Here is a 56,915-nt window from a genome sequence, read left to right as displayed (position 1 = left end):
CCGACAGGATGGCCTTCTTCAAGAGCAACTGGTTCTATCTGCCCGGCAGCCTGCCCATGGTGGAACAACTACGTTGGGCGCGGCTCATCCAGCTGTGGCGGGTCTACCAGTTGCTCCGGGACAGACCGGATCTGCTGGCCATGTTCCGTCGTGAACGCAACGAAACCACCCTCTCCGGCATTCTCTTCCTCTTCTTCCTGTTGCTGGGGGTCGGCTCCGGCGTCATGTACTGGCTGGAAACGGGGCAACCCGGCAGCCAGATCCAGACTCCTTACGATGCCTTCTGGTGGACGCTGGTGACCCTCTCTACCGTGGGGTACGGGGATCTGGTGCCCAAGACGGAGGAGGGGCGCTTCGTCGCCAGCCTGCTGATCCTCTTTGGAGTGGGGTTGTTTGGCGCCCTCAGCGGCTTCATGGCCAGCCTGTTCGTCCATCCCGGCAAGACCAACGATGACACCGCGGTGTGGCGACGCCAGCAGAGCGAGCAGCAGGCGCAACTGCTCAAAGAGCTCAAGGCCCTGCGCGCCGAGGTGCAGGCGCTGAAACAGAAGTAGGTACGACGTCTGGAATGGTCGCGTGGCAAACCGGCGGCGCTGCGAGACAGCTCTCACTCGGGGAGATGGCGCTTTTCTTTGCTTGTCCTTTGACCCGCAGGCGGCTTAACATTCGGCCTGCAACCTAATCCAACGAAGAGAATCGATCGACCATGCGCGCCCTTCTCGGGATCCTGATCTGCTTGTGTGCCCAACAGGCACTGGCCGATACCCGCTATGTTTCAGACAACATCTTTACCTATATCCACAACGGTCCGGGTACCCAGTACCGGATCCTCGGCAGCGTCAAGGCCGGTGAGCCGCTGGAGGTCAAGGCGGTAAACCAGGAGGCCGGATTCACCCAGGTGGTGGACGGTCGTGGCCGCGAGGGCTGGATCAAGAACAGCGAGCTGCAGGGGGAGATCAGCCTGCGTGAACGCCTTCCCCAGGTTCAGAAAGAGCTGGACGAAGCCAAGGCCCGCCTGCTGAACCTCAATGGCGACAACGAGAAACGCTTCGCCGAGAAGGATGGCAAGATCGCCGAGCAGAGCAAGGAGATCGCCAGCCTCAAAGCCCGTCTGGACAGCCAGAGCGCCGAGATGAGCAGCCTCAAGGAACAGAACGACGCCCTGACCCAGAGCTATGACAACCGTGAGCACGACATGCAGATGGACTGGTTCATCCGCGGTGGTGCCATGGTGGGGGGGGGCATCCTGCTCGGGATCCTCCTGCCCATGCTCCCGCGCCGTCGCAAGAGCAGCGAGCGCTGGATGAACTGATCGTCCGGGCGGTCAACAGGATGAAAGGTCGCCAGAGGCGGCCTTTTTTCATGGTGTGTCTGGCGAGAAGAGGGCCATGTCGGGGGTCGCCATCGGCCCTTCCCGCTCGTAAGATGAGGCGAACGATCCTGTGCCGCGCGCATTCTCAACAAGAGCCTTCATCATATGTCATCAACTGAACAGGCCTTCTGGTTCGTGCTGGGGGGCGATCACCTCGTCCTGCTGGATGAACAGGGGCGCATTCCACAAGGGCCCCGCGCCGTTTTGCCCACCCATCTGCACACCGCCTCCTTCGAGCGCTTCGACGAGTGGGACGGCCTGCCTTGCCATCTGCTGGATCTGGGGGCTGAGGCGGAGACCGGGGCCATGGCCCCGCTGCGCCAGCTCATGGTGGCGGGGGACGAAGAGGGCTTTCGCCTCGCAGGACGGGCCTGGCAGCTCGCCACCTTTCGCCGTACCCATCGTTTCTGCGGTGAGTGCGGCGCCCCCATGACCCCGAGGGAAGGGGAGTGGGCCCAGGGGTGTCATCACGGCCATGTCGTCTATCCGCGCATCTCCCCCTGTATCATCGTCGCGGTGCGCAAGGGGCCGGCCATCTTGCTGGCAGCCCACCGCCGTCACTATCAGGCGGATGATCCCATGTATACCGTGCTGGCCGGCTTCGTGGAGGCAGGGGAGAATCTGGAGCAGTGCGTGGCGCGGGAGGTGTTCGAGGAGAGCGGCATCCGGGTGACCAATGTGCGTTACGTGGCGAGCCAGCCCTGGCCCTTCCCCCACAGCCTGATGATGGGCTTCACCGCCGACTACGAGAGCGGCGAGATCCGGGTGCAGGATGACGAACTGGTGGCGGCAGGCTTCTTTGAGGCTGACCGGCTGCCGCGCTTGCCCCCTCATGGCACCATAGCGCGCCGGCTTATCGAACAGTGCCTCGCCGACGAGGGCTGACGACCCCCAGACCGGCAGGAAACGCGGGGCGCTTGTTTGCGCCCCCTCACATCTTTGCACTCGGACGGCTCAACGGCACCTTTGGGCCGCCCTCAGCCTTGTACAAAGTGGTATCATGTCCGCCATTTTATGCGTGAGATGAGTCAGGAACTGGGATGAAAGAGCTGAAGAACGATCGATACCTGCGTGCCCTGCTGCGCCAGGATGTGGACATGACCCCGGTGTGGATGATGCGTCAGGCTGGCCGCTACCTGCCGGAATACAAGGCGACCCGCGCCGTCGCGGGGGACTTCATGTCCCTGTGCCGCAACGCCGAGCTGGCCTGTGAAGTCACCCTGCAGCCCCTGCGCCGCTACCCGCTCGATGCCGCCATCCTCTTCTCCGACATCCTCACCGTGCCCGACGCCATGGGCCTGGGCCTCTACTTCGAGCACGGGGAAGGCCCGCGCTTCGAGCGCCCCATCCAGTCCATGGCCGACGTGCAGGCCCTGCCTGTGCCGGATCCGGAAGACGAGCTCGGCTACGTGATGAACGCGGTGCGCACCATCCGCCGCGAGCTCAAGGGCGAAGTGCCGCTCATCGGCTTCTCCGGCAGTCCCTGGACCCTGGCCACCTACATGGTGGAGGGGGGCAGCTCCAAGGCGTTCACCAAGATCAAGCAGATGATGTACGCCGAGCCCATGACCCTGCACCTGCTGCTCGACAAGCTGGCGGACAGCGTCATCGCCTACCTCAACGCCCAGATCAAGGCGGGTGCCCAGGCGGTCATGGTGTTCGACACCTGGGGCGGCGTGCTCACCCCGCGGGATTACCGCGACTTCTCCCTGCAGTACATGCACAAGATCGTCGACGGCCTCATCCGCGAGCACGACGGTCGCCGCGTGCCGGTCACCCTGTTCACCAAGAACGGCGGGCAGTGGCTGGAGCAGATCGCCGCCACCGGCTGTGATGCCCTGGGGCTGGACTGGACCACCGACATTGCGGACGCCAAACGCCGGGTCGGCGACAAGGTGGCGCTGCAAGGCAACATGGACCCCTCCATGCTCTACGCCACCCCGGAGCGGATCCGCGAAGAGGTCGCCACCATTCTGGCCGGTTTCGGTCATGGCAACGGTCATGTCTTCAACCTGGGCCACGGCATCCATCAGGATGTGGACCCGGAACATGCCGGCGTGTTCGTCAACGCGGTGCATGAACTCTCCGCCCGGTACCACGGTCGCTGAGGGCGGCAAACAGCGTGATGAACGGGGCCTGCGGGCCCCGTTTTGCTGTCCGTGACACAGGGGGCTGCATCCTGGTCGCGGCTCGGGTTACACTGCACCCCCATGTTGGCAGTCGTGGCCGGGATGGGGTCGTTGAGGGGCAGGAGGCTGGATGGAGAAGCGGGCGTGGGATTGGGGCATCGACCTTGGCGGGACCAAGTGCGAGTGCGTGGTGCTCGATGGCGACGAGGTGTTGCTGCGCCACCGCATTCCTACTGAACGGCACGGCGGCTACCAGCACATGCTGGGCCAGATCGCCAAACTGGTGGACGAGTGTGCCGCCAAACTCGGTCAGCGTCCTGCACTCATCGGCATGGGGACGCCGGGGGCCCGGGACCCCCAGACCGGGCTGCTGAAAAACAGCAACACCACCGAGTTCAACGGCAAGCCGCTCAAGGAAGATCTGGAGCGCAGGCTGGGCGTCCCCGTGCTCATCGCCAACGACGCCAACTGTTTCGCCCTGGCGGAAACCCATCTGGGGGCGGTGCGCCAGCATCATTCCTCTGCACGCGTGGTGTTCGGCATCATCATGGGCACCGGAGTCGGGGCCGGCATCGTCATCAACGGCCAGATCCTCAACGGTCACCACGGCATCGCCGGGGAGTGGGGGCACAACGTCCTGTTGCCGGAGGGGCCAGAGTGCTACTGCGGCAAGCGCGGCTGCGTCGAAACCCTCATCAGCGGCCCGGCGCTGGAGGCCTGGTACGAGGCCAGGACCAAACGCCGTCTCTCGCTCGCCCAGATTGCTGCGGCCAGTGCCCATGATCATGTCGCCAGGCTCACCATGGACAGGTTGCACCTGCTGTTCGGCCAGGCCCTCGCCAACGTGATCAATATTCTCGATCCGGACGTCATCGTCATCGGTGGCGGCGTGGGCAATGTGCAGAGCCTCTATCGCGCCGGGCGCGAAACGGTATTGCCCTTCCTGTTCAACCCCCGCTTCGCCACCCCCATGGTAGCGCCGGCTCTGGGGGACAGCGCCGGGGTATTCGGTGCCGCACTGCTGGCCCGCGGCGTCTTTCGCGAGGCACTGCTCTCGTGAGTCGCCCCTTCCTCCCATCCCTTTGTCGCAGCTAAGGACACAACGTTTCCATGATCAAGATTGCCATCAACGGCTATGGCCGCATCGGCCGCAACGTGCTGCGGGCCCTCTACGAGAGCGGCCGCGACAAGACCATCAAGATAGTGGCCATCAACGAGCTGGCGGCCCCCGAGGCCATGGTGCACCTGACCCGCTTTGACACCAGCCACGGCCGGTTCCGCTATCCGGTACAACTGGCGGGCAACAGCATGCAGGTGGGGGAGGATCTCATCGCCCTGTTTGCCGAGCGGGATCCGTCGAACTTGCCGTGGCGGGCGCTGGGGGTGGACGTGGTGCTGGACTGCACCGGGGTGTTCGGCTCCCGGGCCGATGCCGAGCTGCATCTGGGGGCGGGAGCGGGCAAGGTGCTCTTCTCCCATCCGGCGGACGCGGACGTGGACGCCACCATCGTCTACGGGGTCAACCACCAGGTGCTGACCGGGCGGGAGCGGATCGTCTCCAACGCCTCCTGTACCACCAACTGCGTGGTCCCCGTCATCGAAACATTGCATCGAGAATTCGAGATAAATTGTGGTACTATTACGACAATTCATTCGGCCATGCACGATCAGCAAGTCATCGATGCCTATCACGGCGACTTGCGCAGAACCCGGGCAGCCAGCCAGTCCATCATCCCGGTGGACACCAAGCTGGCAAAGGGGTTGGAACGTATCCTTCCCCACTTTGCCGGCAAGTTCGAGGCGATCGCGGTACGGGTACCGACCATCAATGTAACCGCCATGGATCTGAGCATTACTGTTCGTAAAAAAGTGACAGTTAGTGACGTAAATCAAGCCCTGCAACGGGCATCCAGAGGTACATTACACGGTATTCTGGACTACACGGAAGAGCCACTGGTCTCCGTAGACTTTAATCATGATGCACACTCCTGCATCATTGATGGTACCCAGACCCGGGTCAGCGATGCCAACCTCGTCAAGATGTTGATGTGGTGCGATAACGAATGGGGCTTCGCCAACCGCATGCTGGATACCACCCGGGCCATGATGGCCGCAGGCTGAGAGTCTGCACCGGGCGCAAGGTTACTGTTTTTTTAACATTACCTGAAAATATATAGAGGACTGAATATGTCTGTTATCAAGATGACCGACCTGGATCTGGCGGGCAAACGCGTTCTGATCCGTGCTGACCTGAACGTGCCGGTAAAAGACGGCAAGGTCACTTCCGATGCACGTATCGTTGCGACTCTGCCGACCATCAAGCTGGCTCTGGAAAAGGGCGCCAAGCTGATGATCACCTCCCACCTGGGTCGTCCGACCGAGGGTGAATACAACGAAGAATTCTCCCTGGCTCCGGTTGTCAACTATCTGAAAGACGCACTGTCCTGCCCGGTTCGTCTGGCCAAAGACTACCTGGATGGCGTAGACGTCGCCGCCGGTGAGCTGGTTGTGCTGGAAAACTGCCGCTTCAACAAAGGCGAGAAGAAGAACACCATCGATCTGGCCAAAAAATACGCCGCCCTGTGTGACGTCTTTGTAATGGATGCGTTCGGTACTGCTCACCGCGCCGAAGGTTCTACCTACGGTGTGGCCCAGTTCGCGCCGGTTGCCTGTGCAGGCCCCCTGCTGGCCGGTGAACTGGAAGCCCTGGGCAAAGCCATGCTCAAGCCCGAGCGCCCCATGGTTGCCATCGTTGGCGGCTCCAAGGTATCCACCAAGCTGACCGTGCTGGAATCCCTCTCCAAGATCGCTGACCAGCTGGTGGTCGGTGGTGGCATCGCCAACACCTTCATCGCTGCTGCCGGTCACAACGTCGGCAAGTCCCTGTGCGAGCACGACCTGATCGACACCGCCAAGAAACTGGCTGCCGAAACCAACATCCCGGTGACCACCGACGTGGTTGTGGGTAGCGAATTCTCCGAATCCACCCCGGCCACCATCAAGTCCGTGTCCGACGTGACTGACGGCGACATGATCTTCGACATCGGTCCGGATTCCGCCAAGGCCCTAGCCGACATCATCATGAACGCCAAGACCATCCTGTGGAACGGCCCGGTCGGCGTGTTCGAGTTCGACCAGTTCGCTGAAGGCACCAAGGTGATCGCCGAAGCCATCGCCGCTTCCCCGGCCTTCTCCATCGCTGGCGGTGGTGACACCCTGGCTGCCATCGACAAGTTCGGCATCGCCGACAAGGTCTCCTACATCTCCACCGGCGGCGGCGCCTTCCTGGAGTTCGTAGAAGGCAAGGTACTGCCGGCTGTCGCGATTCTCGAAGAGCGCGCCAAAGCCTAATTGACCCGGGACGGGGGGCAAAAGCCTCCCGTTTCGTTTATCATGTGGCCGCTGTGCCGGTTCATGATGAACCCCCCACTTTTTATTAACGGCATACGAGACAGGACGATTAAACATGTCTAAGAAAATTTTCGACTTCGTAAAACCCGGCGTGATCACTGGTGATGACGTTCAGAAAGTGTTCGCCATCGCCAAGGAAAACGGCTTCGCTCTGCCGGCCGTCAACTGCGTCGGTACCGACTCCGTGAACGCCGTGCTGGAAGCTGCTGCCAAGGTCAAAGCCCCGGTTATCGTACAGTTCTCCAACGGTGGTGCCGTGTTCACCGCCGGCAAGGGTCTGAAGCTGGAAGGCCAGCAAGCTGCCATCCTGGGTGCCATCTCCGGTGCCAAGCACGTGCACTCCGTTGCCGAAGCCTACGGTGTGCCGGTGATCCTGCACACCGACCACGCCGCCAAGAAGCTGCTGCCGTGGATCGACGGTCTGCTGGACGCGGGCGAGAAGCACTTTGCCGAAACCGGCAAGCCGCTGTTCTCCTCCCACATGCTGGATCTGTCCGAAGAGTCTCTGGAAGAGAACATCGACATCTGCTGCGAGTACCTGACCCGCATGGCCAAGATGAACATGACTCTGGAGCTGGAACTGGGCTGCACCGGCGGTGAAGAAGACGGCGTGGACAACAGCCACCTGGACCAATCCTCCCTGTACACCCAGCCGGAAGACGTGGCCTACGCCTACGAGCGTCTGTCCAAGATCAGCCCGCGCTTCACCATCGCTGCCTCCTTCGGCAACGTGCACGGTGTGTACAAGCCGGGTAACGTCAAGCTGACTCCGAAGATCCTGGACAACTCCCAGAAGTACGTCTCCGAGAAGTTCGGTCTGCCTGCCAAGTCCCTGGACTTCGTGTTCCACGGTGGCTCCGGCTCTACCCTGGAAGAGATCCGCGAATCCATCTCCTACGGCGTGGTGAAGATGAACATCGACACCGACACCCAGTGGGCGACCTGGGAAGGCGTGCTGAACTTCTACAAGTCCAACGAAGCCTACCTGCAAGGCCAGCTGGGCAACCCAGAAGGTGCCGACAAGCCGAACAAGAAGTTCTACGATCCGCGCGTATGGCTGCGTGCCGGTCAGACTTCCATGATCGCGCGTCTGGAGAAGGCCTTCTCCGACCTGAATGCCATCGACGTACTGTAATTCGCAGCACCTTGATTGCATGAAAAGGCGCCCTTCGGGGCGCCTTTTGCATTTCTGTGATCCTGACGGGCTGGATTGGGGATGGGGGGCTGGGTATTATCGATGACACCCGTTTAATTTAGTAAACGAATGCAACCAGGCAGGATGCTGAGCATGCAGACAGGAAGACAGGGACATCAGGAACACACGGCCTCCTATTACGCGGCCACTCGCAACGACCATCGGCAGTGGCCCGAGCTCAGTGGTGAGCTGGATGCGGACGTCTGCGTCATTGGTGGCGGTTTCACCGGCCTCAACACCGCCATCAACCTGGCCGATGCCGGTTACAAGGTGGTGTTGCTGGAGGCCAACCGTATCGGCTGGGGAGCGTCGGGGCGCAACGGCGGCCAGCTGATCCGCGGCATCGGCCACGATACCAGCCAGTTCGCCCGCTGGATTGGCGAGGTGGGCGTGCGGGAGCTGGATCTGATGGGGATCGAAGCGGTGCAGCTGGTGCGCGAGCGGGTCGAGCGTTTCAATATCGAGTGCGATCTCACCTGGGGCTATTGCGATCTCGCCACCAAGGCGCGTCACCTGAAGGGGTTCGAGGAGGATGCCGAGCACCTGGCGAGCCTGGGTTATCGGCACGCACTGAAAATGGTGGCGCGGGAGGAGATGCACACCGTGGTCGGGTCGGATCGCTATATCGGCGGGATGATCGACATGGGCTCCGGTCACCTGCATCCTCTCAACCTTGCCCTCGGCGAAGCGCGTGCGGCAGCCAGTCTCGGGGTCTCCCTGTTCGAACACTCAAGGGTGACCCACATCGACTACGGCGAGCGGGTCGAGGTGACCACGGCCCACGGCCGGGTCAGCGCGGACTACCTGGTGATCGGCTGCAACGCTTACCTGGGCGACCTCCAGCCCGATCTCGGGGGCAAGGTGCTGCCGGCGGGCTCCTACATTCTCGCCACCCAGGTGCTGGAGAAGCGCCTGCGCCAGCGCTTGCTGCCACAGAACATGGCGGTGTGCGATCAGAACGTGGCGCTCGACTACTATCGGCTGTCGGCGGACGGTCGCCTGCTGTTTGGCGGGGCCTGCAACTACTCGGGCCGTGACCCCCGCGACATCAAGGCCTTCATGCTGCCCAAGCTGCTGCGGGTCTTCCCCGAGCTCGCGGGTACCGCCATCGAGTTCCAGTGGGGAGGCATGATAGGCATAGGCGCCAACCGGCTGCCCCAGATAGGCCGCCTCGAGCAGCATCCTAACGTCTTTTATGCCCAGGCCTATTCGGGCCATGGCCTCAATGCCACCCACATGGCGGGCAAGCTGGTGGCGGAGGCGATCAAGGGGGAGAGCCGGGGCTTCGATCTCTTCAGCCGCGTCCCTCACATGACCTTCCCGGGTGGCCCGGCGTTGCGCTCTCCGTTGCTGGCGCTCGGGATGCTCTGGTATCGGCTGAAGGATCTGCTCTAGGGAGAGGGGGGGGCTCGGGCTTATCCCTGCTGCGTCGCGTCTGGCTCGGCCAGGCGCCAGCCCTGCTCCGTCTTCATCATCCAGACCTGGGTCTCCTGCGCCAGGGCCTGGCCTGCCTCGAAGTCGCCATATTTGCGCTCGAGCTCCATCAGCCCCATCTCCTGCTGGAAGGGGCCGACCCTGTCATAGACGAGATCCTCGTCGTGCAGCACCTGCAACTGATCCAGTCCCTGCTTGAAGTGGAGCTGATAGCTCACCTTGACCAGATAGACCCCCTCTATCCGCTCCTCCTTGCCGAGCACGGCGAAGTCGCGGATGTCGAACAGGTCAGCATCTGTGCCCGCCTGCAACCTGGCGGTGACCTGGCTCTGGATGGTCTCTTCACCGGGACCTGCGTTGCAGCCATAAAGCCAGAGGGCCAGCAGGGGGATGAACCACTTTTTCATCAAAACTCCGGACGAACGAGACGGGAAAGGGCAAATTCTGCCACGGCGTCGGTCATATACAAGGGATTGCCGGAAAAATGGCGGTCAAACCGGGGGCCCACACGGTTGCACGGGCCACCCGGTATCAGGGCAGCTTGTCCAGCTGGCCGAGAAATTCGGCAGGCCCCATGAAGCCGGTCACCCGCTGGCCGTTCACCTCGTTGCCATCGCGATCGAAGAAGATGAGGGTCGGCAATCCCAGCACGTTGAGGCCGTTGAGCAGATCCACGTCGGCGTCGTCGTTGGCGGTGACGTCCGCCTGCAGCAGCACCATCTCGCTGAAGCGCGCCTGCACATCGGGATTGCTGAAGGTCTTGTGCTCGAACTCCTTGCAGGCCACGCACCAGTCGGCGTAGAGATCCAGCAGCACCGGCTTGCCGCGGGCGGCGGCAAGCTGCACCTTGAGATCGTCCAGGGTCTTGATGCGAATGAAGCGGGGGGCCTGGGTCTGGGCGGCGGCATTGGCCCCCTCGGGTGGCAGCAGCAGATCCTTGCCCACCACCACAAGGCCCATCATCGCCAGCAGCAGGACGAAGCCGCCGAGGCTCTTGCCCACCGAATGGGCGCGATGCTGGTTGTGGTGATAGAGATAACCGCACAGCACCAGCCCCCAGCCGAGCCAGAGCAGGGTGGCCATCTGATCGCTCAGGAGCCTTGAGAGCAGCAGGATGGGTACCGCCAGCAGCGCAAAACCGAAGAGTTGCTTGATCACATCCATCCAGGCGCCGGCCCTGGGCAGCAGCTTGCCGCCAGAGGTGCCGAGCAAGAGCAGCGGCAGCCCCATGCCCAAGGAGAGGGCATAGAGGGCCGCACCGCCGAGCCAGAGGTCGCCACTCTGGGCCACGTAGATAAGCGCCCCCGAGAGCGGCGCCGTGGTGCAGGGGGAGCAGACCAGTCCCGAGATCATGCCCATGATGGCGACGCCGGCCACGGATCCGCCCTGCTGGCGGTTGGAGAAGCCCGAGAGACGGGTTTGCAGGCTGCTCGGCAGTTGCAGGGTGTAGAGCCCGAACATGGAGAGGGCGAGCAGCACGAACATCACCGAGAGGCCGATGAGCACATAGGGGTGCTGAAGGGCCGCTTGGAATTGCAGGCCCGCCGAGGCGACGACGAGTCCGAGCAGGGTATAGGTGACCGCCATCCCCTGCACATAGACGAAGGAGAGCAGGAAGGCGCGACGGGTGGAGAGGCGATGCCCGGCCCCGGCGATGATCCCGGTCAGGATGGGATACATGGGGAAGACGCAGGGGGTGAAGGCGAGGCCGAGACCCAGGGCGAAGAAGGCGGCGACGCTGATCCAGAACCCCTGGCTGCCGAGGGCGGCCGCCAGCCTGTCCTGCTGGCTGCCCGGCACGTCGGTGCCCTGAAGGGGGGCCGCCGCTTCCGCCCGGGCGGGGGCGGCGAGGGGCTCGACGGCGATCCGCTTGTCGGTCGGTGGGTAGCAGAGTCCCTCGGTGCAGCCCTGGTAACTCAGGGTGAGGCTGGCCGCGTCCCCGACCCGGGTCAGCGCCACGGGGATCTGCACCTCCTGGTAATAGACCCGGCTCTTGCCGAAGAAGTCATCCTCGTGCTCGGTGCCGGGGGGCAGGACGGGCTCGTCAAAGGCGAGGTTCTCTCCCTTCACACGGATGCTGTGGCGATAGAGGTAGTAGCCGTCGGCGATGCGTATCCGGAGCAGCAGCCGATCACCCTGTTGTTCGCTCTCGAGGGCGAAGGCCTGATCCACCTTGAGGAATCTGGGCTGGGTCTCGATGCCGAGGCTGCCGAGCAGATCCTGGCTGCTGGCCCGGGCGGGGGCCGTCGTCAGGACGCAGAGCAGGCCCAGCAGCATCAGCAGGAAGGAGAGGGGGCGAGAGGCGGTCATGAGGTCTCCTGTGTCAACCAGTCGAGATAGGCAGGGTGGCCCTGGCTTGCCGGGAGCGCCAGGATCTCCGGTACCTCGTAGGGATGGTGGGCGAGAATGCACTGGCGCAGGGGCTCGAACAGAGCGGCCCGACTCTTGATGACGAGCTGGATCTCCCGGGTTCGTTCCGTCTTGCCCTGCCAGCGATAGACGGAGGTGACCCCGGGCAGCTGGTTGATGCAGGCGGCGAGGCGCTGGTCGAGCAGTTGCTCGCAGAGGCGGTCTGCACTGGTCTCGTCGGGGCAGGTGCAGAGCACCAGAATGGCGTCGGTCATAGGGATGGACGGTCTCGGCAACGGGGCGCACGGGCCCCCTGGATCAGCCGTTACTATACCGGGCCGGGGGGCAAATAGCACCCGGCCCCCCGCACCCGGAATAAGTCATGCGCCCGAGATGGACGCTGTGAAAAGGACAGGGCAGAATGAGCGGGCTTGTTCCAATTCTACGTAAGGAAATGTATGACCCAACAGAATGAGCAGCAGAGAAACCGCATGTTGAGCCTGTTGCGTGAAGGGGAGCGCCGCATGCTGGTGCAACTGGCCGGTCTGCTGCGTACCAGTGTCGATGAGATCAATGCGGAGCTGGAAAAAGAGGAGCTGTTGTCGGCGTTGGAGCAACCCATCACGGTGGAGTACCTCAACGGCGTGGTGCAGCATCATCTGTTCGAGCGCCTGCACAAGGGGGACATGGTGGCGGCCCAGCGCATGCTGAACCAGTACCAGAGCGACCTCGAAGCCATGATGCGCCAGGAAACCAGGCAGGACGATGCCCCGCCGGAAGAGGTCAAGGCCCAGGCCTGACCCCGCGAGGCCCTCTTCAGCACCATCATGCCATCGCATGATGGTGCCTCGCCCTTACCCCTCGAATCGCTTATCCCAGCGCCTTCTGCACCTGTCCCATGGGAATGGGGAACACCTTGTCGTAGCTCCAGTTGTAGACGAAGGCATAGACCAGGTAGAAGAGCACGAAGCCCATATCCAGCACCAGCGCCTCCAGCAGGCCGATGTCGAGCCACCAGGACATCACCGGCAGGGCCACGATCAGCAGGCCCCCCTCGAACCCCAGGGTGTGCAGCACCCGCTGCCACAGCGCCTTGTGGGTGTGGCCCTGATAGCGCAGCAGCAGCTTGTCCACCCCGATGTTGTAGACATAGTTCCAGACGGTGGCGACCACCGAGAAGAACAGGGCCAGGGGGCCCATGTGGTTGAGCCCGACGCCGGTCACCCAGCTGGCCAGCGGGGCGGCGATCAGCAGGCCAATCAATTCGAAGCCGATGGCGTGGCGCAGGCGGTCACGGGTCGTACGCATGGTCTGTCTCTCTCTTTGGTCAGGGAATGGCGGCAATGTATCGCCAAAACCGGATAGATTCACGTTGGTATCTATCGCTAAAATAGATAGATGTGACGACACAACAGCACGGCGGAGCAGGCTCATGACCCCTTCACTGGAACACTTCAAGGCATTGCTGGCGACGGCCGAGACCGGGTCGTTCTCGGCGGCGGCGCGCAGGCTGGGCAAGGCCCAGTCGGTGGTAAGTGCCGCCATCGCCAACCTGGAGATCGATCTCGGTCTTGCGCTGTTCGATCGCAGCGGCCGCTATCCCGTGCTGACCGAGGCGGGTGCCCGCATCTGTCAGGAGGCGGGGGTGCTGCTGGCCCAGAGCGAGCGACTGCAGGCCATCGCCGGCGAGCTGGCCAACGGCGTCGAGTCGCGCCTCACCCTGGCCATCGACGATGACTCCCACCTGCCCTGGCTTGGTTCCCTGCTGGAGGAGTTCGCCAGCCGTTACCCGGCGGTGGATCTGGAGCTGTTGTTCCCGCTGATGGAGGACGTGACCGAGCTGCTCAAGAGCGGCCGTGCCCAGCTCGGCATCAGCTATCAGAAGGCGCACCCCGAGCGGGAGCTGGTCTCCCGCTCCTTGGGGACGGTCACCATGCCCCTGGTGGTCTCTCCGGATCACCCCCTGGCCCACAAGACGCCGTTGAAGGAGAGCGACCTGCAAGGGGCTCGCCAGTTGATGGTGACCGGACGGCGGGAGGGGACGGAGCGTCATCGCTTCCGTCTCTCGGCGCAAGTGTGGTGGGTGGAGGGGGATCTCGGGATCCTGGAGCTGGTGAAACTGGGGCTGGGATGGGCGGCGGTGCCCGAGTTTCTGCTGCACCGGCCCCTGGCGCGGGGGGAGCTGGTGGTGCTCAAGCCGGACTTCATCGCCGAGGCGGAACTGGCGCTGGAGTTGCAGTGGTATCGCGCCCGCCCGCTCGGGCAGGCGGGGCGCTGGTTGCAGGAGGCACTGCTGGCGCGGGTGCCTCGCTAGGGGGGGATTCAGTCGATCAACGCATAGGGCAGGGGCTGCAGACCGAGGCTGGAGCCCTCTTCCAGCTTGAGGCGGAAGCGGGCGTCGGCCTCGGTGTCCTTGGGCAGCACGGCGGTGAGCCACACCTGACCCTGCTGCTGCCAGGCATTGAGCACCAGACCGCTGCGGCGCCAGTTGTCACCGAGCTGGATCTCCAGGGTGTCACCGCTGGCTACCTGCGTTGCGGCGGTGCCGCTCAGCACGAAGAGGGCGCGGTTGTTGGCGCCGCGATACTTGGCGCGCGCCACCGTCTCCTGCCCCATGTAGCAGCCCTTGTTGAAGCTAATGCCATCAAGGGCTTGCAGGTTCAGCATCTGGGGGATGTATTCCCCCTGATGGACCGCTTCCAGATGAGGGAGACCGGCTTTGATTTCCAGCCCCCACCAGAGTCCTTCGTCGCCCACCGGCAGGTTCAGGGCCTGCGGGGATGTGCTCGCCAGCAGCCAGCGGTCCGCCTCCACCCTGACTGCCATGCCGCCCTCCACCAGGCCGGTGCCGGTCAGCGCGAAGTGTTGTGCCATCCAGTCGTCCGTCCCCTGACCGGCCAGTCCGGTCAGGCTGCCCTGAAACTCGCCAATCTCGACCTTGGCAAAGATCGCAAACTTCTTGAGCTCCGGCAGCTGGCGGGCCAGCACCGAGGGCTTGGTCAGCATCAGCAGGCTGTCTTCCAGGCAGAGCAGGCGAAAATCGCTCCACAGCTTGCCCTTGGGATCGCAGTGGCCGCCGAGGGTGCTCTGGCCCGGTTGCAGGGCATTGACGTCGCAGGTGACCTGACCTTGCAGATACTTGGCGCGATCCGGGCCGCCGAGGCGGGTGATGGCCAGATTGGTCAGGGAAAACAGGGTCGGCTCGGCAGGAAGAAGAGGGGTCGGCAGGCTCACGATGGGATTCCAGAGACAGAAAGTATGTGACCTGCATGGTAAAGACGTAAGGAATGTTTGTCAGCCGGAAAATCCTGCTGCTACCATTCCCCGGTCTTTGTAAGGAGAGTTCCATGTTGAACCCAAGTGAGAAGTCCCGCCTGAAGTGGGCCTGCCGTCGCGGCATGCTCGAGCTGGATGTGATCTTTATGCCCTTCTTTGAGCACGAGTTCGATGGCCTCGGCGAGGCCGAACAGCGCACCTTCATCCGCCTGCTGGAGTGCGAGGATCCCGAGCTGTTCCGCTGGTGCATGGGTCACGGCGTGCCCGAGGATCCCGCTTTTGCCGCCATGATCCCCCTGATCCTCGAGCGCAACCAGGCCCGTCACGACAGCCTGCGCTGAGCCCGACTCGCGACCGCCACCCCTCATGGCCAGCCTCGCGTCTCCCCAGCGGGTAGTGATGCCCGTGATCGCCTCCCGCCAGCAGCGTCTGCTGCTGTGCATCCTGTTTCTGTTGCTGCTCTTGCCCGTCGCCAGCCTGATCCAGGGCTGGCAATGGGGGCTGTTCCTCCCTGTCTGGGGGCTGAGTCTGTGGCGCGTGTTGCGCCGCCATCCGGCGGCGAGCGGCGTGCTCGTCTGGGATGGGGAGTGGCTCGAGTGGCAAGGGGCACGCCATCGGCTGGATCCCCGCAGCCGCATCCTGCCCGGGGTGCTCTGGTTGCGGCTGAAGACGGTGGAGGGCTCCGAGGGGCAGCTCTGGCTCTTCTCCGATGCCCTGGCCCCTGCACACTACCGCGCCCTGGCCCGCGCCATTCACCTCGCTGTCCGCTAGGGGCGTCTCTCTACCTGCTACATCTGCCGCTCATAGCAGATGACCCCGCCTGGGCGGGGTCATCTGGGGGAGGGCATACGCCCGAATCGAACGCAACGGCCTTATTCCTGATCCGGCGTCATTCCCGATCCGGGGTCAGCACGGTCGGCTTGGAGTCCGGCTGCATGTCCGGATAATCCAGGTTGTAGTGCAGACCGCGTGACTCCTTGCGCTCCAGGGCACAGTTGACGATGAGCTCGGCCACCTGCAACAGGTTGCGCAGCTCCAGCAGGTTGTTGGAGACCCGGAAGTTGGCGTAGTACTCCTGCACCTCCTGCTTGAGCAGATCGATGCGACGCTTGGCCCGGGCCAGGCGCTTGTTGGTGCGCACTATGCCCACGTAGTCCCACATCATCAGCCGCAGCTCGTGCCAGTTGTGCTGGATCACCACCTGCTCGTCCGAGTCATCCACCTGGCTCTCGTCCCAGGCCGGCAGACTGGGGGGCGCCACGCTGGTGGGCAGCTTGGCCAGGATGTCGGCTCCCGCCTGATGGGCATAGACCACGCATTCGAGCAGGGAGTTGGAGGCCATGCGATTGGCGCCGTGCAACCCGGTATAGGTCACCTCGCCGATGGCATAGAGGCCGGGGATGTCGGTCTGGCCGTTGTTGTCGATCATCACGCCGCCACAGGTGTAGTGGGCCGCCGGGACGATGGGCATCGCCTCCTTGGTGATGTCGATACCGACCGCGAGGCAGCGCTCATAAATGGTCGGGAAGTGCTTGATGATGAAATCCGCCGGCTTGTGGCTGATGTCCAGATACATGCAATCCGCCCCGAGGCGCTTCATCTCGTGGTCGATGGCGCGGGCGACGATGTCCCGCGGGGCCAGCTCGGCCCGCTCGTCAAACTCCGGCATGAAGCGGCTGCCGTCCGGGCGGCGCAGATAGGCCCCCTCGCCACGCAGGGCCTCGGTCAGCAGGAAGTTGGGGTCGTCCGGGTGGAACAGGCTGGTGGGGTGGAACTGGTTGAACTCCAGGTTCGCCACCCGGCAGCCGGCGCGCCATGCCATGGCGATGCCGTCGCCAGAGCTTACATCGGGGTTGGAGGTGTACTGGTACACCTTGGAGGCACCACCGGTGGCCAGCGCCACGAAGCGGGCGCGGATCACCTCGACCTGCTCGGCGTTGCGATTCCAGACATAGGCTCCCAGTACCTTGTTGCCCGGCAGACCCAGCTTGCGGGTGGTGATGAGATCGACCGCGTTGAAGCGCTCCATCAGCTGGATGTTGGGGTGGGCGCGCACCTGGTCGATCAGGGTGAGCTGCACCGCCTTGCCGGTGGCGTCGGCCGCGTGGAAGATGCGGCGATGGCTGTGGCCCCCTTCCCGGGTCAGGTGATAGTGGGATTCCCCCTCGGCATCCTCTTCCTGATCGAAGGGGACTCCCTGCTGAATGAGCCACTGGATGGAGTCGCGGGCGTTGCGGGCGGTGAACTCCACCACTGCCGGGTCGCACAACCCGGCGCCGGCGTTGAGCGTGTCGCTCACGTGGGATTCGATGCTGTCGGTCTCGTCGAACACGGCAGCGATGCCTCCTTGCGCATAGAGAGTGGCCCCCTCACTGATGGGCCCCTTGCTCAGAACCAGGACTTTGGCCTGGTCTGCCAATCGCAACGCGAGGGACAGACCGGCGGCACCGCTGCCAATGATGAGTACGTCGCAAAGGTATTCAACACTTGCTTTCATAAGTATCATTGGCCTGGATTAAGAACTGGCCCCATGGTAGCCCAAGGGGGGTTGTGATGCAGCCCGCATCACATTTTTTTCAATGCAAGCGAACTTTCCCTGATTCCTCCTGTCTGAACTTGTGCGCTTAGAAGGGGCCGGAAAAGAAAAACGATAACCTGATGGGGGTTTTACGGCTCTGATGAGCGACCAGAATCTACTGGACGAACAGCTGGTTGAACGGGTCCAGCGTGGCGATAAAAATGCATTCAACCTGTTGGTACGCAAGTACCAGTACAAGGTGGTCAACCTGGTGGCCAGGTATGTCAACAATCCGGGCGATGTACCGGATGTGGCGCAGGAGGCATTCATCAAGGCCTACCGTGCGTTACCGACATTCCGTGGCGAGAGCGCGTTTTACACCTGGTTGTACCGGATTTCCGTCAACACGGCCAAAAACTACCTGACGTCACAGGGGCGCAGACCGCCCAGCAGTGATGTCGAAGCGGACGAGGCTGAATATTATGGTGGTGGTGAAGCCCTGCAAGAGGTGGCCACCCCGGAAAACCTGGCGCTGACCGACGAGATCAAGCGTACCGTGTTTACCGCCATAGAAGCCTTGCCAGAAGATTTGAGAACGGCGATCACCCTTCGTGAAATGGAAGGGCTGAGCTACGAGGAGATTGCGGAGATCATGGATTGCCCGGTAGGTACGGTGAGATCCCGCATCTTCCGGGCGAGGGAAGCAATCGATAAAAAGCTGCAACCTCTGATCGAGCATTAACTGGGGAAAGACAGGCAAACTTATGGCAAATAAAGAGCAACTTTCAGCCCTGATGGATGGCGACCTTAGCGAAATCGAGGTACTGAACGAGCTGGGAACGGATCCCGCTCTGCAGGATACCTGGTCGCGTTACCATCTGATCGGTGATGCCATGCGGGGTGACCTGCCGGTCAATCTGCAACTGGATCTCAGCGACAGCATCATGCTGGCGCTGGAGGATGAACCCACCATACTGGCGCCCAAGCCGGCACAGCCTGCTGCGCCCCAGGTGCAGCCCGCCGGCAAGGTGATCCCCTTCGTTCGCCGCTTTGGCCAGCAAGTGGGGCAGTATGCCATTGCCGCCTCCGTGGCTGCCGCCGTCATCTTCGGCGTGCAGCAGTACCAGGGCAAGGATGGTGTACCGACCAGCCCGGTGCTCAATACCATACCCGTGGGTGGCAGTGCTGCGCCGGTGAGCGTGCACTATCCCCAGGATGGCAGCCGGACCGGTGTGCGTCAGCAAGGTCTGAGCGAGCAGCAGATGCAGGAGCAGCGCGAGCGCATCAATGCCTTCCTGCGCGACCATCAACTGCAACAGCGTCTGCTGCAAGACAAGCAGATTCAGGAATAACGCATTTTTAGGGATCAGATCGTGCGCCAGTCCAGCCGTATCCTGCTGGCCTCTCTCCTGTTGATTTGTGCCAAGGCCTCGGCCGACGATCTGTCGGCCGAGGCCTTGTTGCAGCAGATGCAGAGTGCCGTTTCGCAACAAAACTTCGAATTGTCCATGGTCAAGGCCCGCCAGGGGCGCCTCGAGCCTATCCGTTTCAGCCACGGGATCATCGATGGCAAGGAGGTGGCTCACTTGAGCTATCTCGACGGCAAGGCCGTGGAGTTCCTGCAACGCCAGAACGAATACACCTTCTTCGAAAACACCCATGAACCCTACACCCTCAAGGGGGCGCGTTTCCCCGGGGTCTGGTCGAGCCTGGTGAGGATGCCGCTGCCCCGGGTGATGGAGAGTTATGACCCCGTGCTGGCGGGCCGCAGCCGGGTGGCCGGCCTGGTGGCACAAGTGGTACGGCTGGTGCCCAAGGAGGCGGACAAGTACGGCTTCGTGCTCTGGATTGACGAACAGAGCCATCTGCTGCTGCGGGTGGACATGGTGGATCGGGAAGGAAATCTGGTGGAGCAGGTGCTGGGGGTGGATCTGGACAGGCAATCTGCGCCGGCCCCCTGGCTGGTCACCCTGGCACGCAGCAAGCTGCCGGATGCGCTGGCGCTGGAAGATGCCTATCCCGCTCCCCAGCAGACCCTCAACTGGCACCTGACCTGGTTGCCCGATGGCTTCAAGGTGCTCTCTCAGGATCGGCATCAGCTGGTCAGCACCAGTCTGCCGGTGGATTACATGATGCTCTCCGACGGGCTGGTGGATCTCTCCGTCTACGTTTCCCGGGTCGATCCCAAGCAGGCGGTGCGCCAGCAGTTGATTCGCCAGGGGGCCACCTCGCTGGTGAGCTTCGTCAACGAGGTCGGGGTAGAGATCACCGTGGTGGGCGAGGTGCCCGCCGAAACCGCCAAGCGCATCGCCGAGGCCGTGCAGCCGCTGGCCCGCAACGAGGCGGTGCAGTGAGTCTTTGCCGTGAGACTTGCCCTGAGGGTGCCGCCGTGCTGAGATCCGGTGCATCCACCGCCCCCTGTGAGGAGTCATCAGGTGAGTAACATGAGTGAAGAGCTGGCCACAGTAGTGGCCATCGACGGCAATCACGCCTGGGTGGAGTGCGAGCGGCGATCCGCCTGCAGCGGTTGCCACCAACAATCCAGCTGCGGGACCGGCACCGTCGCCAAGGCCTTTCCCATGAAGGCGCAGCGGCTGCGGGTCGCCCTCACCGGCGATGTAGCGGTGGGCCAGCAGATCCGCCTGGGCATCCCTCAGGCCAGCATCCTGCGCGGTGCGGCCCTGGTGTACGTGCTGCCGCTCTTCTGTCTGCTGCTGGGCGCCCTGCTCGGCCAGCTCTGGCTGGTGCCGCTCTTGTCGGCGGGAGAGGGGGTGACCATCCTCTGCTGTCTGCTGGGCGGCGCCATCGGATTTTTACTGGTTCGTTACTTTTCTGACCGGCTCGAACAGGGGGAATACGGTCCCCGCATGCTCGGGGTGGTGCTCAATACCCGTCATCTCTCTTGAGGGGCCGGGTCTGGCGGAGGGCATCCAGGTGCCCAACGCCCGCCAGACAAGGCGCTATTTGTGGGGCCCGCCGACTAAAGATTGGCCGTCGACCGGGTTATCCAGTAAAATCCTGCCCTCATATCCGACCCTAACTTAATTTTGAGTGATTCTTGCTCGATGAAACACATTCGTAACTTTTCGATTATTGCGCACATCGACCACGGTAAGTCGACCCTGTCGGACCGTCTGATCCAGACTTGCGGCGGCCTGTCCGATCGCGAGATGCAGGCCCAGGTGCTGGACTCCATGGATCTGGAGCGCGAGCGCGGCATTACCATCAAGGCACAGAGTGTGACCCTGAACTACCAGGCACAAGACGGTAACACCTATCAGCTGAACTTTATCGACACCCCGGGCCACGTGGATTTCTCCTACGAGGTTTCTCGCTCCCTGGCTGCCTGTGAAGGGGCACTGCTGGTGGTGGATGCCGGTCAGGGGGTTGAGGCACAGACTCTGGCCAACTGCTATACCGCCATGGAAATGGATCTGGAAGTGGTGCCGGTGCTGAACAAGATCGACCTGCCGGCCGCAGAGCCCGAGCGGGTTGCCGAGGAGATCGAGGACATCGTCGGCATCGACGCGGTGGACGCGGTGCGCTGCTCCGCCAAGACCGGCCTCGGTGTCGATCTGGTGCTGGAAGAGATCGTCGCCAAGATCCCGTCCCCGGAAGGGGATCCGGAGGCGCCGCTGCAGGCGCTGATCATCGACTCCTGGTTCGACTCCTATCTCGGGGTCGTGTCGCTCGTGCGGATCAAGAACGGTTCCCTGAAAAAGAACGACAAGATCAAGGTGATGAGCACCGGTCAGGTGTGGGGTGTGGATCGCATCGGTATCTTCACGCCGAAGCAGGTGGACACCGACGGCCTGGGTTGTGGCGAGGTAGGTTGGGTCGTCTGCGGCATCAAGGATATCCACGGTGCGCCGGTGGGGGATACCCTGACCCTGGCCAAGCACGGTGCCGAGAAGGCGCTGGCCGGCTTCAAGAAGGTGAAGCCCCAGGTCTATGCGGGCCTGTTCCCCATCTCCAGCGATGACTACGAGTCCTTCCGCGATGCGCTGGAGAAGCTCTCCCTCAACGATGCCTCCCTGTTCTACGAACCGGAGAGCTCCACGGCGCTGGGCTTCGGCTTCCGCTGCGGCTTCCTCGGGATGCTGCACATGGAGATCATCCAGGAGCGTCTGGAGCGTGAATACGATCTGGATCTCATCACCACAGCGCCGACCGTGGTCTACGAGATCGAGCTGAACGATGGCTCCACCATCCACATCGACAGCCCGGCCCAGATGCCCGCCATCAACAACATCAAGGAGATGCGCGAGCCCATCGCCGAGTGCCACATTCTGCTGCCGCAGGAGTACATGGGCAACGTCATCACTCTCTGCATCGAGAAGCGCGGCGTACAGACCAACATGGTCTACCACGGCAAGCAGGTGGCGCTGACCTACGAGATCCCGATGGCGGAAGTGGTGCTCGACTTCTTCGACCGTCTGAAGTCCACCAGTCGCGGCTACGCCTCCCTGGACTACGGCTTCAAGCGTTTCGAAACCTCCGACATGGTCCGTCTGGACATCATGATCAACGGCGAGCGGGTCGACGCCCTGGCCATCATCACCCACAAGGAGAACGCCCAGTATCGCGGTCGTCAGGTGGTGGAGAAGATGCGCGAGCTGATCCCGCGCCAGATGTTCGACATCGCCATTCAGGCCGCCATCGGCAACCAGATCATCGCCCGCAGCACTGTCAAGGCATTGCGTAAAGACGTTACCGCCAAGTGCTACGGTGGTGACGTGAGCCGGAAGAAGAAGCTGCTGAACAAGCAGAAAGAAGGCAAGAAGCGGATGAAGTCCCTGGGCCGTGTGGACGTGCCGCAAGAGGCCTTCCTCGCCATTCTCCACGTCGGAAAGGATTAATCGATGGCAAGCACCTTTTCCCTGATCCTCGTCGTCGTCACCCTGCTGACCGGCATCATCTGGACGCTCGACAAGCTGGTCTGGGCCAAGCAGCGGGCGGCCAAGATTGCCGCCGCCCGTGCCAATGCCGGTCCGGATGTGGACGAGAAGACACTGGCCAAGGTGGCCCCCATGCCGGTCTGGATCGAACAGACCGGCGGGGTTTTCCCGGTGATCGCGCTGGTGCTGATCCTGCGCTCCTTCATCTTCGAGCCGTTCCAGATCCCGTCCGGCTCCATGATGCCGACCCTGCTGGTGGGCGACTTCATCCTGGTTGAGAAGTTTGCCTACGGCCTCAAGGACCCGGTGACCAACACCAAGTTCCTCGAGACCGGCGAGCCGAAGCGCGGTGATGTGGTGGTCTTCAAGTATCCGCTGGATACCCGGGTGGACTACATCAAACGGGTGGTCGGCATGCCCGGCGATCGGGTCATCTATCGCAACAAGGAGCTGATGATCCGGCCCAAGTGCGATGAGCAGGAAGGGAAAACGTGCCCCGGCTTCCAGAAGCTGGACGTCAAGTTCGAGCAGCGCGGCGAGTTCAGCCAGATGGGGATCCCGCTGGATCGCTACACCGAACAGCTGGGCGATGTCTCCCACGAGACCTTGCGCAACCCGCTGATGCCGGACCTGGTGGACCGCTACTATCGCCAGCCCGGCACCTACCCCGACGAGTGGGTGGTGCCGGAAGGCCACTATTTCGTGATGGGTGACAACCGCGACAACAGCACCGACAGTCGTTTCTGGGGCTTCGTGCCCGAGCAGAACCTAGTGGGCAAGGCGGTCGCCATCTGGATCAGTTTCGAATTCGAGCGCGAGGAAGGGTCCAGCTTGCCGAGCTGGGTGCCGACCGGTGTGCGCTTCAACCGCATTGGCGGAATCAAGTAAATGAATATCAAGATGAACAGACTGCAGTCCCGTCTCGGGCATGTCTTTCAGGATCCTGAGCTGCTGACCCGGGCACTGACCCATCGCAGCGCAGGGTCCCGTCACAACGAGCGCCTGGAATTTCTGGGGGACTCCATCCTGAGTCTGGTGATTGCCGATGATCTCTTCCACCGCTTCCCGCAGGCGGCGGAAGGGGATCTCAGCCGGATGCGCGCCACCCTGGTGCGCGAGAAGACGCTGGCCGAGCTGGGCCGGGAATTCGACCTCGGGGATCACCTGATCCTGGGGCCGGGGGAGCTGAAAAGCGGCGGTTTTCGCCGCGAGTCCATCCTGGCCGACACCGTCGAGGCGGTGATTGGCGCCATCTATCTGGACACGGATCTGGAGCGGGTGCGCAGCCTCCTGCTCGGCTGGTATGCCAGCCGCCTTGGCGAGATCAAGCCCGGGATCGAACAGAAGGATCCCAAGACCCGTCTGCAAGAGATCCTGCAGGGCAGCCGCAAATCCCTGCCGACCTACACGGTGACCAACGTCAAGGGCGAGGCCCACAACCAGGAGTTCACCGTCCAGTGCGAAGTGGATGGGCTGGATGGCCCCCTGGTCGGGATCGGCTCCAGCCGCCGCAAGGCCGAACAGGCCGCGGCGCAGCAAGCACTGGAACGGCTGTCATGAGCACCATGACGGATCCGGCACTGTGCGCTCATTTCACTCCATCAGCATTGGGAACGCGGTCATGACAGATACCACCTATTGCGGCTTTGTCGCCATCGTGGGCCGCCCCAACGTGGGCAAGTCCACCCTGCTCAACAAGTTGCTCGGCCAGAAGGTCAGCATCACCTCGAAGAAGCCCCAGACTACCCGTCACCGGATCCTGGGGATCGACACCGAGGAGAACCATCAGACCATCTATGTGGATACCCCGGGTCTGCACATCGAGGAGAAGCGGGCCATCAACCGTCTGATGAACCGCGCCGCCACCAGTTCCCTGGGGGACGTGGCCATGGTGGTGTTCGTGGTGGACGGCACTCACTGGACCAAGGATGACGAGATGGTGCTGGGCAAGCTGCGCCACCTCAAGTGCCCCGTGGTGCTGGCGGTCAACAAGATCGACAACGTCAAGGAGAAAGAGGATCTGCTGCCGCACCTCGAGTGGCTGGGTCAGCAGATGAACTTTGCCCACATCCTGCCCATCAGCGCCGAGAAGGGCACCAACGTGGAGAAGATCCGCGAGTGGGCCAAGGATCTGCTGCCGGAGAACGTCCACTTCTTCCCGGAAGATTACGTGACCGACCGTTCTTCCCGCTTCATGGCCTCCGAGATCATCCGCGAGAAGCTGATGCGCTTCACCGGTGAGGAGCTGCCCTATTCGGTGACGGTGGAGATCGAGCGCTTCAAGGTGGAGGAGACCGGTCTCTACCACATCCACGGGCTCATCCTGGTGGAGCGCGAAGGCCAGAAAAAGATGGTCATCGGCAACAAGGGCGAGAAGATCAAGACCATCGGCACAGAGGCGCGCATCGACATGGAACGGCTGTTCCAGAACAAGGTGCATCTCGAGCTGTGGGTCAAGGTCAAGTCCGGCTGGGCCGACGACGAGCGGGCCCTGCGCAGCCTCGGGTATGGCGACGACTGATTGCTGACCCCGGCTTTCGTCATCCACAGTCGGCCCTATCGGGAGACCAGCCAGCTGGTCGAGGTCTTCACCCAGGATAGCGGTCGATTCACCCTGGTGGCTCGCGGTTCCCGCGGGCCACGCTCCTCTCTGAAGGGGCTGCTTCAGCCCTTCACCCTGCTCACCATTGCCTGGCGCGGCAAGGGGGATCTCAAGAACCTCACCCAGGTGGAGTGCCCGGATCACTCGTTGCGCCTCGGCGGGGATCGTCTCTTCTACGGCCTCTATCTCAACGAGCTGGTCTACTACCTGCTGGAAGCGCACACCCCCTTCCCCGAGGTGTTCGACGCCTATGCCCGTGCCATCATGGCCCTGGCGGACGGCGAGACCCCGGAGCTGCCCCTGCGCCGCTTCGAGTTCCTGCTGCTGCAGGCCCTGGGCTACGCGGTGGACTTCGAATATGCCGCGGACGACGACTCCCCCATCGACCCCACCCTGCTCTACGGCTTCGAGCGGGAGCTCGGCTTTGTCGCTTGCGAGCGGGCGCCGGATCCCCGTACCCTGTTCCTCGGCGCCCACCTGCTGGCCTTCGCCGAGGGGCGTTTTGACACGCCTCCCTTGCTGCAGGCGGCCAAGCGTTTCAGCCGACTGGCGCTGCAGCCCTATCTCGGCAAGCGTCAACTGAAGAGCAGGGAGCTCTTTTTGAAGCGAAAAGGCAGTGTTTCAAGCTGATTTTTATTATCTGGTGATGTTTTGTGTTTATGACATCGCCTTTCATGAACAATAATGCTGTCGCCGCGACCAGAACCGGCCTGCGGCGGCACATGGACAGAGGAGCGGGCTCCACCCGCTCCGGCATTCACAGATGACCTGTATCAAGGAGTAAGCAATGAGCGAGATCTACCTGGGTGTGAACATCGACCATATCGCCACCCTGCGCAACGCCCGCGGCACCCAGTATCCGGATCCGGTACAGGCCGCCTTCGTGGCCGAGCAGGCCGGTGCCGATGGCATCACGGTCCACCTGCGGGAAGATCGCCGCCACATCACCGACCGGGACGTGGAGATCCTGCGCCAGACCATCCAGACCAGGATGAACCTGGAGATGGCGGTGACCGAGGAGATGATCGGCATCGCCTGCCGCATCAAGCCCCACTTCGTCTGCCTGGTGCCGGAGAAGCGCACCGAGGTGACCACCGAGGGTGGTCTGGACGTGGCGGGCCAGCTGGACAAGGTGACCGATGCGGTGACCCGCCTGGCCGCCGTGGGCGCCCAGGTGTCGCTCTTCATCGATGCGGATCCGTTGCAGATCGATGCGGCCGCCGCGAGCGGTGCTCCCTTCATCGAGATCCACACCGGCCGCTACGCCGATGCCACCACGGATGCCGAGCGCAACGCCGAGTTCAAGCGCATCGCAGCCGGAGCTTCCTACGCCGCTGGCAAGGGCTTGAAGGTCAATGCGGGCCACGGCCTGCACTACCACAACGTCAAGGCCATCGCCGCGATCCCCGAGCTCTATGAGCTCAACATCGGTCATGCCATCATCGGTCGCGCCGCCTTCGACGGTCTGGCCAAGGCGGTCAGCGACATGCGTGCGCTGATGCAGGAAGCCCGTCAGGGGATCTGATGCCGCTTCGCAGGTATGAAAACCACAAGGGACGCTTCGGCGTCCCTTGTGGTTTTCAGGAGTGGAAGGCGGGGTGAACCCCGTGCTCATCTGGCATGGGGCCGGGCATCCGTGTGCAGAGGGCGAAAGGGAAGGGGCGTCTCAGCCTGGTTCCGGGAAGTAGCGCTCCAGCAGGGCGGTGAGGATGGCCTGGCACTCGGCATCCGGCTCGCCGGTGACCAGGGCGGGGCGAAAGTGAAGCTGGAAGGCGCGCAGGACGGCGCGACTCTGCTCATCCCAGGCGCCGTGCTGGGGGAGGCCGTAGCCGTAACGGGCAAGCTGCTGCTGCCATTGCAGCGCATCCCAGGGGATGAGCTGCGTCTGGCGCAGCTCGGCCACCCGGGCCTCGTCGGGCCAGGCGCCGACACCGTAGCGCAGGGCGAGCTCGCGCCAGGGGAACCGGGGGCCGGGATCCTGCTTGCGCTCGGGGGCGACGTCGCTGTGGGCCAGCACCTGGGTGGGGGGGATCTGGTAGCGTTCGACCAGATCCCGGGCGAGGGCGCCGAGGGCGGCGATCTGGGCAGGAGGATAGGGTTGCCAGTGTCTCAGATGGGCGGGCAGGGCCGCGTCTTTCTCGTCATACCCGAGATTCACTATCTCGATGCCGAGCGAACTGGCGTTGAGCCCGGCGTAGTGATGCCAGCGACTGCGTCCGGCGTGCCAGGCCCGCTGGCTGTCGGGCACCAGCTGGTAGACCGGGAACGGTTGCTCGTCGGTGTCGCGGGGGATCAGGTAGTGGGCGCTCACCTTGTGCTCCGGTTCGGTCAGCAGGCGTAGGGAGCGGGCATCCTCTTCATCCGTGTAGTGCAGGATGAGAAAGGCGATGCGTTCGTTCTGGCTGGCGCTCTGATGATCCTGGTTGAGACGATAGGGCGCAGGCTGGCAGGCGCCGAGCAGCAGGATGAGGGGCAGTGACCAGCGCCAGCGCGCCGCGAACCGGCACGCGCCGCCGCTCGCCGACGGGCGTGGAGTCAGCAGGCGGCGCCAGCCCATGGTCTAGCCTCGCACCTGGCCGGAGGCGGTCATCAGGGCCCGGGCCTGTATTTGGCGGTGAGGCCAATCAGGAAGTTGCGCAGGATCTGATCCCCGCAATCCTGATAGTGCTTGTGATCCCTGGCACGGAACAGGGCGCTCAGCTCGGACTTGGAGAGGTTGAAGTTCGCGAGCTTGAGGGTGCCCAGCATCTCCTCTTCCTTGTAGTTGAGGCCGATGCGCAGCTTGCGCAGGATCAGGTTGTTGTTGATCCGGTTCGGGATCACCTGGGGCGGGGCATCTTCCCGCACACCGCGGCGCAGGGCGATGAAGCCGTCGAGGAACTGGCTCAGTGCCGAGTCCGGGCAGGCGGCGAAGCCCGCTTCCTGTGCCTCGCCCTCTTCGGCCTCTTTCATCAGCCAGCCGTGCAACTGGGCATGGGTGATGGCCAGATTGCCCTTGGCAAAGATCTCGACCATCTGGTCGTTACTGATGCTGAGGGCATAGCGCAGGCGGCGCAGAATATCGTTGTTGGTCATGTTGACTCCTGTGGAAACGGCGCAGATGTTACCACCTGCCGCCTGTCCAGTCAGAAAAAGCGCCTCAGTCGGTCAGGGCCAGGTAGCGGGGGGCCTCCTGCCTCACCTGCTCCAGGGCATCCTGCAGCTCCAGCAATTCGGGTTCCAGATCGCTCACGGTGACCCCGTCGCGCAGCTGCTGCTCGAGCTGGGAGAGCAGGCGTTGCAGACCCGGCACCCCGGAGTAGGCGCAGCCACCGTTGAGGCGGTGGAGCTGGGCCAGCACGTCTGCATCGTCGGCACTCCCTTCCAGCGCCGCCGCCAGGATGGGCTCCACCTCGTCGAAGCTGGCCAGCAGCATGGTCAGCATCTCCCGGGCGAGGGCTGGCTTGCCGGCGGCCTGACGCACGGCGAGGGGCCAGTCTATCTGCTGATCCCCGTGATTCTGGTGCCGCCGGTGAGCGAAGTCGGTGATGAGCTGCGCCAGCATCCCCTCGTCGATGGGTTTGGCCAGGTAGTCGTCCATGCCCTGGCGAATGAGGCGCTCCCGCTCACCGGGAATGGCATGGGCGGTGACCGCGACGATGGGGGTCTCGGTGTTGAGGGAGTGGTGGCGGATCGCCTGGGTGGCGCTGATGCCGTCCATGACGGGCATCTGGATATCCATGAAGATGATGTCGAACGGCTGGCTCTGGGCCAGGTTGACCGCCTCCTTGCCGTTCTTGCACACCACCACCTCGGTCACCATCTCCTTGAGCATGGCGGCGATGAGCTTGAGGTTGGCGGCGTTGTCATCCACCGCAAGCACCTTGACAGCCTGCACGCTGCGCGGCGTCGGCGCGGGCAGGGGGGCACGGCGTACCGCCTCGGGGGAGAGCAGAGCGTGCAGCAACTTGCGATGGTTGATGGGCTTGGAGAGGCAGTGGACGGCGCCGTGGGCCAGCATGGCGTCGTAGAGGGCCGGCTCGTGGCTGCTGAGCAGCACTATGGTGTTCTGCTGGCCGTCCAGTCCGTCGAGACGGGCAATCACCTGCTGCGGGCTGTGCAGGGTGCTGCTGCCGATGAGCACCATGTCCTGGCTGCTCATCGGGGGCCACTCCTCGTCCACCGTCAGGGAGTGCACATCCAGGTGCCACTCTCCCAGCAGGGCAAGCAGGGAGGCGTGAGTGAAGGGATCCGGCTCCAGCAGCCAGACCCGCTTGCCCTGGATGCGATCCAGCGGAAGCCGCTCGCTCTGGGGCAGGGGCGAGACATCCAGATCCAGGTGGAACGAGAAGACCGACCCCTTGCCGAGTTCGGATTCGAAGCGGATCTGGCCCCCCATCTGCTGCACCAGCTTCTGGGTGATGACGAGCCCGAGCCCGGTGCCCCCATAGCGGCGGGAGATGGAGGAGTCTGCCTGGTTGAAGGCCTGGAACAACTGGCGCTGCTGCTCTTCCGAGATGCCGATGCCGGTATCGCGAATCAGCGCCCGCAGGCGCACCTTGTTGCCGTTCGATTCCCCGGTCTGCTCGACACGCACGTCCACGTTGCCGCGCTCGGTGAACTTGATGGCGTTGCCGGTGAGGTTGGTGAGCACCTGCTGCAGGCGCATGGGGTCGCCGGTGAGGTAGTCCGGCACGGCGGCATCCACCTGGAGGGAGAGTTCGAGCTGCTTGTCGTGGGCGCTCGGCCCCAGCAGGTGCATGGTCTCGTTGAGGGTGTCCCGCAGGCTGAAGGGGATGTGCTCGAGCTGCAGCTTGCCCGCCTCCAGCTTGGAGAAGTCGAGGATGTCGTTGATGATCCCAAGGAGGTTGCGTGCCGACTTCTCGATGGTCTGCATGTAGTCGGTCTGGCTCGGGGTCAGACTGGTCTTGAGCAGTTGGCGGGTGAAGCCGATGACCCCGTTGAGCGGGGTGCGCAGCTCGTGGGACATGTTGGCGAGAAACTCGGACTTGACCCTGGCCGCCTCCTGGGCGCGCTTCTTCGCCATGTCGAGCTCGACGTTCTGGATCTCGATCTGCTCGAGGGTCTCCCGCAGATCCGACGTCGCCTGATCGATGTTCTGCTGCATCTCCTCGTGATATTCGGAGAGCGCCTTGGCCATGGCGTTGATGCCGTTCTTGAGCATGTCCAGCTCGCCGGTGAGCTGGCCGCTGACCCGGGTATCGAGTCGCCCCTCCCTGATCCGGTGCACCGCCTGCACCATGTCGGTGATGGGCTGGGTCACGCTCTTGACCAGACGGAAGCCGAACAGGGCGCTGATGGCCAGCCCGATGAGCACGATGATGACCGCGAAGAAGGCGTCGCGGTACTGCAGGACGATGGCCCTGTCCGTGGCAAGTTGCATGGAGATGTAGCCGATGACCGGCGGCTCCAGATCGCTTGGCAGCGGGAAGCCGTCCAGGCTGGTCTCTGCCTGGATGGGGGTGCGCAGTATGATGTCATCGCCGTTGACGGAGACGCTGGTCAGGGCCGGGATGACGCTGCCGTCCGGCAGACGAAGCTGGCTGAAGTCCCTGTGGTAGTTGGACGTCACGAACAGCTGGTTCTCCTGGGTGAAGACGGCGATGGACTTGATGAAGGGCGAGTTCTTGCGATGGGTGAGCCCGATCAGCCGCTTGAGGGATTCGCGGCTGTGCTGTGTCATGCCGTATTCGCTGGCGATGGCCAGGGGCTCGATGATGTTGATGCCCTGATCGATGAGGTTGTTTTCCAGCTGCTGATAGCGGTGGAAGGTGAAATAGCCGGCGATGAGGCCGCCGATGATGAGGGTCGGCAAGATGGTGAAGGCCAGCACCCGGGCCCTGAGACCGTACTTGGTCATGCCGCCGACCCGCCTTTCGCAAGAGAAGCCATGACCCGGGGCGCATGCAGGCACCGGGGTCGGGCAGGCAATACAGTCACTGTCGCTGTACGGGGTCTCAGGCCGTATCCGGTCATATCAATGGGCCACTTTTGGTCAGAATGGACGATGGGGCGGATGCCGCGGCTGGGGCCCTCAGGCCGTATTTGGTCATACGATTATTCTTGTGGGACAATGGTCTGCCGCAGATTCCACAATCATGACATAGCCACCTATAGGCACCAAGTTTTATGGCCCAGTTTTTCAAGCCCCAAAAGAAATCCACCCAGCCCCAACGTATTGAATTTACGGTAGACAGTCTGGATCACCACTGTGTCGGCGTCGGCCGTCATCAGGGCAAGGCCATCTTCGTCGAAGGGGCGCTGCCCGGCGAGGCCATCAAGGCCCGCATCATCGACGACAAGAAGCACTATGCCCACGCCGCCCTGCAACAGGTGGTGACCCCGGCGGCCAACCGGGTCGCCCCCTTCTGCGACCACTATCGCGAGTGTGGCGGTTGCAGTGCCCAGCACCTGGGAGAGGGAGATCAACTGGCGGCCAAGGAGGCGGGACTGGTCAGCCTGTTCGAGCGCCTTGGCAACATCCAGGCGCCTACGCTGGCACCTGCGCTGACGGGAGAGTCCCGCGCCTACCGCCGGGTCTGCCGTCTGGCCATCAAGTTTGACAAGAACGGTCGCTGCACCCGGGTTGGCTTTCGTCGTCGCCAGTCGAACGATCTGGTAGAGATTGCCGGCTGCCCTGTGCTGGCCGAGCCCCTCTCCGCCCTTATCGCCCCTCTGCGCGAATGCCTCAACCGGCTGAAGAGCCAGCGCGAACTGGGCCATGCGGAACTCATTCAGGGGGAGCAGGGCATTCTGATGCTGCTGCGCCACACCGGTCGCCCCACCGAGGCGGATCGGGCGCACTTGACCGAGTTTGCCACCGCCCAGGGGATAGACCTCTATCTGCAGGCGGCGGACGAGCAGATCGAACCTCTGCGTCAACAGTCTCAGCCAAGTTACACGCTGGATGGCCTGTCTCTTGCATTCGCTCCCGGCGACTTCATCCAGGTCAACGGGCCCGTCAACCAGCGCATGGTGGAGCAGGCATTGAGCTGGCTCGACGCAGGTAAGGATGACAAGGTGCTGGACCTCTTCTGCGGCATCGGCAACTTCACCCTGCCGCTGGCCCGTCAGGCCCGCGAAGTGGTGGGGGTGGAAGGGGAGCTCGCCATGGTGACGCGTGCACAGGAGAATGCTCGCCGCAACGGCATCGACAACGCCCGCTTCTACAAGGCGGACTTGAGCGGCGACATCGTGGGCATGTCCTGGGCCCGGGAAGGGTTCGATCTGGTGCTGCTGGATCCGGCCAGACCCGGGGCGCTGGAGGTGATGAGCCACGTGGTGGCACTTTCCCCCAAACGGGTGGTCTATGTTTCCTGTAACCCGGTCACCCTGGCCCGTGACAGTCAGGTGCTGGTGCAGGGGGGCTACAAGCTGACCCGTCTGGGGATGCTGGACATGTTCCCCCACACTGGTCATCTGGAGTCCATGGCGCTGTTCGAACGGGGCTGAGTCGAGGCGACCGCATTATTCTGGATGAATCAAGATGCGGTCGTGATGATTTTTCGATGTGCATGATGCTGCCAGAGTGAGGTAAAACAGGTGTTTCTCGCTGCCTTCAACGGGCAGGGCAGCATGCGGTTATCTTGGTTTTCCAGCGGCGGCAGCGCTGTTTGAGCGGGAGTGATTAGGGTAATCTAGGTCGTCGATAGTGGATCGGATGCGGGGAAGAGCCCTGTCACCTTGCGCGGTGACATGCCTTGAAAACTCTTTCATGCATCCCCATTTGAGGCAGTCATCAGTTGATGAGGGGATGAGGAGAGCATCGGCTTTCGACCCCACACTTTTAAGGATTGATACCATGGTTGCGGTGCGCGATATTCATTTGAAAGACAATTTCACTCTGGATGAGTGGGTCAGTTCCCTTACCCTGAGTGAAAGTGACAAGAATCAGCTGCGAACCGTCTACCAGTATTGCCTGACCCTGGGTGACGAAGCGCTCACCAACCGCCTGCTGGTGCGCGGGGTCGAGATGGTGGGCATCCTGCTGATGCTCAGCATGGATCTCGCCACCCTCAAGGCCGCCATTCTCTATCCCTTCGTCGAAGCCGGTCTCATCAGCCAGGAAAAGGTGAACGAGGACTTCGGCCCCAAGATCGCCAAGCTGGTGGAAGGGGTGCTGGAGATGGAGGCCATCCGCTCCCTGCAAACCCTTCACCGCAGCGAAACCTCGCCGGAGCAGGTGGACAACGTGCGCCGCATGCTGCTCGCCATGGTCGAGGACGTGCGCGCCGTGGTCATCAAGCTGGCGGAGCGCATCGCCTGCCTGCGTGAGGCGAAGAAGGCGGATGAGGAGACCCGGGTGCTGATGGCCCAGGAGATCACCAACATCTATGCCCCCCTTGCGAACCGCCTCGGTATCGGTCAGCTCAAGTGGGAGCTCGAGGATCTCGCCTTCCGCTACCTGCACCCGGACACCTACAAGCAGATCGCCAAGCAACTGGACGAGAAACGGCTCGACCGCGAGCGCTACATCCGTGAATTCGTGCAGTCTCTGCGCGATGCCCTGGCCGAGGCCGGCGTCGAGGCCGAGGTCTATGGCCGACCGAAACACATCTACAGCATCTGGCGCAAGATGCAGAAGAAGCACCTCGAATTCAACGAGCTGTTCGATGTGCGCGCGGTGCGGGTGATCACCAAGCGGCTGCAGGATTGCTACGCGGCGCTCGGTATCGTTCACACCCATTTCCACCATATTCCCCGCGAATTTGACGACTATGTCGCCAACCCCAAGCCCAATGGCTACCAGTCCATCCACACCGTGGTGGTGGGGGAGGAGGGCAAGACGGTGGAGATCCAGATCCGTACCGAGCAGATGCATCAGGATGCGGAGCTCGGTGTGGCCGCGCACTGGCGCTACAAGGAAGGGGCCCAGGCCGCTGCGAAGACCAGCACCTTCGAAGACAAGATCGAATGGCTGCGCAAACTCCTCGCCTGGCAGGAGGATCTCTCGGAGAGCGGCTCCTTGCTGGACGATCTGCGCAGTCAGGTGTTCGAGGACAGGGTTTATGTCTTCACTCCCAAGGGCGATGTCATCGACCTGCCGGCAGGGGCGACGCCGCTCGACTTCGCCTATCACGTGCACAGCATGATCGGTCACCGCTGCATCGGCACCAAGATCGACGGTCGTATCGTGCCCTTCACCTATACGCTGCAGACCGGCGACCAGGTGGAGGTGATCACCCAGAAGGAGCCGAACCCGAGCCGCGACTGGATGAACCCGAACGCCGGCTTCCTGCGCTCCAGCCGGGCGCGGGCGAAGGTGGCCACCTGGTTCAGAAAGCTGGACCGGGACAAGAACATCGCCGCCGGCAAGGAGCTGCTGGAGAAAGAGCTGGACAGACACAACCTCACCCTCTCCAAGGTGGACAAGGTGGTGCTGGAGCGCTTCCATGCGGAGGAGCTGGAAGATTTGCTGGCCGGTATTGGCAGCGGCGACATCCGCATCAACCAGCTGCTCAATTATCTGGACACCCGCTACAACAAGCCGACGGCGGAAGAAGAAGATCGCCGTCTGCTGGAGAAGCTGGAGCAGAAGGCCAATGTGCCCTTCCGCCCCAAACCCAAGGATCACATCGTGGTGGAAGGGGTGGGCAACCTGATGACTCACATCGCCCGCTGCTGCCAGCCCATCCCGGGGGACGCCATCCAGGGCTTCATCACCATGGGACGGGGGGTTTCCATCCACCGGGAGGATTGCGAGCAGCTCAAGGAGCTGTCGCGTCGCAACCCGGAGCGCCTGATCGATGCGGTCTGGGGGGAGAACTACTCCGGCGGTTACGGTCTCACCATCCGCATTCTCTCCAACGACAGATCCGGCCTGCTGCGCGACATCACCACCGTGCTCGCCAACGAGAAGATCAACGTGATGGGAGTGCGTTCGCGCTCCAACGTGCGCGAGCAGACCGCCGAAATAGACATGGAGCTGGAGATTTACAACATCAACGCCTTCAACCGGGCGTTGGCCAAGCTCAGTCAGCTCAACGACGTGATCAGCGCCAAGCGGCTGTAATGCTCAACCGACCGGCCCCAGTGGCCGGTCTGCATTTTCTCCCTCCTTGTAGAGCATTGAAGACGGATATCATGCGCCCCATCTCCGGCCGCCATGGCTCCACATCATGTGGAGCCATGGCGTGAGTGGATATTCATGAACCCCATTTACCGAATCGAAAGTGAGTTGCCCATGTCCCAACGCTACGACCTTCCCCAACTGCTCGACATCATGGCCAGATTGCGTGACCCGAACGGGGGCTGCCCCTGGGATCTCAAGCAGAGCTTCCAGACCATAGTGCCGCACACCCTGGAGGAGGCCTACGAGGTGGCGGATGCCATCGAGAGCGAAGATTGGCAAGGGCTGAAGGGGGAACTCGGTGATCTGCTGTTCCAGGTCGTGTTCTATGCCCAGCTCGGCAAGGAGCAGGGATTGTTCGATTTTGCCGACATCGTCGATACCGTGAGCGAGAAGCTCATTCGCCGCCACCCCCATGTCTTCTCCGATGCCGACCTCGGTGACGAGCAGGCGGTAAAAGCGAACTGGGAGGCGGAAAAGGCCAAAGAGCGGGCCGCGCTCGACAAGGAGAGCGTGCTGGACGATATCCCCCTCTCCCTGCCTGCCCTGACCCGTGCCGCCAAGATCCAGAAGCGCTGCGCCACCGTCGGTTTCGACTGGAAGACCCTGGGGCCCGTGGTGGACAAGATCCACGAGGAGATCGAGGAGGTGATGGAAGAGGCGCTGATGGTCGACGTGGACGAGGCTCGGGTGAGCGACGAGCTCGGCGATCTGTTGTTTGCCACCGTCAACCTGGTGCGCCATCTGGGCAAGGATCCCGAGCAGGTGCTGCGGGCTGCCAACACCAAGTTTGAGCGTCGTTTTCGTCAGGTTGAACACTTTATTGCCGCAGAAGGTCTGAAAATGACGGATTGCTCCCTGGAGAAGCTGGACGAGGCCTGGAACAAGGCCAAGGAAACCGAGCAAAGTTGATTTGGCGCAAGACGGGGCGGCGGGGAGCCTGATAGATTTTTGTTCATTGTTTGGGAGTGGGGGTTTTGGTATACTGTTTCCCCGTCCTGCTTCATCCCCGAAGCACCCCTTAAAATTCCCTAAACTTCTTTCAGGTTCAGCATGACGACCAAATATATTTTTGTGACTGGTGGCGTTGTTTCATCCCTCGGCAAAGGTATTGCCGCAGCTTCTCTGGCAGCCATTCTGGAAGCCCGTGGTCTGGATGTGACCATCATGAAACTGGACCCGTACATCAACGTGGATCCGGGCACCATGAGCCCGACCCAGCATGGTGAAGTGTTCGTAACCGAGGACGGGGCCGAAACCGATCTGGATTTGGGTCACTACGAGCGTTTCATCCGCACCAAGATGACCCGCCGCAACAACTTCACCACCGGCCGCATCTATGCAGACGTGCTGCGCAAGGAGCGTCGTGGTGACTATCTGGGCGCCACCATCCAGGTGATCCCGCACATCACCAACGCCATCAAGGAGCGGGTGATTGCCGGTGCCGAAGGTCATCAGGTTGCCATCGTCGAAGTGGGCGGTACCGTGGGCGACATCGAGTCCCTGCCGTTCCTTGAAGCCATTCGTCAGCTGGCGGCCATCGTGGGTCGCAACAATGCCATGTTCATGCACCTGACCCTGGTTCCTTACCTGGCCGCCGCCGGCGAGGTGAAGACCAAGCCGACCCAGCACTCCGTGAAGGAGCTGCTCTCCATCGGTATCCAGCCTGATGTGCTGATCTGCCGCTCCGACCGCGCCATTCCGGCCAACGAGCGTGCCAAGATCGCCCTGTTCTGCAACGTGCCCGAGCGCGCCGTCATCTCCATGAAGGATGTCGACTCCATCTACAAGATCCCGGCGCTGCTGAAATCCCAGGGTCTGGACGGCTACATCACCGAGCGCTTCGGCATCGAGTGCAAAGAAGCCGACCTGGCCGAGTGGGAACAGGTCATCTATGAAGAGGCCAACCCGACTGCCGAAGTCACCATCGGCATGGTGGGCAAGTATGTCTCCCTGCCGGATGCCTACAAGTCCGTCAACGAAGCGCTCAAGCACGGTGGCCTGAAGACCCGTCTCTCCGTCAACATCAAGTACATCGACTCCCAGGACATCGAGACCCGTGGCGCCGAGCTGCTGGAAGGTCTGGATGCGATCCTGGTACCGGGTGGCTTCGGCGAGCGCGGTGTGGAAGGCAAGATCCTGGCCGCCAAATATGCCCGCGAGAACAAGATCCCGTACCTCGGTATCTGCCTGGGCATGCAGGTTGCCTTGATCGAATACGCCCGCAACGTGGCGGGCATGGAAGGGGCTCACTCCTCCGAGTTCAAGAAAGACAGCCCTTACCCCGTGGTCGGTCTCATCACCGAGTGGGTGGATGACGAAGGCAACGTCGAGACCCGGACCGAGAAGTCCGATCTGGGCGGTACCATGCGTCTTGGCTCCCAGCTCTGCCACCTGGTGGAAGACTCCAAGGTGCGTCAGATGTACGGCAGCCCGACCATTTACGAGCGCCACCGTCACCGTTATGAAGTGAACAACAAGCTGCTGCCGCAGATTGAAGCGGCAGGTCTGAAGGTGACCGGTCTCTCCGCCGACAAGAAGCTGGTGGAAATCATCGAGATCCCGGATCACCCCTGGTTCGTGGCCGCGCAGTTCCACCCGGAGTTCACCTCGACTCCCCGTGATGGCCACGCCCTGTTCGCCGGTTTTGTGAAGGCGGCGGGCGAGTATCAGAAGCGTAATTTGAAGTAATTGAAAATAAATGCGGTTGGGGCTCTGTGCCACAGCCGCTTTTTTTGGCATATTTTTGTTGTTTTTTTACGAAACCTGAGGAAATACACATGTCCAAGATCGTTAAAGTGATCGGTCGTGAAATCATCGACTCCCGTGGTAACCCGACCGTTGAGGCCGAAGTTCACCTGGAAGGTGGTTTTGTTGGTATGGCAGCCGCTCCGTCTGGCGCGTCCACCGGTTCCCGCGAAGCGCTGGAACTGCGTGACGGCGACAAGAGCCGTTTCCTGGGTAAAGGCGTGCTGAAAGCCATCGAAGCTGTCAACGGCCCGATCGCTCAGGCTCTGCTGGGTAAAGATGCCAAGGACCAGGCCACTGTCGACCAGATCATGATCGACCTCGACGGTACCGAGAACAAATCCAAGTTCGGCGCCAACGCCATCCTGGCTGTTTCCCTGGCCAACGCCAAAGCTGCCGCTGCTGCCAAAGGCATGCCGCTGTACGCCCACATCGCCGAGCTGAATGGCACCCCGGGTGTCTACTCCATGCCGCTGCCCATGATGAACATCATCAACGGTGGTGAGCACGCCGACAACAACGTCGACATCCAGGAGTTCATGATCCAGCCGGTTGGCGCCAAGACCCTGAAAGAAGCCGTTCGCATGGGCGCAGAAGTGTTCCACAACCTGGCCAAAGTGCTGAAGTCCAAGGGCTACAACACTGCCGTCGGTGACGAAGGTGGTTTCGCTCCGAACCTGAAATCCAACGCCGAAGCGCTGGAAGTGATCGCTGAAGCCGTTGCCGCTGCCGGTTACAAACTGGGCACCGACATCACCCTGGCCATGGACTGCGCTGCGTCCGAGTTCTACGACGCAGAGAAGAAAGAGTACAACCTGAAGGGCGAAGGTCGTATCTTCACCTCCAACGGTTTCTCCGACTTCCTGGCTGACCTGACCACCAAGTTCCCGATCGTCTCCATCGAAGATGGCCTGGACGAATCCGACTGGGAAGGCTTCGCCTACCAGACCGCCGAACTGGGCAAGAAAATCCAGATCGTGGGTGACGACCTGTTCGTAACCAACACCAAGATCCTGAAGCGCGGTATCGACAACGGCATCGCCAACTCCATCCTGATCAAGTTCAACCAGATCGGTTCCCTGACCGAAACTCTGGCTGCCATCAAGATGGCCAAAGACGCTGGCTACACTGCCGTCATCTCCCACCGCTCCGGTGAGACCGAAGATGCGACCATCGCCGACCTAGCTGTGGGTACCGCTGCTGGCCAGATCAAGACCGGCTCCATGAGCCGTTCTGACCGTGTTGCCAAGTACAACCAGCTGATCCGTATCGAAGAAGCCCTGGGTGCCAAGGCTCCGTTCCGTGGTCTGAAAGAAGTGAAGAACCAGGCTTAATTTTCGCCTGCGTTCATGCTTCACAAAGCCCCGCCATCTGGCGGGGCTTTTTCGTTCTGCGCTTATGGGCGTGTGCGAACTGCATTTTTTATTCCGACCAACCCATCCGGCACACAGGCTTTCTTTTGTCTTGCCTGCGAATATGGGAAACTAGGCCGCTTGAAGGAGACTCAGTGCATGCGGCTACTCACTCTTATCCTGCTCCTCCTGTTGGGAGGGCTGCAATATGACCTCTGGCTGGGGAAAAACGGCCTCTCCGACTATCGGGAACTCTCCACCGCCATCGAGCGGCAGCAACAGGACAACCTGGTACTCAAGGACCGCAACAGCCTGATTTACCGGGAAATCGACGATCTTACCTCTGGCCTTGAGGCCATCGAGGAGTTGTCGCGCAACGATCTTGGCTACATCAAGCAGGGCGAGACCTTCTACCGAATCATTCCCAAAGAAAAGGATCAGGTGACGGAGCCTGATGGTGCCCCCTACGATGACTGATAGCCTGAGCGGCCTGACCGCCATCGTCCCGGCTGCCGGTATTGGCAGTCGCATGGGGGCCAGTTGCCCCAAGCAGTACCTGTCCCTGGCAGGGAAATGCATTCTGGAGCACACCCTGGAGCGTCTGCTCTCCCATCCCGCCATCGCCCGTGTGATCGTGGCGCTGGCGCCCCACGACCGCTGGTTTGAGACCTTGACCGTGGCCACCGATCCGCGGGTGCTGCGAGTGGAAGGGGGAAGCGAGCGCGCCTTCTCCGTGCTCAATGCGTTGCACGTGGCAGAAGGGGAGTGGGCACTGGTGCATGACGCCGCCCGGCCCTGTCTGACCCACGAGGATCTCGATGCGCTCATTGCTGCCGCCATGGCCTCTGGCGGTGCCATCCTCGGCAGCCGGGTGCGCGATACCATGAAGCGCACCGATGCGGCCGGCAATATCCTCGCCACCGTGGATCGCGAGCAGCTCTGGCATGCCCTGACGCCCCAGATGTTTTTGGTCCGCCCCCTCAAGCGGGCGCTGGAGGAGGGGCTGGCGCTCGGCGCTGCCATCACCGATGAAGCCTCCGCCATGGAACGCGCCGGTTTCCCCGTGCGCATGGTGGAAGGGCGGGCCGACAACATCAAGGTGACCCGGCCGGAAGATCTCTCCCTGGCCGGGCTCTATTTACAGCAACAACGTGCGTGCCGGTCGGCACGACCCGATTCATCCCCAGAGGAGCAGGCATGATCCGCACCGGACATGGTTTTGATGAGACAGATTTCCGTGTATTGAGGAGGGCGCAGGCATGATGCGGATCGGACATGGTTTTGATGTTCACAAGTTTGGCGGGGTCGGTCCCTGCATGCTGGGCGGGGTGGCGGTGCCCTATGAACAGGGCCTGCTGGCCCACTCCGATGGTGACGTGGTGCTGCATGCGGTGAGCGATGCCCTGCTGGGGGCCATCGGCGCTGGCGACATCGGCCGCCACTTCCCCGATACCGCCGCCGAATTCAAGGGCATCGACAGCCGCATCCTGCTGCGGGATGTCTTTGCCCGCGTGCAGCTCGCAGGTTATGCCATCGGCAACCTGGATGTGACCATCATCGCCCAGGCCCCCAAGATGGCCCCCCATATCGACGCCATGTGCGCCGTGCTGGCCGCGGATCTGCAATGTGATTTGAACCGGGTGAACGTCAAGGCGACCACTACCGAACAACTCGGATTCACGGGGCGCAAGGAAGGGATCGCCACCGAAGCCGTCGTCTTGCTGGTGAACAATGATGCTTGAACAACTTGCCTATCTGCACGGGACGCCCACTGCTCGCGGCATCCTCAAGGCCGAGGCCGCCGACTTCGTGGTCAATGAAGATCTCGGGTTCGAACCTTGCGGCGAGGGTGAACACATCTTCGTCCGGGTACGCAAAACCGGCGAGAATACTGCCTGGGTGGCTGGCCTGCTGGCCGATGCGGCCGGGGTTGCCCGCAATGCAGTGACCTGGGCTGGTCTGAAAGATCGCCATGCGGTGACCGAACAGTGGTTCGGCATCCATCTGCCGGGCAAGGGCGAGCCGGATCTCTCGGTCATCGAGAACGACAACATCCGGATCCTTGAGGTGAAGCGCCACAACAAGAAGCTGCGGGTCGGCTATCTCAAGGGCAACCACTTCACCCTGCGTCTCACCGGGCTGGAGCAGGCCGACGGGCTGGAATCCCGTTTGCAGGCGATAGCAACCCAGGGGGTGCCCAACTACTACGGCGAGCAGCGTTTCGGCCGAGGTGGCAACAACCTGGAGGCCGCCAAGGCGATGTTCGCCGGCAAACGGATCAAGGATCGCAACAAGCGCTCCCTCTATCTGTCCGCCGCCCGCAGCATGCTGTTCAATACCATCGTCAGCGCCCGCATCGAGCAGGGACTGGCCCATCAGCTGCTGGCCGGGGACTGCGTGATGCTCAAGGGCAGCCACTCCATCTTCAGCGAAGAGAGCGTGACTCCCGAGCTGGAGGCACGCCTTGCCTCCGGAGACGTGCAGCTGACCGCTCCCCAGTGGGGCCGTGGCCGTCTGGCGAGCCAGGGCGCTGCTGCCGAGTTCGAGCAAGAAGTGCTGGCTCCTTATGGTGACTGGTGCGAAGGACTGGAGAAAGCCGGGCTGGATCAGGACAGGCGCCCGCTGCTGCTCAAGCCGGAGCAGATGAGCTGGCAACGGGAGGACGAGGTGCTGACCCTGTCGTTCTTCCTGCCTGCCGGCGCCTTTGCCACCAGCGTGGTACGAGAGTTAATGCAGGCCGAAGAGGCCGATCACGGTTTCAGGAACTCAACCGATGCGAATTCTGGTCAGTAATGACGATGGGGTACACGCCGAGGGCATTCGCGCCCTCAGCGAGGCGTTGCGTGCCTGTGGCGAGGTCGTGGTGGTGGCACCGGATCGCAACCGCAGCGGTGCCAGCCACTCCCTGACGCTGGAAGTACCGCTGCGGGTCACCCGCCTCGATGCGTCCAGTTTTCACGGCATCAAGAGTTATGCGGTCAAGGGGACGCCGACCGACTGCGTTCATCTGGCGGTCAACGAACTGCTGCGCCCTGAGCCCGACATGGTGGTGGCCGGTATCAATCACGGGGCCAACCTGGGGGATGACGTCATCTACTCGGGGACGGTGGCTGCCGCGACGGAAGGGCGTCATCTGGGTTTCCCCTCCATCGCCGTATCGCTGGTGGGCAAGACTCATTTCGCCAGTGCGGCCCACTACGCCGCCCAGCTGGTGCGGGGGCTGATGGTGCATCCGTTGCCTGCGGATCAGATCCTCAACGTGAATGTGCCGGATCTGCCGCTCGAGCAGATCAAGGGGATCAGGGTGACGCGTCTTGGCAATCGCCACCGGGCGGAGTCGGTGATCCGCACCGAGGATCCCCGTGGTCAGCCCGTTTACTGGATTGGGCCCCCCGGCAACCAGCAGGATGCGGGAGAGGGAACGGACTTTGCCGCCATCGAGCAGGGTTATGTCTCCATCACTCCCCTGACCATCGACATGACGGCCTACGGCAGTCTGTCGACCCTGGGCGCGTGGCTGGATCTGCAGGGATGACGTTGTGATAGTACAGCGCCTGTTGAATCAACTGATTGCCCAGGATGTCCGCGATTTCCGCGTATTGGCGGCGATTGCGAAGGTGCCGCGCCAGCTGTTCGTGGATGAGGCCATGGCCCACAAGGCCTGGGACAATACGGCCCTGCCCATCGGCCATGGGCAGACCATCTCCCAGCCTTACATCGTGGCGCGCATGACCGAGCTGCTGATCCAGAACGATCCGGCCCATGTGCTGGAGATCGGGACGGGATCGGGCTACCAGACGGCGGTACTGGCCCACCTGGTGGAGCATGTCTACACCATGGAGCGGATCAAGTCGCTGCAGTTTCAGGCCCGGCGCAGATTGCGCCAGCTCGATCTGCACAATGTGTCGGCCAAGCACGGCAATGGGTGGCTAGGTTGGCCCAACAAGGGCCCTTTCGACGCCATTCTGGTGACGGCGGCGGCCAGTGAGGTCCCCAAGGCCCTGACCGATCAGCTGGCTGACGGTGGTCGTCTGGTGTTGCCGGTGGGTGATGGTCAGCAGACCCTGCAGCTCATCGAGCGATCGGGTTCCCAGCTCACCAGCCGGATCCTGGAGCCGGTACGTTTCGTTCCCCTGATTGACGGAGATGTCGAGTGAAGTTGTTTTCCCGCCTTTATGTTCTGGTGATGCAGTGGGCACGCCACAAGTATGCCCCCTGGTATCTGGCCATCACCGCCTTTATTGAATCCATCTTCTGGCCCATCCCGGTGGATGTGATGCTGGCGCCCATGGCGCTCGGCAAACCTCATCGCGCCTGGCACTATGCCGCGCTGGCCACTCTCTTTTCGGTGCTGGGCGCCCTGTTTGGTTATCTGCTCGGCTATGCCCTGTGGGAGCCAGTGGTGCAGCCGCTGGTGACCTCGGTTGGCTATGAGGACAAGATTGCCCTGGCCGAGCAGTGGTTCGCGCAGTGGGGCATCTGGGTTATTTTTATTGCCAGCTTCACGCCGATCCCCTACAAGGTGTTTACCGTCACGGCTGGCTTGCTCCACATGGCACTGTTGCCTTTCATCCTGACCTCGCTGATCGGTCGTGGCATGCGCTTCTTCCTGGTTGCAGGTCTGATGCGCTGGGGCGGCGAGAAGATGGAGCGCAAGCTGATGCACTATGTGGATGTGCTGGGCTGGCTCTGTATTGGTTTGGCCGTTGCGGCCTATTTCTGGTTTAGTCGTTAAGGATCCACTATGTGTTCGCGTGTTTGGCAAGGTAGCGGTGTCGTCGTGTTGTCATGGCTGCTGCTTGCCTGTTCCTCCAGCAAGACTGCGGCTCCGGTGCACAGCCTGGGCAATGATCAGGTCGCTTCGACCATCCCCGTGCGTCAAGGTATAACCAAGCCCGGCATTGCAGGCAACGGGTACACCGTGGTCAAAGGAGACACTCTCTACTCCATTGCATTTCGTTCTGGCATGGATGTGGCTTCGCTTATCAGCATCAATGGCATCACTCCCCCCTATAACATTTATCCCGGCCAGCAGCTCAGGCTCGATGGCGCTTCCGCCCCCATGGCGGTGGCAACCGTCGGCAGCCCTGTCAGTCGTGGCAGCGTGACGGGGTCTGGCAGTTACGAGGTGCGCCGTGGCGATACTTTGAGCAGCATCGGTCGCCAGTTTGGTCTCTCCAACCAGGCCTTGGCCCAGCGCAACAACCTCCAGGCTCCTTATGCATTGCACGTGGGCCAGGTGCTCAATGTGGGGGGCGCGGGGTCCTCGGGTGGTCAGATGGTGGCAGCAACCACACCGGTGGTGACCAGCACGGGGCCCAAACCCCTGGCCACGGATCCGGCAGGTACGACCACACCATTTATTGCTCAGAAAACGATTGCTCCTGCCTCGTCAACAGCATACGCTCAGGCGAAAGAACAAAAAACCGTCAGTTCCTCGTCAACACTCTCCTGGCATTGGCCGACCAAAGGGCGGATCGTTGAAGGCTTCTCCGTTGCGGAACAAGGCAACAAGGGCATCGACATTTCCGGCCAGAAGGGCCAACCCATTTACGCTGCGAGCAGCGGCAAAGTGGTCTATGCGGGCAGTGCACTGCGAGGTTATGGCAAGCTGATAATTCTCAAGCACAACGATGACTACCTCTCCGCCTACGCTCACAACGATGAGTTGAGGGTCAAGGAGGGAGACACCGTGAAGGGCGGAGCGGTTATCGCCAATATGGGTAGCACGGATGCGCCGGATGTGCGCTTGCACTTTGAAATCCGGTACAAAGGCAAGTCGATCAACCCGATGGGCTATTTGCCAAAGCGTTAACTCAGAGAGCTGAGTCTTACTCTGGTGTAGGTCAGGGAGAGATATCATGAGCCAAGAACAACTGGTAATGCAGGATGCAGAGTTAGAGTTCGACGAGGAGCTGGAGGTTCAGGAGGAAGAAGAGGTTCAGGAAGTGGCGGCCGAAGCCGAAGAGACCATTTCCGATGAACTGATGGCGCCCGAGCTGAACAAGGTAATGGACGCCACCCAGCTCTATCTGGGGGAGATAGGCTTCTCCCCCTTGCTCACGGCTGAAGAGGAAGTCTACTACGCCCGCCGTGCCCTGCGTGGCGACAAAGCGGCGCGCAAGCGCATGATCGAATCCAACCTGCGCCTGGTGGTCAAGATTGCCCGGCGCTACAACAACCGCGGCCTGGTGCTGCTGGATCTCATCGAAGAGGGCAACCTCGGCCTTATCCGCGCCGTCGAGAAGTTCGACCCCGAGCGAGGCTTCCGTTTCTCCACCTATGCCACCTGGTGGATCCGCCAGACCATAGAGCGGGCCATCATGAACCAGACCCGTACCATTCGTCTGCCCATCCATGTGGTCAAGGAGCTGAACGTCTATCTGCGCACTGCACGCGAGCTTTCCCATCGTCTCGACCATGAGCCGACCGCCGAGGATATCGCCTCTGCACTGGATCGCTCTGTGGACGATGTGAATCGCATGCTCAAGCTCAACGAGAAGATCACCTCGGTGGATACTCCCATCGGTGGCGATCGCGACAAGGCGCTGCTGGACGTACTTTCCGACGAGCGCGGCATGGGACCCGAGTTGGAGTCCCAGGAAGATGACATGCGCAGCAGCATAGTGCATTGGCTGGAGGAGCTGAATCCCAAGCAGCGTGAAGTGCTGGCCCGCCGTTTCGGCCTGCTCGGCTATGAACCAGCCACCCTGGAAGACGTGGGCGCCGAGATTGGTTTGACCCGTGAGCGGGTACGCCAGATCCAGGTGGAAGGGTTGCGCCGTCTGCGGGAAATTCTGCTGGGGCAGGGGCTGTCCATTGAGGCGCTGTTCCGCACCAACTAAACGGGTATGAATACCGTCATCAAGATGAAAAAGGGGCCGCAGGCCCCTTTCTTTTTGTCGTGGATCGTCAGGATCACACCGGATCCAGAGTGTCCAGCGGCCAGCGCGGCACGGCCTTGACGACGAGGGGTTCGAAGACTCCCGCCTTCAGGCGTTGCATGCCGGCATAGGCGATCATGGCGCCGTTGTCGGTGCAGTATTCGGTGCGCGGGTAGAAGACTTCACCTTTGAGGCTCTCCATCAGCTCGGCCAGCTGGGCGCGCAGATGACGGTTGGCGCTGACGCCGCCTGCCACGACCAGACGATTGAGACCGGTCTCTTTCAGGGCACGGCGGCACTTGATGGCCAGGGTGTCGACCACCGCATCCTCAAACGCCCGGGCGATGTCGGCACGGGTCTGTTCATCATCACCGTTGGCGGCAATGGTGTTGGCGGCAAAGGTCTTGAGGCCGGAGAAGCTCATGTCGAGCCCTGGGCGATCGGTCATGGGACGGGGGAAGGTGAAGCGCCCAGTGGTGCCCTTTTCTGCCAGCCGGGAGAGCAGTGGACCACCGGGGTAGTCCAGACTCATCAGCTTGGCGGTCTTGTCGAACGCCTCACCGGCGGCATCGTCGATCGATTCGCCCAGCAGCTGGTAGCTGCCGATGCCATCGACCCGGACCAGCATGGAGTGGCCGCCGGAGACCAAGAGCGCTACGAAGGGAAACTCGGGGGCTCGCTCTTCCAGCATGGGGGCCAGCAGGTGACCTTCCATGTGGTGCACGGCGATGGCTGGCTTGTCCCAGGCCATGGCCAGCGAGCGGCCTATGGTCGCCCCGACCAGGATGGCGCCAACCAGACCTGGCCCCGCGGTATAGGCGATGCCATCGATGTCATCCTTGCCAAGTCCGGCCTCTTTCAAGGCGGCCTGGATCAAGGGGATCGTCTTGCGTACATGGTCCCGGCTGGCGAGCTCGGGAACGACGCCGCCGTAGTCCGCATGCAGCTTGACCTGGCTGTACAACTGGTGGGAAAGGATCCCTTTTTGATCATCGAAGATCGCGATCCCGGTTTCGTCACAGGATGTCTCTATGCCCAATACACGCATTGCTAAAAAATTTCACTGCTAAAATGAGACGGCTATGGTAACCTTCGCGGGTTTTTTAAACCAGAGCGATCTCTGCGGGTTTACTTTCATTCCCTGTCCAGAGTATAATTTCGCACCATTTTAAGACATGCTGATCGATTGAAGGTCAGCTAACAATTTATCACTGAGGTGAAAGGCACATGCCAGTAATCAAAGTCCGTGAAAATGAGCCGTTTGACGTTGCTCTGCGTCGCTTCAAGCGTTCTTGCGAAAAGGCCGGTATCCTGTCCGAAGTTCGTAGCCGTGAGTTCTACGAGAAGCCGACTACCATTCGCAAGCGCGCCAAAGCGTCCGCTGTCAAGCGTCACGCCAAGAAGCTGTCCCGCGAAAACGCACGTCGTATCCGCCTGTACTAATCAAGGGATCATGCCGTGTCTCTGAAGGATCAACTCAAGGATCAGCAAAAGCTCGCCATGCTTGCCAAAGACAAGCCTCGGTTGGGTGCTATCCGCTTGTTGATGGCAGAAATCAAGCAGCGTGAAGTCGATACCCGTGTCGAGCTCAACGATGAAGAGATCCTCGCTGTCGTGACCAAAATGGTCAAGCAGCGTCGCGATTCCATCAGCCAGTTTGAAGCTGCCGGTCGCCAGGAGCTCGCCGACAAAGAGTCTGCCGAGATCGTTGTGCTGCAGGAGTTCCTGCCACAACAGCTGACCGCAGACGAAATTGCCGCCCTGATCGAGCAAGCCATCACTGAAAGTGGTGCTGCCGTCATGGCTGACATGGGTAAAGTCATGGCTGTCTTGAAGCCAAAAATTCAGGGGCGTGCCGATGTCGGCGCCGTCAGTGCTCAGGTGAAAACCCGCTTGGCGTAACAGGCAACTCTCTTGTTTGGTCGAAGAAGCCGTGCTTCCCATTGGAATGCGCGGCTTTTTTATTTCCTATGCAATGAAACAGGACGGTTATGGCTGGCAGGATCCCGCAATCCTTTATCGATGATCTGCTCGTACGCACGGACATAGTCGAGTTGATCGACTCCCGTGTGCGGTTGAAGAAAGCCGGTAAGAACTACCAGGCTTGCTGCCCTTTTCATAACGAAAAAAGCCCCTCCTTTACCGTCAGCCAGGAGAAGCAGTTCTATCACTGTTTCGGTTGTGGTGCCCACGGCAATGCCATCGGCTTTGTCATGGAGTACGACGGCCTGGAATTCCCCGATGCCATCGAAGAGCTGGCAAGCCTGCACGGCATGCAGGTCCCCCGTGAGCAAACGGCGGGTGGATCAAGCCATAGCCAACCTGCCGTCAGCAAGGATCTGTTCGAGCTGATGAACCAGATTGCGCGCTTCTACGAGAGCAATCTCAAGAACGCGCCTCAGGCGGTGGAGTATCTGAAAGGCCGGGGCCTGACTGGCGAGGTGGTCAAGCGCTTCAACATCGGTTATGCCCCTGGGGACTGGGATCAGGTGCGTCGCCGCTTTGGCGCCAGTCGGGATCACGAACAACTGTTGATTTCGGGCGGTATGCTGATCCCCCGTGACAACGGCCCGGGCAGCTACGATCGTTTCCGCGATCGCATCATGTTTCCGATCCGGGACAAACGCGGCCGGGTCATCGGCTTCGGTGGCCGAGTGCTGGGGGATGGCACGCCCAAGTACTTGAACTCCCCGGAAACCCCCATCTTCCACAAGGGGCGAGAGCTGTTCGGCCTTTATGAGGTCAAGCAGGCACACAAGGATCCGCGCCGGATCCTGGTGGTAGAAGGTTACATGGATGTGGTGGCGCTCGGCCAGTACGACATCGACTATGCGGTGGCGGCACTGGGGACTGCGACCACCAGCGATCACATCCACACCCTGTTCCGTACCACGGCAGAGGTGGTCTGTTGCTACGACGGCGACAACGCCGGTCGGGAAGCGGCCTGGCGTGCGCTGGATAACGCGCTCTCCCACCTGCAGGACGGCCGTGAACTCAAGTTCGTCTTTTTGCCGGATGGCGAGGATCCCGACTCGCTGGTACGCCAGATCGGCAAGGAGGGGTTCGAAGCGTTACTCGACAAGGCCCAGTCGTTTGCGGATTTCATGTTCGAACGCCTCGGGCGCGATGCGGCTCTTTCCGGTGAGGCAGGCAAGTTTGAAGTGGCCAACAAGGCCGCCGAGCTGATTCGTCGGGTACCGGAAGGTTTCACTCGCGAGGGGTTGATTACCCGACTTTCCAGCATGATGCGTTGGGGAGAAAACAAGCAGCGGATTGCCGAGCTGTTTGCCCGCAGCAGCCAGCCCAAGGTGGAAGTCAACAAACCCAAGGCGACCAAACTGACGCCGATCCGCAGGGCTCTGGCCCTGATGGTGCAGTATCCGGCTATCACCGCCGAGCTGCCGGCCATGCCCGAGTTGGCCGGGCTGCGCCTGCAGGGGATCCCTTTCCTGCTGCAGTTGCACCAGCAGATCCTGACCCAGCCGGGAGTGACAACGGGTATCCTGCTGGAGCATTGGCGCGGCACAAAAGAGGGAGAAATACTTGCCCAGCTGGCGATGCATGACCTGTTTGAAGAGGTAAAGCTCGACCAGGAGCCCGATATTCTGGGAGAATTACAGGATACCTTTGTCGGTTTCATCAACCTTTTCCTGAAGCAACGGATCGAAGAATTGCAGGCCAAGGTGGCGCAGGAAGGGCTAAGCTCTGAGGAAACTCAGGAGCTGATGATGCTGATCAGAGAGGTGCAGATTGAGAAAAGAAATGAGAGTGGGGCTTGATATTTGAGTGAGCAGTCCCAATATGAATAGCGTTGCCCGAATCGACGGGATTGAAAGCAAACACTTTATAACCACCTGGCCCCGACAACACTGCGGGCAGGGGTTTCTCATGACCGACGCCGCAACCAGACATAGCATGTCTGGCGGTTTTCTATTAGAATTGGCTATTTGCGCAGCAGCGCACTGTACGCGCAACCTAGCAACACCAACCGGATGAGTTCTATGGAGCAAACCCCGCAGTCTCAGCTTAAACTCCTCGTTGCCAAAGGTAAAGAACAGGGCTACCTGACCTATGCCGAGGTGAACGATCACCTCCCGCAAGACATTGTCGATTCAGACCAGATCGAAGACATCATCCAGATGATCAACGATATGGGCATTCAAGTGGTTGAAAACGCTCCGGATGCCGATGACCTTATCATGGCTGAAGGTGGTACCGCCGATGAGGACGCTGCCGAAGCAGCGGCCCAGGCTCTGGCATCTGTTGAATCTGAGATTGGTCGCACGACCGATCCCGTCCGCATGTACATGCGGGAAATGGGTACCGTCGAACTGCTGACCCGCGAAGGCGAGATCGACATCGCCAAGCGGATTGAAGACGGTATCAACCAGGTACAAAGCTCCGTCGCCGAGTACCCTGAAGCCATCACTTACCTGCTCGAACAGTACGACAAGTACGAAGCCGAGCAGCTTCGCCTGTCCGACATCATCTCCGGCTTCATCGATCCGAACGAAGTGGATGACGTGGCACCGACCGCCACTCATATCGGCTCCGAGCTCAGCGAGGACGACCTCGCCGACGAAGACGAAGATGAGGACGAAGACGAAGACGAAGACGGCGACAACTCCGACGATGATGGCGACGGTGGTCCGGATCCGGAAGTCGCTCGCGAGAAATTCGGCGAACTGCGTGCCCAGTACGAGGTGACTCGTCTCTCCATTCAGCAGAATGGCCGTGCCCACGACGACACCCAGAATGCCATCGCCCAGTTGGCCGATGTCTTCCGTCAATTCCGCCTGATGCCCAAGCAGTTCGATCGCCTGGTCAACAACATGCGGGAGATGATGGAGCGTGTCCGCGTGCAGGAACGCATCATCATGAAGCTCTGCGTTGAGCAGGCCAAGATGCCGAAGAAGACCTTCGTCGCGGCCTTCACCAACAACGAGTGCGAAACTGCCTGGTTCGAATACCAGAAGCAGGCCGGCAAGGCGTGGTCTCCCCGTCTGCTCGAGATGGACGAAGAAGTACTGCGTTCCATCGGCAAGCTGCAGCAGATCGAAGAAGAGACCGGTCTGTCCATCGCCCAGATCAAGGACATCAACCGCCGCATGAGCATTGGTGAGGCCAAAGCCCGCCGTGCGAAGAAAGAGATGGTCGAGGCCAACTTGCGTCTGGTTATCTCCATCGCCAAGAAGTACACCAACCGCGGTCTGCAGTTCCTGGATCTGATCCAGGAGGGCAACATCGGTCTGATGAAGGCGGTCGACAAGTTCGAATATCGTCGCGGCTACAAGTTCTCGACCTATGCCACCTGGTGGATCCGTCAGGCCATTACCCGCTCCATCGCGGATCAGGCCCGTACCATCCGTATCCCGGTGCACATGATCGAGACCATCAACAAGCTCAACCGTATCTCCCGCCAGATGCTGCAGGAGATGGGTCGTGAACCGAACCCGGAAGAGCTGGCCATGCGCATGGGCATGCCGGAAGACAAGATCCGCAAGGTACTGAAAATCGCCAAGGAGCCCATCTCCATGGAGACGCCCATCGGTGATGACGAAGACTCCCACTTGGGCGACTTCATCGAAGATACCACCCTGGCTCTGCCAGCGGATGCGGCCACCAGCGAGAGCCTGCGCAACGCGACCCGCGAAGTGCTGGCCGGGCTGACCGCACGGGAAGCCAAGGTACTGCGCATGCGCTTCGGTATCGACATGAACACCGACCACACCCTCGAGGAAGTGGGCAAGCAGTTCGACGTCACCCGTGAGCGTATCCGTCAGATCGAAGCCAAGGCCTTGCGCAAACTGCGCCATCCGAGCCGCTCGGAAGTGCTGCGCAGCTTCCTGGACGAGTAGTCCCGGGTTTTGTCAGCCTGACATAGCAACAAAAAGCCCCGCCATGCGGGGCTTTGTTTTATCCGTGGTGGCATAGGCGTGAAGAGGGGTCATGGAACCGCTTGAATATGGATGAAATCTCGCCAAGTGGTTGATCTGACTATGGACGGGGTATCCGCCATCCCCTATAATCCACGCCGCTAACCAGCATCAATGGCCCCTTAGCTCAGTTGGTCAGAGCAGTCGACTCATAATCGATTGGTCGCCCGTTCAAGTCGGGCAGGGGCCACCAAATTCTGTAAGGCGTAGCAGGTTAGTAACTGCTACGCCTTTTTCGCATCTGTTGATCATAAGTAGACTTGTAAGTGCACTTAAGAGAAGGCTTGTGCTAGCGTAGCACTTTGTACGGGCACTATCAGTGTCGGATAGGCGTAGTATTACGCATCACCCATGACCGCCATCATTACTGGTGCGGGTTTCCAAAACTGTTGCCACACTGCTTTCTAGCCTGCTTCAAGACGCTCATGTGTGCGCGGTGACGGGCGAGAATAATGCTGCTGCAAGCTGTCTCCTGTCTTGGAGGTTGTCGCTCCATGCTACTAACACAATCCCTATGCCAAGAATCAAGTCTTGTACCCAAAGCACAGTAGCTTGATTGTAACTGAGTATCGTTTCTCTGGGGCGTCAATGTAAGGTAAGGGTTCTCTTTGTGGAGCACTACACTGCTCCACACAAGACAGACTCATTGAGTAGTCTTAGCATTGTTAAATGTGACCCAAGGACAAGTGACATACATCCTAAAATGGTATTATGGTTCCAATGTTAACCATTTTTGGGAAGGGCTGTTCACTGTGACACTTGAGGAGTTAAAGCAGGGCATCATTAGCGGGGCTATCCCAGTCGAGAGACCGCCGGTATCTATCATAGAAACTGGACAGCTGCCCCGAGCCAATGGGGGTTATACAGACTATACAATCAGTCACGGTGAAGACCCATTTAAGGCCATTGAGTGTGATCAACAATGGACCAAATCGAATATTGAGTTGTTCGAATTTATTGCTGCCCAAAATTATGATGCGGCTCAGCTTAAGAACGTTCTTGATAGTATACAAACCGAAGACCATCATTGGGACTGGTTTAAAAAGACGTTAAGTTATTCTAAAGAAGAATATGAATGGTTCTACCTTTATGCGGAAGAGAAGCCTCAGGGGGTTTGTCTTATTTATCACCCAAAGGTAAGCGCCCTTAGTACATCCAATATATTTTATGTTGAGTATCTCGCCGTAGCTCCATGGAATAGGGATTGCTTAATTAGAAAACGAGATTTTCTGAAAATAGGTTCAACTTTATTAACCTGCTCACTACGATTTGCTGTTACCACGCTAGGTCTGACCCCCGGTCTATCTTTACATTCTCTTCCACAAGCTCGCGGTTATTACGAAAAGCTTAACATGATAAATATTGAGAGAGAGAATAAGCCGAGACTAATGTATTTTGAACTGCCATATGCTGAGGCTGAAAAATTATTAGGGGTTGCTTAAATGAGTCATAATAACGATATTCAGTTTTCTGCGTGGGATGATTTTGAAGTTGTTGGTCATGACGGGCTTGTCTCGGCTGCTGAACAATATAAAAGCTTTCTACACTTCAAAAAAACCGTTTCCAAGCTCCCCATGAACGAACTCGTGAAAAGGGGGTGGATTTCTTCTGAGGATCCTACATCATCTTTATTGTCATTTTTCAAGAATATACACAAAGATAGATGTGGTATTTTATATCGTAAGTCTGACAGTTCAAATGAAATATTAATTTCTTTGTGGCTCTCTCACTTAAAATCAACTTCTGAAATAGAGTACTTCATTAAGAAACCGCCTCAGTTTACTGGAATAACAAAAGAAGATTTACGTAATATTGCAAGAATGAGTCCCGATGTACATTCTATTAATAAGTTGCCTGAAGTTTTATTAGACTACGGCATCATATTAATATACCAAAAGAGCTTCAATGGAATGAAGTTGGATGGTGTATCATTTAAGTTATCTACAGGAACACCTGTTATTGGGCTTAGTTTCAGATTTAAGAGATTGGATTATTTTTGGTTTACTCTAATGCATGAGCTCTCTCACTTAAATCTGCACTACGAACTTCTAGATAATCCGATATTAGACGAACTTGATGTGGACTCAGATAGTCCCATTGAGGTGGCTGCAAATAGAATGGCAAAAGCAGCTTTTGTAGATAGACATATTTGGCGCAATTGTACGCCGAAGTATGACAAGAGTATTGGAGCAATTAATAAATTTGCTCATGAAGTAAATATTCATCCAGCAATCATCGCTGGATTGCTTAGAAAAGAGAGCGGCGACTTTAAAGCGTATAGCACTATAGTCAATGATTTTAATGTTAGGGAAGAGGTTTTTGGCAATGACTAAATATGTTCCGTTCTTAAAATCTAAATCGAATGAAATAATTGCCTTAGGGGATTTAAGCTCTGACGTCATTGAATTAATATGCCCATTCTTTGATTTTCCAAAAAACAAAAATGGCTATAACAACGAAACATTTAAAATTAATGTGCGCAAAGTGTTAAATAGCTTTAAAAAACACATTAAGGATATTGATGAGTTATATTTTGACAATTATGACATAGACGATTCTTTACATATTGACGGTATGCATAATTATCATTATCTGTTGGGTTGCCTGAATGATTTTCCTGTTATCCCTGTTGTATCAATAGATAGATCCCCAAATCACATAAACTCTGTTATAACTCAAAAAGATGCAGGCATTGTAAGCTCTACTGTGATTGCGATTCGGCTAACACCAGAAGACTTTGAAAGTTTTCATGCGATAGAGGATGATATTGAAGATGTTTTAGGTAATGTGTTTGATAAATTCAATTCTATCGATTTAGTTTTTGATTGTCGAGTCTGTAATAACTTAGACTCACGCACACTTTCACGCCATATTGTTGATTTTGCTAATGGTTTTTCAGATAAATACACAACGCGTCGCATAGTTATAACTGGCTCCAGCATACCCGCATCAATTAAAGACTTGATTAAAGTTGATGAGGAGGGGATTTTTGAACGTAATGAGCTGAAGGTCTATCAGGGTGCAAAGCCACACTTAGACGAGCATATTCTTGTCTTTGGTGATTATGCTACTGTCAGCCCAAATTATTCTGAGGTTGATATCATACCGGAAGCAATGCAAAATATAACCACAGCAAAATTTATTTATTCTTTTGCTCAAAGCATTTACGTGATTCGTGGTGGCTCTATCAAGCAAAATGGGTTCGGACAATACTATGAGCTAGCAAAGCAGTTATGTTCAAAGCCATTCTATAGAGGGGAGAAATATTCTAAAGGCGACCAATATCTTCATCAGAAAAGCCTTGGTATAGGTAACTATTGCACCCCTTCTGCTGTGGTTAAACCAACAATTAACTCACACATTACCTATATGGTAAAAGATGCACCTATTTGATATTCAAAGATACGTGTCGATTAAGTAGCAATTGAGATATATTGCTACTTAATTCTGATTTTTTCTTAGACGCAGCTATTAAATTTGCTAAATACTCACGATTCTTATTTTTAGTTCCATTAGATTCAATAATGCTCAACATTTCACTTTTCCATAGAGTAAGTACAGCAATATCTTTTCTAAAAAGTGGATTTATTTTTGCTTTCCTAATATGCTTTATCTTGACGATATCACCAGATACAAATGCAACCATAATCCCCCAGAATGATGGGGTTATTGATTTAGCCTTTTCTAGATCAGATTGTGTTACCACAAGCGTAATTTTACGGAAAGCTGCATTATAGTACTTCCCCTGAATCGATACTCTTTCAATCTTATCGTTTTCTCCTTTTATCTCATAACAATGAGCCTCTCGATATAAGGCAACAACATCGGCGATCGCTTGCCCGTTATGAACCCTAAGCTCCTCCATTATTGCTTGAGGCTTTATTGCTTGATTTTCGAGTCGTAATATTAAAGCTTGCCTAATTTCGGCATCATTTAACTTCATAATTGCCTACATATTAAAACAACATAGTGTATATGAATTGATTATAAATCATTTGAACACAAAAATAAAATTTTTCATTAATATTGGAACTGAACTAGAGTGTTGATTCTATAGGATTCCCACATACCCTTGTTATATTCATTTCTATTAATGAATTAGTACTAACACTCTCACTACGATCAAACTCTATTGCCATGTGTTTTCTACGATCAAAGGACATTGTTTTAGCTATTGCGTTTATCCTTTCACTCTCATTGTTACAAACAGGACTACCTGATGATGAGATCAAGTCTAGCTCTTGATTATTAAAAAACCAGTGGCAGTTATCTTTATGTCGGCTCCCTGCGACATAGCTATTCGCCCTATCCATACCATTTGTCCAATATATGAATGTATCACCATCAATGGTTATTCCTTGGCTAGCATATACAGTTAATGCATAACCAAGAGTGATAGGTAGTCTTCCATCTTGATCCTTATAGTCTTTATCCAAGAATTGGATATGTCTCCCATCATCAACAATAACACTAAAAGTAATTTCTCCATAATTATCTTTTATCTCTTTAATTGTTCCAAACATCCCATTTGAAACCCCCAGTCGATAATCATTCTTACAGAACTTAATTCGATCTCCTGCTGCAAGCTTATACTTACATCTATGCTCAGATACGATACACTCGTAAGTATTCACCGGAACAGTATTGACACAGGAAAAATGAGACGATCGTCTCTTGATCCCACTTTCCTGCTTGCTTGATCCTGCTCCTTAGATACGCTCCCCCCATGAGCAAAAACACCA

56 protein-coding genes and 1 tRNA gene (1 of these 57 running past the window's edge) are annotated in these 56,915 nt (G+C 59.8%); 45 read left to right on the top strand and 12 right to left on the bottom strand.

Annotation, left to right across the window (positions count from 1 at the left end):
- The 9 genes from ACNPAA_RS10970 to ACNPAA_RS10930 all read left to right on the top strand — a co-directional run.
- Positions 1-554: the 3' portion of a potassium channel family protein gene (locus ACNPAA_RS10970; RefSeq protein WP_029314808.1), read on the top strand. The gene continues 199 nt to the left of window position 1, outside the view; the window shows 554 of its 753 coding nt (coding positions 200-753); its start codon lies beyond the left edge, outside the window; its stop codon occupies positions 552-554.
- Positions 555-706: 152 nt separating this feature from the next.
- On the top strand, positions 707-1,312 hold the full coding sequence (locus ACNPAA_RS10965; RefSeq protein ID WP_010675664.1) for a TIGR04211 family SH3 domain-containing protein: 606 nt from the start codon (positions 707-709) through the stop codon (positions 1,310-1,312).
- Positions 1,313-1,477: 165 nt separating this feature from the next.
- Positions 1,478-2,257, top strand: coding sequence for an NAD(+) diphosphatase (gene nudC, locus ACNPAA_RS10960; RefSeq protein ID WP_103243721.1), 780 nt, complete (start codon positions 1,478-1,480; stop codon positions 2,255-2,257).
- Positions 2,258-2,412: 155 nt separating this feature from the next.
- Positions 2,413-3,480, top strand: a complete 1,068-nt coding sequence (hemE, locus tag ACNPAA_RS10955) for a uroporphyrinogen decarboxylase (RefSeq protein ID WP_417891764.1) — start codon at positions 2,413-2,415, stop codon at positions 3,478-3,480.
- A 151-nt stretch (positions 3,481-3,631) separates the two neighbouring features.
- The gene (locus ACNPAA_RS10950) at positions 3,632-4,561 is read left to right on the top strand and encodes an ROK family protein (RefSeq protein ID WP_161470280.1); all 930 of its coding nucleotides are present in this window, start codon (positions 3,632-3,634) and stop codon (positions 4,559-4,561) included.
- Between the two features lie 50 nt (positions 4,562-4,611).
- A complete protein-coding gene (epd, locus tag ACNPAA_RS10945; RefSeq protein ID WP_041211676.1) occupies positions 4,612-5,622 on the top strand; it encodes an erythrose-4-phosphate dehydrogenase in 1,011 nt (336 codons plus the stop codon).
- A 66-nt stretch (positions 5,623-5,688) separates the two neighbouring features.
- The gene (locus ACNPAA_RS10940; RefSeq protein WP_010675659.1) at positions 5,689-6,852 is read left to right on the top strand and encodes a phosphoglycerate kinase; all 1,164 of its coding nucleotides are present in this window, start codon (positions 5,689-5,691) and stop codon (positions 6,850-6,852) included.
- Positions 6,853-6,967: 115 nt separating this feature from the next.
- The gene (gene fbaA / locus ACNPAA_RS10935) at positions 6,968-8,047 is read left to right on the top strand and encodes a class II fructose-bisphosphate aldolase (protein WP_161470279.1); all 1,080 of its coding nucleotides are present in this window, start codon (positions 6,968-6,970) and stop codon (positions 8,045-8,047) included.
- Between the two features lie 153 nt (positions 8,048-8,200).
- Positions 8,201-9,502, top strand: a complete 1,302-nt coding sequence (locus ACNPAA_RS10930; protein WP_417891763.1) for an NAD(P)/FAD-dependent oxidoreductase — start codon at positions 8,201-8,203, stop codon at positions 9,500-9,502.
- Positions 9,503-9,522: 20 nt separating this feature from the next.
- Here ACNPAA_RS10930 and ACNPAA_RS10925 read toward each other — a convergent pair whose 3' ends face one another.
- The 3 genes from ACNPAA_RS10925 to cutA all read right to left on the bottom strand — a co-directional run bounded on the left by ACNPAA_RS10925 (position 9,523) and on the right by cutA (position 12,165).
- Positions 9,523-9,948, bottom strand: coding sequence for a hypothetical protein (locus ACNPAA_RS10925; protein WP_221366163.1), 426 nt, complete (start codon positions 9,946-9,948; stop codon positions 9,523-9,525).
- A 124-nt stretch (positions 9,949-10,072) separates the two neighbouring features.
- Positions 10,073-11,851, bottom strand: a complete 1,779-nt coding sequence (locus tag ACNPAA_RS10920) for a protein-disulfide reductase DsbD (protein ID WP_417891762.1) — start codon at positions 11,849-11,851, stop codon at positions 10,073-10,075.
- Positions 11,848-12,165, bottom strand: coding sequence for a divalent-cation tolerance protein CutA (gene cutA, locus ACNPAA_RS10915; RefSeq protein ID WP_010675653.1), 318 nt, complete (start codon positions 12,163-12,165; stop codon positions 11,848-11,850). The genes ACNPAA_RS10920 and cutA overlap by 4 nt, the downstream gene beginning before the upstream one ends.
- 183 nt (positions 12,166-12,348) lie before the next feature.
- Here cutA and ACNPAA_RS10910 point away from each other — a divergent pair, with 183 nt between their 5' ends.
- Positions 12,349-12,690 (top strand): hypothetical protein, encoded by a 342-nt coding sequence (locus tag ACNPAA_RS10910; RefSeq protein ID WP_039040542.1) that lies wholly within the window; start codon positions 12,349-12,351, stop codon positions 12,688-12,690.
- Positions 12,691-12,760: 70 nt separating this feature from the next.
- On the opposite strand, the gene ACNPAA_RS10905 is transcribed toward ACNPAA_RS10910, so the two are convergent.
- Entirely contained in the window at positions 12,761-13,198 is a 438-nt protein-coding gene (locus ACNPAA_RS10905; protein ID WP_039040541.1) for a PACE efflux transporter, read from the bottom strand.
- A 124-nt stretch (positions 13,199-13,322) separates the two neighbouring features.
- On the opposite strand from ACNPAA_RS10905, the gene ACNPAA_RS10900 reads away from it, so the two are divergent.
- Positions 13,323-14,204, top strand: a complete 882-nt coding sequence (locus tag ACNPAA_RS10900) for a LysR family transcriptional regulator (RefSeq protein ID WP_417891761.1) — start codon at positions 13,323-13,325, stop codon at positions 14,202-14,204.
- Positions 14,205-14,212: 8 nt separating this feature from the next.
- On the opposite strand, the gene ygfZ is transcribed toward ACNPAA_RS10900, so the two are convergent.
- The gene (gene ygfZ / locus ACNPAA_RS10895) at positions 14,213-15,124 is read right to left on the bottom strand and encodes a tRNA-modifying protein YgfZ (protein ID WP_042881539.1); all 912 of its coding nucleotides are present in this window, start codon (positions 15,122-15,124) and stop codon (positions 14,213-14,215) included.
- A gap of 113 nt (positions 15,125-15,237) precedes the next feature.
- Here ygfZ and ACNPAA_RS10890 point away from each other — a divergent pair, with 113 nt between their 5' ends.
- Together ACNPAA_RS10890 and ACNPAA_RS10885 are read left to right on the top strand one after the other, a co-directional pair.
- The gene (locus tag ACNPAA_RS10890) at positions 15,238-15,507 is read left to right on the top strand and encodes a succinate dehydrogenase assembly factor 2 (protein ID WP_010675648.1); all 270 of its coding nucleotides are present in this window, start codon (positions 15,238-15,240) and stop codon (positions 15,505-15,507) included.
- Between the two features lie 58 nt (positions 15,508-15,565).
- A complete protein-coding gene (locus ACNPAA_RS10885; protein WP_182936367.1) occupies positions 15,566-15,937 on the top strand; it encodes a protein YgfX in 372 nt (123 codons plus the stop codon).
- Positions 15,938-16,055: 118 nt separating this feature from the next.
- Here ACNPAA_RS10885 and nadB read toward each other — a convergent pair whose 3' ends face one another.
- Complete coding sequence (gene nadB, locus ACNPAA_RS10880) at positions 16,056-17,663, bottom strand: L-aspartate oxidase (RefSeq protein ID WP_048208412.1); 1,608 nt, start codon at positions 17,661-17,663, stop codon at positions 16,056-16,058.
- A 181-nt stretch (positions 17,664-17,844) separates the two neighbouring features.
- On the opposite strand from nadB, the gene rpoE reads away from it, so the two are divergent.
- From rpoE to pdxJ, 10 genes are all read left to right on the top strand, one after another.
- Complete coding sequence (rpoE, locus tag ACNPAA_RS10875) at positions 17,845-18,426, top strand: RNA polymerase sigma factor RpoE (protein WP_161470276.1); 582 nt, start codon at positions 17,845-17,847, stop codon at positions 18,424-18,426.
- Between the two features lie 22 nt (positions 18,427-18,448).
- The gene (locus tag ACNPAA_RS10870; RefSeq protein WP_161470275.1) at positions 18,449-19,036 is read left to right on the top strand and encodes a sigma-E factor negative regulatory protein; all 588 of its coding nucleotides are present in this window, start codon (positions 18,449-18,451) and stop codon (positions 19,034-19,036) included.
- A gap of 21 nt (positions 19,037-19,057) precedes the next feature.
- The gene (locus tag ACNPAA_RS10865) at positions 19,058-20,038 is read left to right on the top strand and encodes a MucB/RseB C-terminal domain-containing protein (protein ID WP_010675643.1); all 981 of its coding nucleotides are present in this window, start codon (positions 19,058-19,060) and stop codon (positions 20,036-20,038) included.
- A gap of 90 nt (positions 20,039-20,128) precedes the next feature.
- Positions 20,129-20,590 carry a SoxR reducing system RseC family protein gene (locus ACNPAA_RS10860; RefSeq protein ID WP_039040538.1) on the top strand — a complete coding sequence of 154 codons (462 nt, stop codon included), beginning with the start codon at positions 20,129-20,131 and terminating at the stop codon, positions 20,588-20,590.
- A 159-nt stretch (positions 20,591-20,749) separates the two neighbouring features.
- On the top strand, positions 20,750-22,543 hold the full coding sequence (gene lepA / locus ACNPAA_RS10855; protein WP_010675641.1) for a translation elongation factor 4: 1,794 nt from the start codon (positions 20,750-20,752) through the stop codon (positions 22,541-22,543).
- A 3-nt stretch (positions 22,544-22,546) separates the two neighbouring features.
- The gene (gene lepB, locus ACNPAA_RS10850) at positions 22,547-23,470 is read left to right on the top strand and encodes a signal peptidase I (protein WP_010675640.1); all 924 of its coding nucleotides are present in this window, start codon (positions 22,547-22,549) and stop codon (positions 23,468-23,470) included.
- Positions 23,471-24,142 carry a ribonuclease III gene (gene rnc, locus ACNPAA_RS10845; protein WP_010675639.1) on the top strand — a complete coding sequence of 224 codons (672 nt, stop codon included), beginning with the start codon at positions 23,471-23,473 and terminating at the stop codon, positions 24,140-24,142.
- 61 nt (positions 24,143-24,203) lie between these two features.
- Positions 24,204-25,103: a GTPase Era gene (gene era / locus ACNPAA_RS10840; RefSeq protein WP_041211854.1), complete on the top strand. Its 900-nt coding sequence runs from the start codon at positions 24,204-24,206 to the stop codon at positions 25,101-25,103.
- Entirely contained in the window at positions 25,104-25,814 is a 711-nt protein-coding gene (recO, locus tag ACNPAA_RS10835; RefSeq protein WP_039040537.1) for a DNA repair protein RecO, read from the top strand.
- Positions 25,815-25,971: 157 nt separating this feature from the next.
- Positions 25,972-26,709 (top strand): pyridoxine 5'-phosphate synthase, encoded by a 738-nt coding sequence (gene pdxJ / locus ACNPAA_RS10830; RefSeq protein WP_010675636.1) that lies wholly within the window; start codon positions 25,972-25,974, stop codon positions 26,707-26,709.
- A gap of 141 nt (positions 26,710-26,850) precedes the next feature.
- Here pdxJ and ACNPAA_RS10825 read toward each other — a convergent pair whose 3' ends face one another.
- From ACNPAA_RS10825 to barA, 3 genes are all read right to left on the bottom strand, one after another.
- On the bottom strand, positions 26,851-27,741 hold the full coding sequence (locus ACNPAA_RS10825) for an N-acetylmuramoyl-L-alanine amidase (protein WP_161470273.1): 891 nt from the start codon (positions 27,739-27,741) through the stop codon (positions 26,851-26,853).
- 32 nt (positions 27,742-27,773) lie between these two features.
- Positions 27,774-28,259: a DUF1456 family protein gene (locus ACNPAA_RS10820; RefSeq protein ID WP_010675634.1), complete on the bottom strand. Its 486-nt coding sequence runs from the start codon at positions 28,257-28,259 to the stop codon at positions 27,774-27,776.
- A 64-nt stretch (positions 28,260-28,323) separates the two neighbouring features.
- Complete coding sequence (gene barA, locus ACNPAA_RS10815; protein WP_052814802.1) at positions 28,324-31,044, bottom strand: two-component sensor histidine kinase BarA; 2,721 nt, start codon at positions 31,042-31,044, stop codon at positions 28,324-28,326.
- Between the two features lie 269 nt (positions 31,045-31,313).
- Between barA and rlmD the strand changes: the two genes are divergently transcribed.
- From rlmD to rpoS, 14 genes are all read left to right on the top strand, one after another.
- Positions 31,314-32,636, top strand: a complete 1,323-nt coding sequence (gene rlmD / locus ACNPAA_RS10810) for a 23S rRNA (uracil(1939)-C(5))-methyltransferase RlmD (RefSeq protein WP_134996888.1) — start codon at positions 31,314-31,316, stop codon at positions 32,634-32,636.
- A 349-nt stretch (positions 32,637-32,985) separates the two neighbouring features.
- The gene (gene relA, locus ACNPAA_RS10805) at positions 32,986-35,196 is read left to right on the top strand and encodes a GTP diphosphokinase (RefSeq protein WP_010675631.1); all 2,211 of its coding nucleotides are present in this window, start codon (positions 32,986-32,988) and stop codon (positions 35,194-35,196) included.
- Between the two features lie 171 nt (positions 35,197-35,367).
- Positions 35,368-36,165, top strand: coding sequence for a nucleoside triphosphate pyrophosphohydrolase (gene mazG, locus ACNPAA_RS10800; RefSeq protein ID WP_161470272.1), 798 nt, complete (start codon positions 35,368-35,370; stop codon positions 36,163-36,165).
- Positions 36,166-36,306: 141 nt separating this feature from the next.
- On the top strand, positions 36,307-37,944 hold the full coding sequence (pyrG, locus tag ACNPAA_RS10795; protein WP_039041042.1) for a glutamine hydrolyzing CTP synthase: 1,638 nt from the start codon (positions 36,307-36,309) through the stop codon (positions 37,942-37,944).
- Positions 37,945-38,033: 89 nt separating this feature from the next.
- Positions 38,034-39,335, top strand: a complete 1,302-nt coding sequence (gene eno / locus ACNPAA_RS10790; RefSeq protein WP_043154803.1) for a phosphopyruvate hydratase — start codon at positions 38,034-38,036, stop codon at positions 39,333-39,335.
- Positions 39,336-39,512: 177 nt separating this feature from the next.
- Entirely contained in the window at positions 39,513-39,830 is a 318-nt protein-coding gene (ftsB, locus tag ACNPAA_RS10785; protein WP_010675628.1) for a cell division protein FtsB, read from the top strand.
- Positions 39,823-40,554 (top strand): 2-C-methyl-D-erythritol 4-phosphate cytidylyltransferase, encoded by a 732-nt coding sequence (ispD, locus tag ACNPAA_RS10780; protein WP_048208397.1) that lies wholly within the window; start codon positions 39,823-39,825, stop codon positions 40,552-40,554. Before ftsB ends, ispD begins: the two co-directional genes overlap by 8 nt.
- 58 nt (positions 40,555-40,612) lie before the next feature.
- Positions 40,613-41,095 carry a 2-C-methyl-D-erythritol 2,4-cyclodiphosphate synthase gene (gene ispF / locus ACNPAA_RS10775; protein WP_143237093.1) on the top strand — a complete coding sequence of 161 codons (483 nt, stop codon included), beginning with the start codon at positions 40,613-40,615 and terminating at the stop codon, positions 41,093-41,095.
- Positions 41,088-42,146: a tRNA pseudouridine(13) synthase TruD gene (gene truD, locus ACNPAA_RS10770; protein WP_182721883.1), complete on the top strand. Its 1,059-nt coding sequence runs from the start codon at positions 41,088-41,090 to the stop codon at positions 42,144-42,146. The genes ispF and truD overlap by 8 nt, the downstream gene beginning before the upstream one ends.
- Positions 42,127-42,888 (top strand): 5'/3'-nucleotidase SurE, encoded by a 762-nt coding sequence (gene surE, locus ACNPAA_RS10765; protein ID WP_041211067.1) that lies wholly within the window; start codon positions 42,127-42,129, stop codon positions 42,886-42,888. Before truD ends, surE begins: the two co-directional genes overlap by 20 nt.
- Before the next feature lie 4 nt (positions 42,889-42,892).
- Positions 42,893-43,510: a protein-L-isoaspartate(D-aspartate) O-methyltransferase gene (locus tag ACNPAA_RS10760; RefSeq protein WP_010675623.1), complete on the top strand. Its 618-nt coding sequence runs from the start codon at positions 42,893-42,895 to the stop codon at positions 43,508-43,510.
- Positions 43,507-44,088, top strand: a complete 582-nt coding sequence (locus tag ACNPAA_RS10755) for a YqaA family protein (RefSeq protein ID WP_010675622.1) — start codon at positions 43,507-43,509, stop codon at positions 44,086-44,088. Before ACNPAA_RS10760 ends, ACNPAA_RS10755 begins: the two co-directional genes overlap by 4 nt.
- Positions 44,089-44,097: 9 nt before the next feature.
- On the top strand, positions 44,098-45,168 hold the full coding sequence (locus tag ACNPAA_RS10750) for a LysM peptidoglycan-binding domain-containing protein (protein WP_161470271.1): 1,071 nt from the start codon (positions 44,098-44,100) through the stop codon (positions 45,166-45,168).
- A gap of 46 nt (positions 45,169-45,214) precedes the next feature.
- The gene (rpoS, locus tag ACNPAA_RS10745; RefSeq protein WP_010675620.1) at positions 45,215-46,198 is read left to right on the top strand and encodes an RNA polymerase sigma factor RpoS; all 984 of its coding nucleotides are present in this window, start codon (positions 45,215-45,217) and stop codon (positions 46,196-46,198) included.
- 73 nt (positions 46,199-46,271) lie between these two features.
- Here the strand turns inward: rpoS and tsaD are convergent, their stop codons facing one another.
- Positions 46,272-47,285: a tRNA (adenosine(37)-N6)-threonylcarbamoyltransferase complex transferase subunit TsaD gene (gene tsaD / locus ACNPAA_RS10740; protein ID WP_161470270.1), complete on the bottom strand. Its 1,014-nt coding sequence runs from the start codon at positions 47,283-47,285 to the stop codon at positions 46,272-46,274.
- A 179-nt stretch (positions 47,286-47,464) separates the two neighbouring features.
- On the opposite strand from tsaD, the gene rpsU reads away from it, so the two are divergent.
- The 8 genes from rpsU (at position 47,465) to ACNPAA_RS10700 (ending at position 55,566) form a co-directional block, all read left to right on the top strand.
- Positions 47,465-47,680, top strand: a complete 216-nt coding sequence (gene rpsU / locus ACNPAA_RS10735) for a 30S ribosomal protein S21 (protein ID WP_005309452.1) — start codon at positions 47,465-47,467, stop codon at positions 47,678-47,680.
- Between the two features lie 15 nt (positions 47,681-47,695).
- Positions 47,696-48,139, top strand: a complete 444-nt coding sequence (locus ACNPAA_RS10730; RefSeq protein WP_161470269.1) for a GatB/YqeY domain-containing protein — start codon at positions 47,696-47,698, stop codon at positions 48,137-48,139.
- An 89-nt stretch (positions 48,140-48,228) separates the two neighbouring features.
- Positions 48,229-50,016 (top strand): DNA primase, encoded by a 1,788-nt coding sequence (dnaG, locus tag ACNPAA_RS10725; protein WP_161470268.1) that lies wholly within the window; start codon positions 48,229-48,231, stop codon positions 50,014-50,016.
- A gap of 183 nt (positions 50,017-50,199) precedes the next feature.
- Positions 50,200-52,095, top strand: coding sequence for an RNA polymerase sigma factor RpoD (gene rpoD / locus ACNPAA_RS10720; protein ID WP_263639565.1), 1,896 nt, complete (start codon positions 50,200-50,202; stop codon positions 52,093-52,095).
- A gap of 194 nt (positions 52,096-52,289) precedes the next feature.
- Positions 52,290-52,366: transfer RNA gene (locus ACNPAA_RS10715), tRNA-Ile, on the top strand.
- A gap of 478 nt (positions 52,367-52,844) precedes the next feature.
- Positions 52,845-53,615 (top strand): hypothetical protein, encoded by a 771-nt coding sequence (locus ACNPAA_RS10710; RefSeq protein ID WP_417891760.1) that lies wholly within the window; start codon positions 52,845-52,847, stop codon positions 53,613-53,615.
- Entirely contained in the window at positions 53,616-54,506 is an 891-nt protein-coding gene (locus ACNPAA_RS10705) for an ImmA/IrrE family metallo-endopeptidase (protein ID WP_417891759.1), read from the top strand.
- On the top strand, positions 54,499-55,566 hold the full coding sequence (locus ACNPAA_RS10700; protein WP_417891758.1) for a beta family protein: 1,068 nt from the start codon (positions 54,499-54,501) through the stop codon (positions 55,564-55,566). The genes ACNPAA_RS10705 and ACNPAA_RS10700 overlap by 8 nt, the downstream gene beginning before the upstream one ends.
- On the opposite strand, the gene ACNPAA_RS10695 is transcribed toward ACNPAA_RS10700, so the two are convergent.
- A complete protein-coding gene (locus ACNPAA_RS10695; protein WP_244089174.1) occupies positions 55,559-56,116 on the bottom strand; it encodes a sce7726 family protein in 558 nt (185 codons plus the stop codon). The two genes, ACNPAA_RS10700 and ACNPAA_RS10695, sit on opposite strands and share 8 nt — an antisense overlap.
- Before the next feature lie 94 nt (positions 56,117-56,210).
- A complete protein-coding gene (locus ACNPAA_RS10690; protein ID WP_417891757.1) occupies positions 56,211-56,696 on the bottom strand; it encodes a hypothetical protein in 486 nt (161 codons plus the stop codon).
- Between the last annotated feature and the right edge of the window lie 219 nt (positions 56,697-56,915).

This window comes from Aeromonas sp. PS2Canimalfood6 (genome assembly GCF_048276795.1).
Lineage (GTDB): Bacteria > Pseudomonadota > Gammaproteobacteria > Enterobacterales > Aeromonadaceae > Aeromonas > Aeromonas caviae.
Note: the sequence above shows the minus strand (reverse complement) of the source record. Positions and strands in the feature narration are given on the sequence as shown.

Bases quoted from the DNA above. Each gene is read 5' to 3' on its own strand.
- ACNPAA_RS10965 (WP_010675664.1), top strand. From the start codon at position 707: ATGCGCGCCCTTCTCGGGATCCTGATCTGCTTGTGTGCCCAACAGGCA.
- nudC (WP_103243721.1), top strand. From the start codon at position 1,478: ATGTCATCAACTGAACAGGCCTTCTGGTTCGTGCTGGGGGGCGATCAC.
- hemE (WP_417891764.1), top strand. From the start codon at position 2,413: ATGAAAGAGCTGAAGAACGATCGATACCTGCGTGCCCTGCTGCGCCAG.
- ACNPAA_RS10950 (WP_161470280.1), top strand. From the start codon at position 3,632: ATGGAGAAGCGGGCGTGGGATTGGGGCATCGACCTTGGCGGGACCAAG.
- epd (WP_041211676.1), top strand. From the start codon at position 4,612: ATGATCAAGATTGCCATCAACGGCTATGGCCGCATCGGCCGCAACGTG.
- ACNPAA_RS10940 (WP_010675659.1), top strand. From the start codon at position 5,689: ATGTCTGTTATCAAGATGACCGACCTGGATCTGGCGGGCAAACGCGTT.
- fbaA (WP_161470279.1), top strand. From the start codon at position 6,968: ATGTCTAAGAAAATTTTCGACTTCGTAAAACCCGGCGTGATCACTGGT.
- ACNPAA_RS10930 (WP_417891763.1), top strand. From the start codon at position 8,201: ATGCAGACAGGAAGACAGGGACATCAGGAACACACGGCCTCCTATTAC.
- ACNPAA_RS10925 (WP_221366163.1), bottom strand. From the start codon at position 9,948: ATGAAAAAGTGGTTCATCCCCCTGCTGGCCCTCTGGCTTTATGGCTGC.
- ACNPAA_RS10920 (WP_417891762.1), bottom strand. From the start codon at position 11,851: ATGACCGCCTCTCGCCCCCTCTCCTTCCTGCTGATGCTGCTGGGCCTG.
- cutA (WP_010675653.1), bottom strand. From the start codon at position 12,165: ATGACCGACGCCATTCTGGTGCTCTGCACCTGCCCCGACGAGACCAGT.
- ACNPAA_RS10910 (WP_039040542.1), top strand. From the start codon at position 12,349: ATGACCCAACAGAATGAGCAGCAGAGAAACCGCATGTTGAGCCTGTTG.
- ACNPAA_RS10905 (WP_039040541.1), bottom strand. From the start codon at position 13,198: ATGCGTACGACCCGTGACCGCCTGCGCCACGCCATCGGCTTCGAATTG.
- ACNPAA_RS10900 (WP_417891761.1), top strand. From the start codon at position 13,323: ATGACCCCTTCACTGGAACACTTCAAGGCATTGCTGGCGACGGCCGAG.
- ACNPAA_RS10890 (WP_010675648.1), top strand. From the start codon at position 15,238: ATGTTGAACCCAAGTGAGAAGTCCCGCCTGAAGTGGGCCTGCCGTCGC.
- ACNPAA_RS10885 (WP_182936367.1), top strand. From the start codon at position 15,566: ATGCCCGTGATCGCCTCCCGCCAGCAGCGTCTGCTGCTGTGCATCCTG.
- nadB (WP_048208412.1), bottom strand. From the start codon at position 17,663: ATGAAAGCAAGTGTTGAATACCTTTGCGACGTACTCATCATTGGCAGC.
- rpoE (WP_161470276.1), top strand. From the start codon at position 17,845: ATGAGCGACCAGAATCTACTGGACGAACAGCTGGTTGAACGGGTCCAG.
- ACNPAA_RS10870 (WP_161470275.1), top strand. From the start codon at position 18,449: ATGGCAAATAAAGAGCAACTTTCAGCCCTGATGGATGGCGACCTTAGC.
- ACNPAA_RS10860 (WP_039040538.1), top strand. From the start codon at position 20,129: ATGAGTGAAGAGCTGGCCACAGTAGTGGCCATCGACGGCAATCACGCC.
- lepA (WP_010675641.1), top strand. From the start codon at position 20,750: ATGAAACACATTCGTAACTTTTCGATTATTGCGCACATCGACCACGGT.
- lepB (WP_010675640.1), top strand. From the start codon at position 22,547: ATGGCAAGCACCTTTTCCCTGATCCTCGTCGTCGTCACCCTGCTGACC.
- rnc (WP_010675639.1), top strand. From the start codon at position 23,471: ATGAATATCAAGATGAACAGACTGCAGTCCCGTCTCGGGCATGTCTTT.
- era (WP_041211854.1), top strand. From the start codon at position 24,204: ATGACAGATACCACCTATTGCGGCTTTGTCGCCATCGTGGGCCGCCCC.
- pdxJ (WP_010675636.1), top strand. From the start codon at position 25,972: ATGAGCGAGATCTACCTGGGTGTGAACATCGACCATATCGCCACCCTG.
- ACNPAA_RS10825 (WP_161470273.1), bottom strand. From the start codon at position 27,741: ATGGGCTGGCGCCGCCTGCTGACTCCACGCCCGTCGGCGAGCGGCGGC.
- ACNPAA_RS10820 (WP_010675634.1), bottom strand. From the start codon at position 28,259: ATGACCAACAACGATATTCTGCGCCGCCTGCGCTATGCCCTCAGCATC.
- barA (WP_052814802.1), bottom strand. From the start codon at position 31,044: ATGACCAAGTACGGTCTCAGGGCCCGGGTGCTGGCCTTCACCATCTTG.
- rlmD (WP_134996888.1), top strand. From the start codon at position 31,314: ATGGCCCAGTTTTTCAAGCCCCAAAAGAAATCCACCCAGCCCCAACGT.
- relA (WP_010675631.1), top strand. From the start codon at position 32,986: ATGGTTGCGGTGCGCGATATTCATTTGAAAGACAATTTCACTCTGGAT.
- mazG (WP_161470272.1), top strand. From the start codon at position 35,368: ATGTCCCAACGCTACGACCTTCCCCAACTGCTCGACATCATGGCCAGA.
- pyrG (WP_039041042.1), top strand. From the start codon at position 36,307: ATGACGACCAAATATATTTTTGTGACTGGTGGCGTTGTTTCATCCCTC.
- eno (WP_043154803.1), top strand. From the start codon at position 38,034: ATGTCCAAGATCGTTAAAGTGATCGGTCGTGAAATCATCGACTCCCGT.
- ftsB (WP_010675628.1), top strand. From the start codon at position 39,513: ATGCGGCTACTCACTCTTATCCTGCTCCTCCTGTTGGGAGGGCTGCAA.
- ispD (WP_048208397.1), top strand. From the start codon at position 39,823: ATGACTGATAGCCTGAGCGGCCTGACCGCCATCGTCCCGGCTGCCGGT.
- ispF (WP_143237093.1), top strand. From the start codon at position 40,613: ATGATGCGGATCGGACATGGTTTTGATGTTCACAAGTTTGGCGGGGTC.
- truD (WP_182721883.1), top strand. From the start codon at position 41,088: ATGCTTGAACAACTTGCCTATCTGCACGGGACGCCCACTGCTCGCGGC.
- surE (WP_041211067.1), top strand. From the start codon at position 42,127: ATGCGAATTCTGGTCAGTAATGACGATGGGGTACACGCCGAGGGCATT.
- ACNPAA_RS10750 (WP_161470271.1), top strand. From the start codon at position 44,098: ATGTGTTCGCGTGTTTGGCAAGGTAGCGGTGTCGTCGTGTTGTCATGG.
- rpoS (WP_010675620.1), top strand. From the start codon at position 45,215: ATGAGCCAAGAACAACTGGTAATGCAGGATGCAGAGTTAGAGTTCGAC.
- tsaD (WP_161470270.1), bottom strand. From the start codon at position 47,285: ATGCGTGTATTGGGCATAGAGACATCCTGTGACGAAACCGGGATCGCG.
- rpsU (WP_005309452.1), top strand. From the start codon at position 47,465: ATGCCAGTAATCAAAGTCCGTGAAAATGAGCCGTTTGACGTTGCTCTG.
- dnaG (WP_161470268.1), top strand. From the start codon at position 48,229: ATGGCTGGCAGGATCCCGCAATCCTTTATCGATGATCTGCTCGTACGC.
- ACNPAA_RS10705 (WP_417891759.1), top strand. From the start codon at position 53,616: ATGAGTCATAATAACGATATTCAGTTTTCTGCGTGGGATGATTTTGAA.
- ACNPAA_RS10700 (WP_417891758.1), top strand. From the start codon at position 54,499: ATGACTAAATATGTTCCGTTCTTAAAATCTAAATCGAATGAAATAATT.
- ACNPAA_RS10695 (WP_244089174.1), bottom strand. From the start codon at position 56,116: ATGAAGTTAAATGATGCCGAAATTAGGCAAGCTTTAATATTACGACTC.
- ACNPAA_RS10690 (WP_417891757.1), bottom strand. From the start codon at position 56,696: ATGTTTGGAACAATTAAAGAGATAAAAGATAATTATGGAGAAATTACT.